This is a genomic window from Pseudomonas sp. WS 5412 (genome assembly GCF_012985615.1).
GTDB classification, from domain to species: Bacteria; Pseudomonadota; Gammaproteobacteria; order Pseudomonadales; family Pseudomonadaceae; genus Aquipseudomonas; species Aquipseudomonas shahriarae.
The window spans coordinates 1-56,894 of the sequence record NZ_JAARMB010000016.1 but is presented as its reverse complement, the minus strand read 5'-3'; the positions used below and the strand labels follow the sequence as shown (position 1 = coordinate 56,894).

Below are 56,894 nucleotides of genomic sequence, written 5' to 3'. Positions count from 1 at the left end.
GGCCAGGTCGCGACGGGTGTCGTTGATAATGGCGCGAAACTGCGTGCCTTCCTCGGCCAGTTTGCGGCGCAAGGTCCAGGTCGGCAGTTTCAGGCGTGCCGCCACTTCTTCCAGGTCGGGTTCCCGGCCGCCATTGAGCATCGGCCCCAGCAAACGTGTGATGCGCTCGCGCAGGCTGCGGGTGCGGGTCAGTTGTTCTAATTCCCGTTCACACAGTTGCAGCAGCAAGTGCCAGGTACTGGGGCAGTGCTGCGGGTTGCGCAGGCCAAGGCTGTGCTGGCTCAGGCGCAGTTGATTGAGTTCGGCGCCGAACTGGATCGGGCAATCTCCCAGCACGGTGTAGCTTGCGCTGTAGTCCGGCGCGGCGAATTCGATTTCGATCCGCTCGGCCAATATAGGCTGCTGGCACAAGGTCGCCATCTGCTGCAGCCAACCGGCCAGAATCGAGTCCACCACGAAGCGGTTATAGGCGTTGTAGGGGCTGATGGAATAGAAGCGCAGCCAGGCACCCTGGGCGTCTTCATGAAAGCTCGACTGGCCACGGTAGTTGGCGCCGTACAGGGCCTCGAAGCGCGTCAGGGTGCGCGCGGCTTCGCGCACGTTGGGCGCCTGGGCGGCGGTGACGCCGGCCAGGCCAAGTTGATTCATGCGGCTCAACTGGCCCATGCGCAGGCCCAGGCTGGGGTCGCCGGTCAGTTGGATGGCTGCATGGCCCAGGCGCATATAGCGTGGGATCGACAGGCGCGCACCGGGCTCACTCAAGCGCGCCGGGTCGAGGCCGTACTGCAGCAGCAGCGGCTGCGGGTCCAGGCCATGGCTGAGGATGGCGTCGGCCAGGGTATGCACGATGCCCACCGATAAGTCCCCGAGGCGCATCGGTGCCGGTTTCATGGGCTTACAGCCACACGTTCAGCAGGCGCGCACCACGCGCGTTGCTGTCGGCGAAGACTTGGCCCTGGGCACTGAGAAAGCTCTGGCCGCTGGTGCCCTGGTCCCAGAATTGCCCGCGCATGAATACGCTCATGCCCGCACCCGCGAGGCTGATGGGAGGCTGGCTGATCAGGCTCAGACGATGCCAGGCTTCGCCTTCACTGAGCTCTTCGGGCTTGAGGCTGACTTCCGGGGGCGTGGACACGCTCTTGAAGCCGCGCCATGGCTTGTCCCAGGTGTCGCGGCCAATCACCAGTGCCGGCACGGCCACCAATTGCGCGCCTTGTTCGTTGAGCTTGCGGTAGTTGTCGGGGTACCAGCTGTCGCTGCCGATCAGGATACCCAGGCGCCCGGCCGGAGTGTCGATCACACTGATCGCGTTTTCGTCGCCCGGGGCGATAAAGCCGCGCTCATCGAAGATCGGGTAGAGCTGGCGCTGGGGTTGGCCCAACGGCAAGCCATCGCGGTCGAACACCAGGCTGGTGTTGTACAGCGCGCCATGACCGACCTGCAATTGGCCCTGGCTGACGCTCGGGTTGGGCAGGGCGATGGAGCCGGCCACCAGGGTCACTCCGAACTCTTTGGCCAGACCGCCAAACAGCACCTGGTAATCACGTGCCATGGCCGGCGCCTTCATGCGCAGGTAGGCATCGTCCAGGCGGTTATCGCCCTGGGCACTGATCAGTGCGCGCAGGAACAGCAACGGATTGCTTGCCGACAACCAGTTCATCGCCTCTTTCAGGCTGGTGGCCTGATACAGCTGGTTTTTTTCGCCGCTGACCATCAACCAGGTGCCGACGTGCTCCGGCAGGACCACGATGGTTTTGTCGTTGATCAGGCCCATGTCCCGGGCATTGCGCAGATAGGCCGAAAGCTTCAGGTGCAGGCGTTCCAGGCTCTGGTAGTCGGCGGGGAACAGCTCCGGCTGGATGCCCAGCAGGTTGCCGTGATCGGCGGGAGTGCCCTCGTTCACCGCCAGGTTGATCCGCAGGTCCGACAGGTAATGCCCCACGGGGCGCTCCTGGGTCCAGACCAGATAGGCGGAAACGGCGGCGACCAGGGCCATGGTCAGGGTCAAAGCAAGTAATTTACGCATGGGGGAACAGACAACAAGCCGTGTGCAGGGTTCGCCCCTAGGGTAGGGCCCGTCGTCCCGCTTGCCAAGGGGCGCTGCACATTTGGATCAATAAGTTGTCAGTTTCAGTCATTGAGCGCTAAGGGCGGGGCTCTTAGTCTGTGGGACATAAACCGATGGCCGGCCATTCGAGCCTGCCACGTCCCGTGATGATCCGTTGTGGAGCTGTACCATGACCGCTGCTGCCTACCCGCACCTGCTAGCCCCGTTGGACCTGGGTTTTACCACCTTGCGCAACCGTACCCTGATGGGGTCGATGCACACCGGCCTTGAAGAAAAGCCCGGCGGCTTCGAGCGCATGGCCGCGTATTTCGCCGAGCGTGCCCGAGGCGGCGTCGGCCTGATGGTCACCGGCGGTATCGGCCCGAACGATGAAGGCGGGGTGTACTCCGGGGCAGCCAAGCTGACCACTGAAGCCGAAGCGCTGAAGCACAAGATCGTCACCCAGGCCGTCCACGAGGCGGGCGGCAAGATCTGCATGCAGATCCTTCACGCCGGGCGTTATGCCTACAGCCCCAAGCAGGTTGCGCCGAGTGCGATCCAGGCGCCGATCAACCCGTTCAAGCCCAAGGAGCTGGACGAGGAAGGCATCGAGAAGCAGATCAGCGACTTTGTCACCTGCTCTCTGCTGGCCCAGGTCGCCGAGTACGACGGCGTCGAAATCATGGGTTCCGAAGGTTATTTCATTAACCAATTCCTCGCCGCCCACACCAACCATCGCACCGATCGCTGGGGTGGCGCCTACGAAAACCGTATGCGTTTGCCGGTGGAAATCGTGCGCCGGGTGCGCGAAGCCGTCGGGCCGAATTTCATCATCATCTTCCGCCTGTCGATGCTCGACCTGGTGGAAGGCGGCAGCACCTGGGAAGAAATCGTGCAGTTGGCCAAGGCCATCGAGCAGGCGGGCGCGACGATTATCAATACCGGTATCGGCTGGCATGAAGCACGCATCCCGACCATCGCCACCAAGGTGCCGCGCGGCGCGTTCAGTAAAGTCACGGCCAAGCTGCGTGGCGCGGTGCAGATCCCGTTGATCACCACCAACCGTATCAACACCCCGGAAGTGGCCGAGCAGATCCTCGCCGAGGGCGATGCGGACATGGTGTCCATGGCGCGGCCGTTCCTCGCCGACCCGGAGTTCGTCAACAAGGCCGCCGCTGGCCGGGCCGACGAGATCAATACCTGCATCGGCTGCAACCAGGCCTGCCTGGACCACACCTTCGGTGGCAAATTGACCACCTGCCTGGTCAACCCGCGCGCCTGCTACGAGACCGAGCTCAATTACCTGCCGGTCAAGCTGATCAAGAAAATCGCCGTGGTCGGCGCCGGCCCAGCCGGCCTGGCTGCTGCCACCGTGGCGGCGGAGCGCGGCCATCAGGTGACCCTGTTCGATTCGGCCAGCGAGATCGGTGGCCAGTTCAACGTGGCCAAGCGTGTGCCGGGCAAGGAAGAATTTTTTGAAACCCTGCGTTACTTCAAGCGCAAGCTGCAGACCACCCATGTCGAACTGTGCCTCAACACCCGGGTCGATGTAGCGCAACTGGTGGCCGGCGGTTATGACGAGATCATTCTCGCCACCGGTATCGCGCCGCGTACCCCGGCGATTCCTGGCGTGGAAAACCCCAAGGTGCTCAGCTACCTGGACGTGCTTCTGCAGCGCAAACCGGTGGGCAAGCGCGTTGCGGTGATCGGCGCCGGTGGTATCGGCTTTGACGTGTCGGAGTTCCTTGTGCACCAGGGCGTGTCCACCAGCCTGGACCGCGAAGCGTTCTGGAAGGAGTGGGGCATCGACACCCTCCTGCAGGCGCGCGGTGGCGTGGCCGGGATCAAGGCCCAGCCCCATGCCCCGGCGCGTGAGGTGTACTTGCTGCAGCGCAAGGCTTCCAAGGTTGGCGACGGCCTGGGCAAGACCACCGGCTGGATCCACCGTACCGGCCTGAAGAACAAAAAAGTGCAGATGCTCAATAGCGTCGAGTACCTGAAGATCGACGACGCCGGCCTGCATATCCGGATCGGCGCCGAGGGCGAGCCCCAGGTGCTGGCGGTGGACAATATCGTCATCTGCGCCGGCCAAGACCCGTTGCGCGAGTTGCAGGACGGCCTGGTCGCCGCTGGCCAGAACGTGCACCTGATCGGGGGGGCGGACGTGGCTGCCGAGTTGGACGCCAAGCGCGCCATCAACCAGGGCTCGCGCCTCGCCGCCGAGCTGTAAGGCGACACGAGGGGCGGTGTTAGACTACCGCCCCTTTTTTTATGCAGACATGCACTGATGGGTCCTTTCGACTGGCTTCCCCATGCGCCCCTTGAACCTTTGCAGCTGGAGTGGCTGAACGGGGTCGAGGTGGCCGTGTTGCGCCTGGACCGCATCGACCCGCTGATCAGCGGCAACAAGTGGTTCAAACTCACCGGGCACCTGGCCGAGGCGCAACAGGCGGGGGCCAGCGGCGTCATCAGCCTGGGTGGCGCCTACTCCAATCATCTGCATGCCCTGGCGGCGGCCGGCAAACGCTTCGGTTTTGCCACCGTCGGCCTGCTGCGTGGGCACCCACAAGACACCCCGACCGTCCTCGACCTGCAAGCTTTCGGCATGCAACTGCACTGGCTGGGCTATGGCGGTTACCGCGCGCGCCATGGGCCGGACTTCTGGTTGCCTTGGCGCGAGCAATACCCGGATTTGCATCCCGTGCCCGAAGGCGGCGGCGCAATGACAGGGGCGTTGGGCTGTGGCGTGTTGGTCGAGCAGGTGCGCAGGCAGTTGCACACCCTGGGCTGGGCCGATTACCACGGCTGGTGGCTGGCAGCCGGTACCGGTACCACCCTGGCGGGCCTGGTGCTGGCGGAGGCGGGTGCCCATCTTGTGTACGGGGCCCTGGCGGTGCCGGATGACCACGGCGTTGCGCAGAACGTGCAGGCTATTGTGCCGGGCGGGTATGAGTTGCTGGATGCCAGCCGTGGCGGCTTTGCAAAGGTCGATCCGTTATTGCTTGAGTTTATCCAGGCCACCGAGCGGGCCAGCGGCCTGCTGTTGGAACCGCTTTACACCGGCAAGGCGCTGCTGGCGCTCAAACAACAGATCGAGGCCGGGCGCTTTGCCCCCGGCACTCGCCTGATTTTTGTGCACACCGGTGGCCTGCAAGGCCGTCGGGGTTTTGTGGATTAACGCTTGGGCAACATGCGCAACACGGTGTTATCCCGCATGAAGTAGTGGTGGTACAGACCCGCCGCGGCATGCAGGCCGATCAGCCAGTAACCGAGGGTGCCGCCCAACACATGCCAGCCTTCGATCTGCTTGGCCAGGTCCTTGTTCTCACCAATCAGCGGTGGCAACTCGATCCCGTAGAACCACACCGAATGCCCTTCGGCACTGACGATCAGCCAGCCAAAGATCGGCATGCCGATCATGAACACATACAGCGCCACATGCATCAGCGTCGCCAGCAGGGCTTGCCATTGCGGCGGCGCGGGTAAAATCTTCGGCGCCACGCCAAGGCTGCGGGCAAACAGGCGCAGCCAGACCAGTACGAATACGGTCAGGCCGAACATGAAGTGCATTTCCTTGATCAGGGTGCGGCCGCCGCTACCCTTGGGGAAAATCCCGCGAAACTCAATGGTGGTGTAGACCAGCACCAGCAGCACTAGCATCAGCCAGTGCAAGGCGATGGACATCGTACTGTAACGTGACTCGCTGTTTTTCCACGGCATCGCGTATTTCCTCACTCATCAGGGGCAAACCTCCGTTCTTTGGCGACGAAGTCCCTTTAGCCTAAACCTGTTATGCAAGGTTTGCCCGAGTGAGGGGCGATGTATTGACGTCGATCAGGCGCTTTGCGGCATTTCACCACGGGCCAGGCGCTGATTGATGTCGGCGATCACGCCGGGCAGGTCGGTGATGGTGTCGATCAGGTAGTGCGGGCGCGAGCCGGCAAACAGCGTTTCGATGCGCTGGCGTTCACTAGCCAGGGTCGCCGGGTCCAGGGCGCGGAACTGCTCGTAGGTCAGGCCCAGGGCGTTGCCTGAGCAGGTCAGCGCCACGGTCCACATCCCGGCGCGGCGGCCTTCGAGGATGCCCGGCACGGTGTCGTCGATCTTCACGCAGGCCGCCACGTCATCGATGCCCAGGGCGATCACGTTGGCCAGGGCCTGGGCCGGCCATGGGCGGCCATTGGGTACTTCGTCGGTGGCCACGACGTGGTCGGCGATGTAGCCGTTGGTGGCGGCCAACTCGACCACTTTGTCCATCACTTGTTTGGGGTAGCCGGAGCAGGAGCCGATCTTGATCCCTTGCGCACGCAGCGCGGCAATGGTCTCCAGGGCGCCGGGAATCAGCGCCGAGTGTTCGGCGATCTTCTCGATCTGCAACGGCATGAAGCGCTCGTAGATGGCGGTCACGTCATCGTCGGTCGGCGTGCGGCCGAAGGCCTTGCGATAGCGCTCGGCGACTTGCGGCTGATCGCACAGGGTGCGGATGTGGTCCCACTTGCCCATGCCCATCGGGCCACGGGCTTCTTCGATGGAGACCTGCACGTCGAACTCGGCAAACGCTTCGACAAAAATCTGCGTAGGCGCGAAGGAGCCGAAGTCGACCACGGTGCCGGCCCAGTCAAGGATGGCGGCCTGCAGGGTGTTGGGGTTCTGATAGTTCATGGTTTAAATCCTGTCAGTAAGGGGTAGGAGTCGGCTTGCCGGCGATGGCGGCCGTGAAGGCCCCATCGCCGAGGGAATCAGATTTCGAGTACTTCCATCTCTTGCAGCGCCTGGGCAATCGCCGCCACCGCCGCTTGCATCTCGGCCTGGTTGACATGGCCGATGCAGCCGACGCGGAAGGTCTCCACCTGGGTCAATTTGCCCGGATACAGAATGAAACCCTTGGCCTTGACCCGCTCGTAGAAGTCTTTGAACTGGTAGCGCGGATCGTTCGGCGCATGGAAGGTGACGATGATCGGCGCCTGGATCGCGCTCGGCAGGAAGCTGCGCAGGCCCAGGTCGGCCATGCCATCCAGCAGCGTCTGGCAGTTGGCTGCATAGCGCTGATGGCGCGCCGGCAAGCCGCCTTCTTCGTTGTATTGCAGCAGCGCTTCATGCAGGGCGGCCACCACATGGGTCGGCGGGGTAAAGCGCCATTGCCCGGTCTTGGCCATGTAGGCGTGCTGGTCGAACAAATCCATGGCCAGGGAGTGGCTGTTGCCCTGGGCCGCGGCCAGGGCCTCTTTTTTCGCAAACACAAAACCCATGCCTGGCACGCCTTCCAGGCATTTGCCGGAGGCGGCGATCAGTGCATCGAACGGCACCTGGGCGGCGTCGATGGGCAGCGCGCCAAAGGAGCTCATGGCGTCGATGATCAGGTGCTTGCCGTGGTGCTGGATGACCTGGGCGATTTCCGGCAGTGGGTTGAGGATGCCGGTGCTGGTTTCGCAGTGGATCAGCGCGATATGGGTGATGCTGCTGTCAGCCTGCAACAGCCGGTCGACATCGGCGGCTGTGGTGGGCTGGTCTTCGGCGGTTTCGAAGGTGCTGAACGGGCGGCCCAGCACTTCGCAGATCTTCGCCAGGCGCTTGCCGTACGCGCCGTTGATCAGCACCAGTACCTTGCCATCGCGGGGTACCAGGGTGCCGATGGCAGCTTCGACGGCGAACGTGCCGCTGCCCTGCAAGGGCACGCAGTGATGGCTGTCGCCACCGTTGATGATCGCCAGCAGTTGCTCGCAGAGGCTGGCGGTCAGTTGGTTGAAGCGGTCATCCCACGAACCCCAGTCAACCATCATCGCCTGGCGGGTGCGGGCGGAGGTGGTCAGGGGCCCAGGTGTGAGCAGGATCGGCGCGGCAGTACTCATTCTCATGTCCTCGCAAAGCAGTGGGATGAAGCTACGGGACATAAATTGCAGTTTGGCTTGTCATCAATCAAATTGTTTGTTGTTATGCCAGCCATCAGTGAGGCCGATAGCTATGAATCTTTTCCAACTCCGTGCATTTGACGCCGTGGCCCGGGACGGCAGTTTTACCCGTGCCGCCGCACGCCTGTTTATCAGCCAGCCAGCCGTGACCGGGCATATCAAGGCGCTGGAAGAGCACTACCAGATCACCCTGCTGCGGCGTACCGCGCGGCGCGTCGAGTTGACGGAGGAGGGCATCAAGCTGGCGGCCATTACCCGCAGTATCTTCGGCCTGGTGGATGAAGCGCAGACCCTGCTCGAAGCCAACCGCCAATTACTCACCGGGCGCCTGGAAGTGGCGGCGGATGGCCCGCATATGGTCATGCCGATGCTGGCCAAGCTGCGTGCCCGTTACCCGGGGATTACCGTCAACCTGCGCCTGGGCAATGCCCAGGAAACCCTGGCGGCGCTGCTGTCCGAGCATGCGGATGTGGCCGTGTTGACCGAAGTCGAGCCGCGCAAGGGCGTGCACCTGCAACCCTTGAGCGAATCCCGTATCTGCGCCTTGGTACCGGCTGGCCATCCGTGGCTGGCGGACCCGGCGGGTATCCGTCTGGAGCAGTTGGACCAGGTGATCATGGTACTGCGCGAGCCCAGTTCCATTACCCGCCGCACCTTCGACGACGCCTGTGCCAAGGCCAGCGTGCAGCCCAGGGTGTTGCTGGAACTGGACAGCCGCGAAGCGGTGACGGAAGCGGTGGCTGCCGAGTTGGGGGTGGGCGTGGTGTCGTCGGTGGAAGTCAGCCGCGATCCGCGGGTGCATGCGATTCCCATCCGTGGCGACGGGCTGCTGAACCAACATATGCTCGGCTGCATGGAGCGGCGCCGGGAATTGCGCTTGATTCAGGCGTTCTTCGAGTTGGCTTCGGGCTGATCTTCGCGCAGGCTTTCGCGGACAATCTCCAGAAAGGTCGCCACTACCCGCCGCGAACTCTGTTCCTTGAGGCACACCAGTGTTTCCTTCATGCGCTGGGTGCAGTCGCGGATGGGCATGGCATACACCCGTGAATCGGCGCCGAACTCCGACGCCGACACCACGTCCACGCCAATCCCCACTACCACGGCCTCGCGCGCGGCTTCGCGGCCTTCCACCTGGATCGCCGGGCGGATGCGCAGCCCGGCCTGGTGCATCTCGCGCTCCAGGGTCTGACGGGTCACCGAGCCGGTTTCCCGCAGGACCAGGGGGGTGTCGTCCAGATCCGCCAGCTCGATGGACTCGCGCCCGGCCCACGGGTGGTTGCGGGCGACGAACGCCAGCATCGGGTCATCACGCAAGGGGATCGAAAGCAGGCGCTCATCGTCGACGTCACGCCCCACCAACGCCAGGTCGGCCTGATAGTTGTACAGGCGGTACAGCGCATCATCGGTGTTGCCGGTCTCGATTTTCACGGTGATTCCCGGATAACGTTCGCAAAACCGGGCGATTTGCGGCAGCACATGCACCGGGGCGTCCACCGCCAGGGTCAGGCTGCCGGTTTGCAGGGCCTTGGAGTCTTGCAGCAGCTCCTGGGCTTCGGCGGCGATGACAAACAGGCGCTGGGTGATACTCAGCAGGCGCTCGCCGAGGTCGGTCAGGCGCACCGAGCGTTTGTTGCGATGGAACAGCAGCACGCCAAAACGCTCTTCAAGCTTGCGCACTTGGTCTGAAATGGCCGGCTGGGTGAGGAACAACCGTTCGGCCGCCAACGTGAAACTGCCATGGACAGCCACGGCATGGAAGGCTTTGAGTTGGGCGTGGGAAACCGACATGGCGCGACCTCTTACAAGCTGAGCTTATATTTGAAATACGATAAATCGATTTTACCTATTAGTCAGCCATTGCTTTGATAGCCCTCAGTCGCCGTAGGTTGAGTCCTACAACTTCGGCGATCATGAGCCCTTGCGTGCAACCTTGCAGGACTCATCTGACCAGTACCCGGTGCTCTGCCACCCGGTACTGCAGTGCAAAACAATAAAAACACAGGCAATTGCTTCTCGATTCTGCCGGCACACTCACACCTGAGGTCAGAACCACCATGAATATCCCTATGGGTAGCATCAAGCGTTGGCGCGTGCAGATTTTCGCCATCACCTGGCTGGCATATGCCGCTTTCTATTTCACCCGCAAAGCATTTTCCGTGGCCAAGTTAGGGATCGTTGACGACCCGAGTTTCCCGCTGGACAAGATGATGATGGCCAACCTGGATGGCCTGTACCTGGCGGCCTATGCCGTCGGCCAGTTCACCTGGGGCATGCTCGCCGACCGTTTCGGCCCACGGGTGGTGGTGTTGGGCGGGCTGGTGATTTCAGCGGCTGCCGCGCTGGTCATGGGCACGTTTGCCACCTTGCCGATCTTTGTCACGTGCATGTTGATCCAGGGGTTGGCGCAATCCACCGGCTGGTCGGGGCTGTGCAAGAACCTTGGTAGTTTCTTCCCGGCGCAACAGCGCGGGCGGGTGCTGGGCTTATGGAGCTCGTGTTACGCGTTTGGCGGGCTGGTGGCCTCGCCCTTTGCCGGCTGGTGGGCCTACACCCTGATTGGCAGCTGGCACGCGGCATTTATCTCCAGTGCCGCGGTGGTGGCGGTGGTGGCGGTGCTGTTCTTTATTTTCCAGCGCAACACGCCACAGGACGTTGGCCTGCCAGAAGTGGAGCCCGAGCCGGCAATGAGCGCCGAAGAGCAGGCGGCGGCGAAAAAAATCAGCATCCTTGAGCCGTTGCGCGAGATCTTGCGCAACCGCACGGTGCTGACCCTGGGCCTGGCGTACTTCCTGTTGAAACCGGCGCGTTACGCGATCCTGTTGTGGGGCCCGGTGATTGTCTATGAGCAGATGCCCTCGGTGGGCAAGGTCGGCGCGGCCATTGTGCCCACGGCGTTCGAGCTGGCGGGGTTGTTGGGGCCGATCATGATTGGCCTGGCGTCCGACAAACTGTTCGGCGCCCGGCGCATGCCGGCCTGTGTTCTCAGTTTGTTGGCGCTGACCGTGTCCCTGGCGCTGTTTATGGGGGCGTTGCATACCGGCAGTGTGATGTTGGTGATGGCTTTGCTGTTTGTCATGGGTCTGACCCTGTACGGGCCGGACTCGATGATCAGCAGCACGGCGGCCATTGACTTCGGTACCGCCAAGGCCGGCGCAACGGCGGCGGGCTTCGTCAATGGTTGCGGCTCGGTGGGCGCGATCCTCGGTGGCCTGCTGCCGGGCTACTTCGACACGGTGACGGTGTTTATCGTGTTCGCCGGCGCTGCCCTGTTTTCCTCGCTGGTGCTGATGCCTTATTGGAACGCCCGGCCTGCGGTATTGGCGCAAGTGGGCGACTTTGTGCCGGATCGCACTGTGGCAATCAAACCCCTGCGCACCTGAGGTACCTGCAACGCTGGCCGGTTTTTTGGTGGAACGATGGGTTCTTGCCCTATAAACTCTGCGGCCAAAGCGCCGGCCAGTAGACGTCTCGGCGCCACGGATATCAAGAGAGTGAGTCATGGGCGCACAGTGGAAGGTTAAACATAAAGAAGCGGCATCCAATGCCAAGGGCAAGATTTTCGGCAAGCTGGTGAAGGAAATCACCATTGCCGCCCGTAACGGTGCGGACACCGCGACCAACGCCCACCTGCGTCTGGTGGTCGAGCAGGCCAAAAAGGCCTCGATGCCCAAGGAAACCCTGGAGCGCGCAATCAAGAAAGGCGCGGGCTTGCTCGGCGAGACCGTGCAGTACCATCGCGTGACTTATGAAGGGTTCGCCCCGCACCAGGTGCCGTTGATCGTTGAATGCGTGACCGACAACATCAACCGCACCGTGGCGGAAATCCGCGTAGCTTTCCGCAAGGGGCAACTCGGGGCTTCGGGCTCGGTGGCCTGGGACTTCAACCATGTAGGGCTGATCGAGGCCTCGCCGGACACCCCCGATGCCGACCCGGAAATGGCCGCCATCGAAGCCGGTGCCCAGGACTTTGAGGAAGGTGAAGAAGAGGGCACGACCCTGTTCATCACCGAGACCACCGACCTGGACGCGGTGCAGAAGGCGTTGCCGGAGCAGGGTTTTACCGTGTTGTCGGCGAAGTTGGGCTACCTCGCGAAAAACCCGGTCAGCGGCCTGAGCGACGAGCAGATGGCTGAAGTCGAAGCCTTCCTGGAAGGCCTGGACAACCATGACGACGTGCAGGACATGTTCGTCGGCCTGGCGGGCTAAACCCGGCCTGGAATTATGGGCACGGGCTTGTGTGTGAGCGGGCTTGCCCGCGATTGCGGTGTATCAGATGGCACATCAGCTGGCTGACCCACTGCTATCGCGGGCAAGCCCGCTCCCACATAAGCCCGCTTCCGCATTTGCAGGGCGTTTCAGAGTGAGGACAGTAGTGCCTCGATCTCTTCGAACGCCGGACGCGCCAGCACCTGCGGCTGGCAGCAGCGCTCCCGCAGCGCCTCCAGCACTTGGTGCTGGTCATCGCTCAAACCTGCGTCAATGCGCTCCAGCAACTCCTCCAGCAACACCCCGAACGCCCGCACTTCAATGCGCTGCAACGCCCTGGTTTCCAAGGTGTCGGCCGTGGCATGGAATGACGCCGCGCCAAAGTCCCCCAGCAAACAATCACCCCCGGCATTCCACAGGATATTGTGGCCATACAGGTCGCCATGGGTGATGCCATGCCGGTGCAGGTGTGCGGCCACGGAGGCGATGCCGCGCGCCATGCGCAACGCCACAGCCACGCTGAAACGGCTGGCGGGGTCGTAGATGTCCCGTGTGCAGGACGCCAGGCTGGGTAGGCCGGCGAGGTTGCGGTAGCTCGGGTCGATCAGGTCCATCACCAGCGCGGCCTGGTCATCGGGGTGGCCGATTACCCGGCCTTGCACCTTGATCAGGTTGGGGTGCAGCCCGGCGGCAATGCAGGCCTGCATTTCATGCAGCGGTGAACCGTCGCTGGTGATGGTGCCCTTATAGAGCTTGACCGCGACCGCCTCGTTCGACGGTTTGCGCAGTGCCTTGCGAATCACCCCCGAGGCACCTTCGCCGAGCACCTCGGCCAGCTCCAGTTCGGCCCAGGGAATATTCGCTGTGTTGTCGTCAATTGCCAGTTCGACCGCGCTTTCCACCGGGTTGCCGGCATAGGCCAGCCAGGTCAGGCGCGGCAGCGTCAGCAGCCATTGCGGCAATTGCGTCAGGCGGTTGGCGGCGATGCGCAGCAGTTCGAGGTTATGGCACTGGGCCAGGCTCGCCGGCAGTTGCTCCAGGCGATTACCGGCCAGCATGAGTTTTTGCAGCAGCGGCCGTTCGCCGAGTTCATCCGGCAAGTGGCTGAGACGGTTATCGGTGAGGATCAACCAACGCAATTGCGGCGGCAGTGCAGCAGCCGACACCTGCTCGATCTGGTTGGCCTTGAAGCCGACCATGCTCAATTGCTGGCATTGCCCCAGGCACGCCGGCAGTTCGGTGAAGGCGTTGTCCGAGCAAAACAGCACGCGCAGGTGGGGCAGCCGGTGCAGGTCGTCGGGCAGGCTGCGCAGGGCGTTGCCGCTCAGGTTGAGGATTTCCAGGGAGTCGGCCAGGTCGAAGATTTCCCGGGGGAACTGCGTCAGGCCGCAGGACAGGTCCAGGCGCTTGATGCCAGCCAGTTGGCCAGCCTTGAGTTGGGCAAGGGTATCCATGAACAGCTTAGGTCACTCGACAAGGTCAAAGGCGCTCATGATAGCGACTTGAGCGCCAGCGGGCTGACTTGTTGCAACTGCCCCAGGCGGCTGCGGGTGCGCGCCAGGTCAATCGCCTGGCCTTGCAGGGCGTGGTCCAGTGGCTGTTGGCCCAGCAGGGTCAGGTGCTTGTCCTGGTCGTACAGCACGTCGATCAGGTTGATAAAGCGCTGTTGCACGGCAATCGGGCAATCGCCGAGCAGCGGCAGGTCGTCGATGATCCAGTGGTCGAAATCCTCGCACAGCAGCAGGTAATCCATCACGGCGGTGGGCTGTTCGCACAGGTCGTTGAAGGTCAAGGCCAGGCTGCGCGCCTGGTGCCAGCGCACCTGCAGTTGCCGCGAGCCGACCGCCAGCGCCAGGGGCGGGCCATCGGTGGCGGGCAGCCCCAGCTCACGGCGCTGGGCCGGGGTGCCCGGCCACACGTACTGGCCATGGGTGAAGCGCTGCAGCTGGTGGTTCTGCGCCAGGCCCCGGTAGTCCTGAGGCGCGCTGACTTCCATGACGTCCATGCGCGCGCTGATCAAGTCAATCACCGGCTTGAAGCGCTGATGGTACAGCGGGTTGGGCAGCAAGCCCTGGGGCGGGTAATTGGAGGTGACCAGCAGCAGGATGCTCCGTTGGAACAGGGCCTTGAACAGGCGGGTGATCAACATCGCGTCGCCGATGTCATGCACATGGAACTCGTCGAAACACAGCACCCGGCAGCCGTCGAGCAATTGATCCAGGGTGGCGCCCAGGGCATCGGCCTGCTGGCGGTGGGCAAACATGCCGCGGTGCAGGCGGGCGAAAAAGTCGTGGAAATGTACCCGCTGCTTGTCAGGCAGGGGCAGGGCCTGGAAAAACCCGTCCAGCAGCCAGCTTTTGCCCCGGCCGACAGCGCCGTGCAGGTACAGGCTGCGGGTCGGGCGCTGGGCCAGCAGGTGTGCGGCCTGCCGCGCCATAGCGTCGATAACCTGCACCTGGCTGGGGCTGAGGGTGTAGCCCTGTTGCCGAGCCTTGTCCGCGAAGAAGCGCTGAATGGCTGGCGCGCTGTCGTGGGCGGTTTTTTTGCCCAGCAGGCGTTTGAGCAGGGGCTGGCTCTCTCGAAAAGGCATGGCGTTGGCGTCCTAGAACCGGGTGGTCTGCTTGAGCAATGGGGTGGTCGGCTCGTCCTCCGGGCTGACCATCGCATAGTTGTAGCCGGGGCTGGACCAGTATTCGGCCTGCAGTCCGTCGGCACTGCGGCTGCCCCGTGGCAGCAGGGTGTTTTGCGGGCCGGGCGGGCGAATATAAAAACTGATGCGCCGGCCCTGCGGGTTCTCGTAAAGCACCATCGCTGCCGCGCCCTGATCGGTGCTGAGCAGCCGTGCGCTGACCGGGCTGAAGCCGGCCTGGCTGAGGTCTGGCAGGCGATGGGCCTGGGCGAAGTAACGGTCGAGCCAGGCTTGCATATCGCCATTGCCCTGCACCTGGTAATCGGCGGGCATGATTGGGTTCTGGGCAAACAGGCGGTACGCCTGCATGGCGTCGGTCATCGGCAGTGCGCTGGCGACCAGGGTCGCCTGCCGCGCTTGCCAGCCACCCAGGCCGCCCAGGCCGACGGCGAGCACCAGCATGGCGGCAGTGGCCAGCTGGCGGCGCGACTGGTGCTTGAGACGCTGGCGAATCTGCGCCGGATCCAACTCGGGGTTGGCCGCTGGCGGCGCACCGATGGCCGTGCGCAGGTGCTGGGCATCCTGTTGCCAGGCGTGGACCTGGGCCGCGACCTCGGGGTGGGCGGCGAGCCAGATCTGCAGTTGGCGGCGATCCGGCTCGCTGAGCTGGTGATCGACGTACGCGTGCAGGTCGCGTTCGTTGGGGGGCAGGCTGATCATTTGAGTATCCGCAGGGAAGGGCGGGTGATGTCGCCGTCGCTGAGCTGGCGCAAGGCCTGGCGGGCGCGGGACAGGCGTGACATCACGGTGCCGATGGGCACGTCGAGGATATGGGCGACTTCCTTGTAGCTCAAGCCTTCCACCGAAACCCACAGCAGCAGGGCGCGTTGCTCGCTGCTCAACTGGTCGAAGGCTTGCAGGGTCGATTGGGCGATCACCGTACGTTCGACTGACGGTTGCGCGTCATCACGGCCGGTGAAGAACTCCAGCATCCGCGCATAACGCCGCGAACGCCGGTGCGCGTCGAGGAACTGCCGGTAGAGGATCGAGAACAGCCAGGCGCGCAAATCGCCGTCGACGCGCTTGTTGCGCCAACTGACGATGGCGCGCTCAAGCGTGGCCTGCACCAGGTCGTCGGCGCTGCTGGGGTTGCGTGTCAGGGATACGGCAAAGCGCCGTAGCCTGGGGAGGAGTTCACGCAATGAGTCGTCGAGTTTGTGCATGGCAATCTTGGTCACTGTGCTTGGACCAGGAAGACGTCCGGCCTTGGAGGTTATTCCAGGGATTGAAAAATAAACAGTGCGGGTGGGAATAGAGCGTGTCGACGCTCGTCCTGCTTCTCTCTCACCTGTGGCCGCTGGCCCTGGAGCACTGCATGCCAGATCAACCATCCCCCTTACGCCCGCCGCTGGGGCGCGCCAGCCTGATGCTGCGCCTGGCCGCTATCGGCGTGGTCGTCGGCGCCGCCGCCGGGGCGTTTGCCTACGTCAACGGTACACTCGACCCGCAGCGGTTGCGCCCCCAGAGCCTGGTCAATGCCCTGGAAACCAATAACGGCGTGCACCCCGGCTACCGGCGCAACCATTCCAAGGGTGTATGCGTGGCGGGCTATTTCGAGAGCAGTCCTGCGGCGCGTGCCTATTCCCGTGCGCAGGTATTCAGCGAGGCCCGCACCCCGGTGATCGGCCGTTTTGCCTTGCCCAGCGGCAACCCCTATGCCCCGGACAGCAGCGTGCCGATCCGCAGCCTGGCCGTGCAGTTCAACCAGGCCAACGGCCAGCAATGGCGCAGCGGGATGAACAGCATGCCAGTGTTCCCGGTGGGCACGCCCGAGGCGTTCTACCAGATGCTCAAGGCGGGGACTCCGGACCCGGCGACCAGCAAGCCCAACCCGGCCAGTATGCCGGCGTTTTTTGCCAGCCATCCGGAGACGGCGCCGTTCCTGGCCTGGGTCAAGACGGCCAGGCCATCAGCCAGCTATGCCACCGAGCGTTACAACGGCATCAATGCGTTTTACCTGGTGAATGCCGACGGGCAGCGCCAGGCCGTGCGCTGGGGGCTGGTGCCGCTGAGCCAGGACGTCAGCGCAGCCGCTGCGCCGCCAGGGGCGGATTTCCTCCAGGCCGACCTGGAGCAACGATTGGCGGCCGGCCCCCTGCGCTGGCAGTTGCAGATCACCCTGGCCAACCCCACGGACCCGGTGGATGACGCGAGCAAGGCCTGGTCTGGGGCGCACACGGTGCTGGATGCCGGCACGCTGGTACTCGAGCGCAGTCAGCCGCAGTTGGACGGTGATTGCCGCGATATCAACTTTGACCCGCTGATCCTGCCCAGTGGTATCGAAGCCTCCAATGACCCGCTGCTGGCTGCACGTTCTGCTGCCTATGCCAGTTCCTACCTGCGCCGTACCGGCGAAGTCAGCCAGTTGCACAGCGCCTCTCAGGAGTCCCAGCCATGAAGACTCAACCACGTTTTTTCGCCCCGCTGGCGCGCCTGCTGCACTGGCTGATGGCGCTGATGGTCATTGCCATGCTGTTTATCGGTGCTGGCATGGTGGCCTCGGTGTCCCAACGCCATGCATGGTTGTTGCACCTGCACAAGCCATTGGGCATTGCGATTCTGCTGTTGGTGATCGTGCGCCTGGTGGTGCGCTTTGCTACCCGCCAGCCGCCGCTGCCTGCCGATTTGCCGGCGTGGCAGGTGTTGGCGGCCAAGGCGTCGCATCTGCTGCTGTATGGCTTGATGCTGGCGCTGCCGTTGTTGGGATGGGCGATGATTTCGGCGGCCGGTGACCCAGTGATGCTGAGCAGTTCTTTGCAGTTACCGGCGTGGGTGCCGGCCAACGCGCAGTTGTTTGCAATCCTGCGCAAGGCCCATGGGTATCTCGCCTATTTGCTGTTCCTCACGGTGTTGCTGCATTTGGCGGCGGCGTTGTTCCATGGCTGGATTCGCCGGGATGGCGTTTTGCAAAGCATGCTCGGCAAGGACTGAGCCCCGAGGGTTGCCCACCAGTATCCCAGGGCCAGTAGGTTGATGGCGGCGCCCAGGGCACAAACGCCGGGCCAGCCGGCCCAGGCGTACATCAGGGTGGCGCCGAGCGAGCCCAGGGCGCTGCCTGCCGAATAGAACAGCATGTAGCCGGCAGCCAGGCGGCTCTGGGCTTCGGGGCGCACGCTGTAGATCAGGCTTTGGCTGGTGACATGCACGGCTTGCAGGCCGAGGTCGAAGGCAATCACCCCAAGCAACAGTGCCCATAACGAAGACTGGGTCAAGGCGATGGGCAGCCAAGACACCAGCATCAGCGCCAGGGCCGCGCCGCTGGTCCACTGTGCCCAGCCTCGGTCAGCCAGGCGCCCGGCATGGGCCGCTCCCAGCGCGCCGGCGGCACCGGCAAGGCCGAACAGGCCGATCTGGGTGTGGGACAACGACAGCGGCGGGGCGCTCAAGGGCAATACCAAGGGCGTCCATAGCACCGTGCCCGCGGCAAAAATCAGCAAGGCCAGCACCGCGCGGTCGCGCAGCACTTTTTCCTCGCGCAACAGGCTGAACACCGAGCCGAGCAACTGGCGATAGGCGCCTGGTGCCCGGGGCTGCTCGGTAGCGGGCAAGACACGCCAGAGCAGCAGCGCCATCAGCAACGTCAAGCCAGCCGACAGCAGGTACACCGAGCGCCAGCCGGCCAGGTCCGCCATGAGCCCGGACACCGTGCGCGCCAGCAGCAAGCCAACCACGATGCCACTGGTCACCAGGCCCACCACATGCCCCCGTTGCTCGGGGCGCGCCAGGTTTGCGGCGTAGGCCACCAACACCTGGGCCACCACGGCGAGCAAGCCCGTCAGCAACAGGCCAGCCAGAAACCCAACGCTGCTGTTGGACAGGGCGACCAGCAATACCGCGCCGGTGGACAGCAGTAACTGGCCGACGATCAAGTGCCGACGGTTGAGCAGATCGCCCAACGGCACCAGCAGTAATAAACCGAGGCCATAGCCGACCTGGGTCAGGCTGATCACGATGCCGACGGTGGCGGGGTCCATGGCGAACGTCGTGGCCATGGCATCCAGCAGGGGTTGGGCGTAATAGACGTTTGCCACCGACAGGCCGCAGGCAATGGCGAACAGCAGCACCACGGCGCCGCTTAACGATGATTGGGGCATGCTGAGTTCTCATTGTGGTTGTTAAATAAAACCAGTTGTACGGTAGGTATTCTGGTTTTATATTGCAACTACATTTTTTGTCAGGCAGGCGTTATCCATGGTCAAACTCACCCGCTTTGAAAGTGCCGAATGCCCGGTGGCGCGCTCGCTGGAGGCGATTGGCGATGGCTGGGCACTGTTGATCATTCGCGATGCATTCGATGGCATCCGCCGCTTTGGCGAGTTTCAGCGCAGCCTGGGCATGGCCAAGAATATTCTTTCGGCACGCTTGCGCAGCCTGGTCAGCCACGGGATTTTCGAGATTGTCCCGGCCTCGGATGGCAGTGCTTATCAGGAGTATGTGTTGACGGAAAAGGGCAGGGGGCTGTTTGCCGTGATCATTGGGTTGCGGCAATGGGGCGAGGGGTTTTTCTACGCCGAGGGCGAGGCCCATTCGGTGCTGTTGGACCGTGAGCACGGGCAGCCGCTGCAGGCTTTGCACGTGCAGGCGGCAGATGGCCGGGTGCTTGGGCCGCTGGACTGCGTGCGGGTGGCGGCGCAGTCCGAGGCTGAGGGTTAACGACGCTTATTGGTGCAGGGTCAGCGCAGGACGTTGACCATGTCCGCCACGGTGCTCAGCACGTCCTTGCCCAGTTGCCGGGAGCGTTTGCCGGACCAGCCGGTGCGTGGATCGGGCGCATCGTCGTTGTCCTTGAACGGCATTTCCAGGGTCAGGGACAGGCAATCGAATTTCTCGCCCACGCTGTTGCACGCCAAGGTCATATTGGCCTGGCCCGGCAAGTCGCGGGTGTAGCCATGGGTGGTCTGGAAGTCGCGGGTCAGTTCGCTCAAGTGGCTGCGAAAGTGTTTTTCCAGGGCCTCGATACGCGGGGTATAGCCGGGGTTGCCTTCACACCCTGCGGTGAATACGTAGGGGATTTCTTCGTCGCCGTGGATATCCAGGAACAGGTCGACGCCATATTTTTCCATTTGCTGCTGGACGAACAGCACTTCCGGGCTCTGTTCCTGGCTTGCGCTTTGCCAGGCGCGATTGAGGTCCTGGCCCATGGCGTTTGTGCGCAAGTGACCGTGGAACGCGCCATCCGGGTTCATGTTCGGCACCAGGTACAGGTCGGCGGATGCCAGGAGTTTTTTCAGTTCAGCATCACCTTCCTGTTGCAGGCGCTCGATGATGCCTTCCATAAACCACTCGGCCATATGCTCGCCCGGGTGCTGCTGCGCAATGATCCACACTTTGCGCTGCCCGGCGTCACCCTTGCCACGGCGTAGCAGGGGAATATCACGGCCTTCGACACTCTTGCCGGTGGCCAGCAATTGCGTACCAGCGCGGTTCAGTGCCTGCTCGATCAACCAGGCGTGACGCTCGCGACTGTAGGGTTCGAAGTAGGCGAGCCAGGCGTGTTTTTGCTCGGCCTGCAGTTCGATGTGCAAGGTTTCGCCATCAAAGCGCGTCGGCACCCGGAACCAATTGATGTGGTCGTAGGACGCCACGGCGTTGTAACCGCTCCAGGCATGTTTGTAGGAGGACTGGCCGGCGTTGCTCAGGCGAAAGGTATGGGTATGACCAATGTGCATGCCTTCGGCCTTGAAGTGGAACCATTGGAAGTGCTGGCTGCGGGTATCAGGTTTGATCGCCAGCAGTAACTGATGGGCATCGCTGGTGTCGAGCACCTGGATATTGCCACTGTCGAAGTCGGTGCTGATTTTGATGGAAGTCAAGGCCACGGTCATAGTCTGATTGCCTGAATATGAGAGTTGTGGCGGGCAGTTTACACAGACGCGGGGTAAAGTCTGGACGCAAATTATTGCGAAAAGGGAGGGGGCGTCATCCTTGACGCAGCCGCAGCTTAGAGTCTATGAGATTGATTCTCAAGTGCTATCTTGGAAAGAAGCGGGCCAGAGCGCTTGATCGGCTTTCTTTCGGTGATTGTCTTTTGCTACCATGCGCGCCATCGAGCAACACACAGTCTTCATTAGCCTGAAGCCACGCCAGAATAACTGGCAAAAAAAAGACCCGGCCAAAGAGCCGGGTCAAAAACCGTGATTAGCCTGATGAGGAGATATTCCAAGAGTCCGACCTAAGGTCTCTTGGCCTATCGACTGATCTCGCGACCAGCTGCTTGCAATAATAATCATTATCATTTGCAAGTCAAATGTTTTTATCCGTCTGATAGAAATATTTTTCCTTCTGTTCCTGCACGCCTATCTGGCTATGAGGCTTTGCCGCCTGCCAGTTGCAGTGGACGCTCCAGCATGGCCTTGGCCATATCAATCAAATACACCACTGAAAACGCCAGGTCTCGGGTGCCCCCCAGCTTGTTGTTCGCCAACTCATACGCGATGGCGGCGGCGCTGCGCAGCAGGTCCGAGGCATGCACCAGGGCTTCTTCGCTGCTGACATGGGGGTTGGCCTCGAAAAAGGCCACATCGTCCACTGGCTCCGTGTCCTCTTTCAAGTAGTAGTCCAGTGCGCGTCGGGCGGCTTCGCTGCCCTGCAAGAACTTTATTTCATCGTCATCAGGTGTGCCAGGCAGGTGATCCAGGGTAGTGGTCATGAGGTCGGTGCTCTGGGTGGGAAGGTGAACAGGTGGGGTTGATAATAATACGATCTGTATTTATGTCATTTGATTGATTACTACAAACTGTTTATTGTCGCCCTGAATTCATCCGGTATTGTGTGGCCCATGGATAAATGGATAGCGTTGGTCAAAGCCAACATGAAGGCCCGCAAGGTCACGCAGCATCAACTGGCCGCACGCTTGGGCATGTCCCAGGGCGGCATTGGCCACTGGCTCGGCAAGCGCCGGGTGCCCAGCCTCGCCGATATGAACCGGGTGCTCGAAGAGCTGGGCCTGGGCTATCTGGAGACGGTGCTGGTGATCCGCGAAAAAAGCGACGCCCCGGCGAACGACGATGCCGCGCCGGTTACTCAATACAATCCGTATTTTCGTTACCCTGTGACTGACTGGAAACACCCCTGCCAGGTGCACGAACAGCGGCCAGCCTATGGCGCCACGCGTTTTGAGGCGAGCGATTACGAGGCCGACGGCGAGGCGTTCTGGCTCCAGGTGAGCGGCGATGCGATGACCGCGCCCAGTGGGCCGAGTATTGCCGAAGGGATGATGATCCTGGTGGACCCGGCCCGCGAAGCCGAGCCCGGTACATTGGTGGTGGCCCAATGGGCCGGCAGCAGCCAGGCGACCTTTCGCAAGTTGATCGAGGAAAGCGGCCAGCGTTACCTGGTGCCGCTCAATCCGACCTACCCCAAAGCCCTGCTCACCGATGACTGCCGGATCATCGGCGTGGTGGTACAGGCCACGGTGAAGTTCTAGGCCTGGGCTTCCAGCTCCACCAAGGCGCTGCCTTCGCCGACCATTTCGCCTTCCTGGCAATACAGTGCCTTGATCACGCCTCCGTGGGGCGCGCGGATGCTGTGCTCCATCTTCATCGCTTCAAGCACCACCAGTTGCGCACCGGCCTCCACCGTCTGCCCGACTTCCACCAGCACCCGCACGATGCTGCCGTTCATGGGTGCGCTCAGGCCGCCCTGATGGGCTTGTCCGGCATCGACGGCGGCGATCGGGTCAAACAGCGTCACGCTGCGCATCTCACCTTGCCAGCGCAGGAACAGCGTCTGCCCATGGCGCACGGCCAAGTGCGAACGGCGGATGCCAGCATCCTCGATCAGCAATTGTTCGCCACGCAGTTGCGGCGCGGTGCTGGTTTGCAGTGTTACCAGGCGATCCTGGCCGTCACTGCTCAAATGCAGGGATGTTTCGGCAGGCAGGCCCGCACGAAAGCCCAGGGTTGCAGCCCACGGCGAGGCAGGATCGTCCTGCCGCAGCCGGGAGGGCTGGCTCTGCATGAAAGCATGACCGGCCGCCTGCCAGAACTCATCACTCAACGCACTGGCGGCAGGCAGCAGTTGCTCCTGATAACGCGGGATAAACCCGGTATCCAACTGCGCTGCGGCAAAGGCGGGATGGCCGATGATGCGCCGTAAGAAGCCCAGGTTGGTCTTCAAGCCACCGACCGCAAACTCGTCGAGCATGCTCAACAGGCGCAGGCGCGCCTGTTCGCGGTCCTCGCCCCAGGCAATCAGTTTTCCAAGCATCGGGTCGTAGAAGGGCGAGACGTCGTCCCCTTGCGCGACGCCACTGTCCACCCGCCGTCCCGGGCCAGGCGCCGATTCGCGGTACAGCGCCAGATGCCCGGTGGCCGGCAAAAAGTCATTGGCCGGGTCTTCGGCATACAGCCGCACTTCAATCGCGTGGCCGCGCAACGGCACCTGCTCCTGGGTGATGGGCAGCGGCTCGCCTTGCGCCACGCGAATCTGCCAGGCCACCAGGTCCAGGCCGGTGATGGCCTCGGTCACCGGGTGTTCTACCTGCAAGCGAGTGTTCATTTCCATAAAGAAAAACTCACCGCGCGCATCCAGCAGAAACTCCACGGTGCCGGCGCCCACATAGCCAATCGCCTGGGCGGCACGCACCGCTGCCTCGCCCATGGCCTGGCGCAGGGCAGGGCTGAGGCCGGGTGCCGGTGCTTCTTCGACGACCTTTTGATGGCGACGCTGGATCGAGCAGTCGCGTTCATTGAGGTACAGGCAATGGCCGTGCTGGTCGGCAAACACCTGGATCTCCACGTGGCGGGGCTTGATCAGGTACTTTTCCACCAGCATCTGCGCATTGCCAAACGACGACAGCGCCTCGCGCTGGGCCGAGGCCAGGGCTTCGGCCAGTTGGCTTTCGTCCTCGACCACTTTCATGCCCTTGCCGCCGCCGCCCGCCGTGGCCTTGAGCAGCACCGGGTAGCCAATGCGCGCGGCGGCCTGGCGGAAGGTTTCCAGATCCTGGCCGGCACCGTGGTAACCCGGCACCAGCGGTACGCCAGCGGTTTCCATCAATGCCTTGGCCGCCGACTTGCTGCCCATGGCATCAATGGCCGAGGCGGGCGGGCCAAGGAAAATCAGCCCGGCCTCTTCAATCGCTCGGGCAAAGCGCGGGTTTTCGGAAAGAAAACCATAGCCTGGATGAATCGCCTGGGCGCCGCTGGCCTTGGCCGCGGCGATCAGTTTGTCGATCTGCAGGTAGCTGTCGGCGGCCTTGCTGCCGCCCAGGTCCACCCGGATATCGGCTTCTCGGCTGTGGCGCGCATCGCGGTCCGTGGCGCTGTGCACGGCAACGGTGGTCATGCCCAGTGCCTTGGCCGTGCGCATGACCCGACAGGCGATTTCGCCCCGGTTGGCCACCAGTACGCAGGTAATCAACGGTGCACTCATGAACGTGGCTCCTGGGACTGCCAACTGGGCGCACGCTTTTGCAAAAATGCGCGCAAGCCTTCCTGGCCCTCGGCGCTGACGCGGATGCGCGAGATGGCGTTTTCGCAGTAACGGCGCAACGCTGGAGTCAGGGCGCCATTACCCACTTCGCGCAACAAATCCTTGCTGGCGCGCATGGCGGCCGGGCTGTTGAGCAGCAGGTTGGCGATCCATTGCTCGACGTGCTGATCCAGCGCATCCAGCGGGTAGCTTTGCGCCAATAGCCCGATGGCCTGGGCCTGCTGACCGTCGAAGCGTTCTGCGGTCAGGGCATAGCGGCGTGCCGCGCGCTCGCCAATCGCCTGCACCACAAACGGGCTGATGACCGCCGGCGCGAGGCCGATGCGTACTTCCGACAGGCAGAACTGCGCATCATCGGCGCCAATGGCCATATCGCAGCAACTGATCAGGCCCAGGGCGCCGCCGTAGGCCGCGCCCTGGACCACCGCCAGTGTCGGGATCTTCAGCTTGGCCAGGTTGTACATCAACTCCGCCAATTCGCGGGCGTCGTCGAGGTTGGTGTGGTAATCCAGTTCGGCCGACTGTTGCATCCAGGCCAGGTCCGCGCCGGCGCTGAAATGCTTGCCGCGCCCGCGCACGACCAGAAAACGCAGCGCGGCATCGGCCTGGACCTGGTCCAGGGCAATGATCAGCTCGCGGATCATTTCAGCGTTGAACGCGTTGTTCTTCTCTTCCCGGCTCAACCACAGCGTGGCAAAGCCACGGGGGTCGTTGACCAGCTCAACAGTGTTGAAATCGCTCATGGGTGCAGCTCCAATTACATGCGGAACACGCCGAAGCGGCTCGGCTCGATGGGGGCATTCAGCGCGGCGGACAAGGCCAGGGCCAGCACGTCACGGGTCTGCAAGGGGTCGATGACGCCGTCATCCCACAGGCGGGCGCTGGAGTAGTAAGGGTGGCCCTGGGTTTCGTACTGGTCGAGGATCGGCTGCTTGATCTGCGCTTCGTCCTCGGCGCTGAACGCCTGGCCACTGCGCTCGGCCTGTTCGCGCTTGACCTGCACCAGCACGCCGGCGGCCTGTTCGGCGCCCATCACGCCAATGCGGGCGTTGGGCCACATCCACAAAAAGCGCGGGTCGTAGGCGCGCCCGCACATCCCATAGTTACCGGCACCAAAGCTGCCGCCGATGATCACTGTGAATTTCGGCACCTTGGCGCAGGCCACGGCCGTGACCAGCTTGGCGCCGTGCTTGGCGATGCCGCCGGCTTCGTATTTCTGCCCGACCATAAAGCCGGTGATGTTCTGCAAGAACAGCAGGGGAATCCCGCGCTGGCAGGCCAACTCGATAAAGTGCGCGCCTTTTTGCGCCGCTTCGGCGAAGAGGATCCCATTGTTGGCGAGGATCGCGATGGGGTAGCCATGCAAATGGGCAAAGCCGCAGACCAGCGTGGTGCCGAACAACGCCTTGAATTCATCGAAGACCGAGCCGTCCACCAGTCGCGCAATCACTTCGCGTACATCGAACGGTTGCTTGGCGTCGGCCGGGATCACCCCATACAGCTCTTCGCTGGCATACAACGGCGCGACCGGCGTGCGCTGTTGCAACTGCCCCTGTTTGCGCCAGTTGAGGTTGGCGATGCTGCGACGGGCCAGGGCCAGGGCATGTTCGTCGCTGTCGGCGTAATGGTCGGCCACCCCGGAGATCTTGCAGTGCACATCGGCACCGCCAAGGTCTTCGGCGCTGACCACTTCACCGGTGGCGGCCTTCACCAGTGGAGGCCCGGCGAGGAAGATGGTGGCCTGCTGGCGCACCATGATCGCTTCATCGGCCATCGCCGGCACATAAGCGCCACCCGCCGTGCAGGAGCCCATCACCACGGCAATCTGCGGAATGCCCTGGGCGCTCATATTGGCTTGGTTGAAAAAAATCCGCCCAAAGTGCTCGCGGTCGGGGAACACCTCGTCCTGGCGCGGCAGGTTGGCGCCGCCGGAGTCCACCAGGTAAATGCAGGGCAGGCGGTTCTGTTCGGCGATGGTCTGGGCGCGCAGGTGTTTTTTCACGGTCAGCGGGTAGTAGGAACCGCCTTTTACCGTGGCATCGTTGGCGACGATCATGCATTCGACGCCTTCGACCCGGCCGATCCCGGCGATCACGCCCGCGGCCGGTACCTCTTCACCGTAAACCTGATACGCCGCCAGTTGGCTGAGTTCGAGGAACGCCGAGCCCGGGTCGAGCAGGCGGTTGATACGCTCGCGCGGCAGCAGCTTGCCACGGGAGGTATGACGCTCCTGGGCCTTGCTGCCGCCGCCTTGCTGGACCTGGGCGAGCAGGGTGTGCAAGGCATCGACCTGTTTGAGCATCGCCGCGCTGTTGCTGGCGAATTCCGCCGAACGCGGGTTGAGTTGGGTGTGCAGGGTGGCCATGGTGCACTCCCTCAGCGGGTTTCGTTAAACAGTTCGCGACCAATCAACATGCGTCGGATCTCACTGGTGCCCGCGCCGATTTCATACAGCTTGGCATCACGTAACAGACGGCCTGCGGGGAATTCATTGATGTAGCCATTGCCGCCGAGAATCTGGATCGCATCGAGGGCCATCTGTGTTGCGCGTTCGGCGCTGTACAGAATCACCCCGGCGGCGTCCTTGCGCGTGGTCTCGCCGCGCTCGCAGGCCTGGGCCACCGCATAGAGGTAGGCACGACTGGCGTTGAGCTGGGTGTACATGTCGGCAACTTTGCCCTGGATCAGTTGGAATTCGCCGATGCTCTGCCCGAACTGCTTACGGTCGTGGATGTAGGGGACGATCAGGTCCATGCAGGCCTGCATGATCCCGGTAGGGCCGCCGGAGAGCACCACACGCTCGTAGTCCAGGCCGCTCATCAGCACTTTGACCCCGCCATTGAGCACGCCGAGGATGTTTTCTTCGGGCACTTCGACGTCATCGAAAAACAGCTCGCAGGTGTTGGAGCCGCGCATGCCCAGCTTGTCGAACTTGTTGCTGCGGCTGAAACCCTTGGCGTCGCGCTCGACAATAAACGCGGTAATACCATGGGCGCCTTTTTCCAGGTCGGTCTTGGCGTAGATCACATAGGTGTGGGCATCGGGACCGTTGGTGATCCAGGTCTTGCTGCCGTTGAGCACATACACGCTGCCGCGTTTGTCGGCGCGCAGCTTCATCGACACCACATCAGAGCCCGCATTCGGCTCGCTCATGGCCAGGGCGCCAATGTGTTCGCCGCTGATCAGCTTGGGCAGGTACTTGAGTTTCTGTTCATGAGTGCCGTTGCGGTTGATCTGGTTGACGCACAGGTTGGAGTGCGCGCCGTAGGACAACGCCACCGAGGCCGAGCCGCGGCTGATTTCTTCCATGGCCACCACGTGGGCCAGGTAACCCAGGCCGGCACCGCCGTATTCTTCCGGCACGGTGATGCCCAGCAGGCCCATGTCACCGAACTTGCGCCACATATCCACGGGGAACAGGTTGTCGATATCAATCTGCGCTGCCCGTGGCGCCAGCTCCTTGGCCACGAAGGCCTGCACCTGGTCGCGCAGCATGTCGATGGTTTCACCGAGGGCGAAATTCAGGGTCGGGTAACTCATGGAGGGGCACCTATAAACATTATTGTTGTGGGGCTGGCGACGCCATTGGGCGATCACCTTTACGTTAACGTAAACTTGCGTTGCATGACTGTCAATCGTAGCTTACGTTAACGTCAAGCTCGCGCCTGACCGGCGCACCGTCCACCTACAAAAAAGACAATAGGGGTCGTCATGGATCAACCGAATCAGAGCTACAGCCGTGGCCCACAGGACAAGGCCTTGCTGGCCATGACCATCGGCCAGGCATTTGACCGCACGGTGGCGCAGTACCCGGAGGGCGAGGCCCTGGTGGTGCGCCATCAGCAGCTGCGCTATACCTGGCGGCAGTTGGCCGAAGCCGTGGACCTGCATGCACGCGGGCTGCTGGCGCTGGGGTTGCAGGCCGGGGATCGCCTCGGCATCTGGGCGCCGAACTGTGCCGAGTGGTGCATCAGCCAGGTGGCCAGCGCCAAGCTCGGGGTGATTCTGGTCAACGTCAACCCGGCCTACCGCAGCAGCGAGCTGGAATACGTGCTCAAGCAGTCGGGTTGCCAGTGGTTGATCTGTGCCGGTTCGTTCAAGTCCTCCGACTACCACGGCATGCTGCAGGCGCTGGTGCCGGAACTGGCGGAGCAGGGCATTGGCCAGTTGCACTGTGATCTATTGCCGGAACTGCGCGGGGTGATCAGCCTGGATGCGCGACCGCCCTCGGGGTTCATGCCCTGGTCGCAATTGTCGGCCCTGGGGACGGGGACACCCCCGGAACAATTGCAGCGCCGCGAGGCCAGCCTGCACTTCGATCAAGCCGTCAATATCCAGTACACCTCCGGCACCACGGGCTTCCCCAAGGGTGCCACCCTCAGTCACCACAACATCCTCAATAACGGTTACATGGTTGGCGAAAGCCTGGGCCTGACCGCGCAGGATCGCCTGGTGATCCCGGTGCCGCTCTATCATTGCTTTGGCATGGTCATGGGTAACCTGGGCTGCATCACCCATGGCACCACGATGATCTATCCCAATGACGGCTTCGACCCACTGCTGACCCTGACCGCCGTGGCCGAAGAGCGCGCCACCGGCCTGTACGGCGTACCCACGATGTTTATTGCGGTGCTCGATCATCCGCAACGCAGCACGTTCGATCTGTCGAGTCTGCGCACTGGGATCATGGCCGGCTCCACTTGCCCGATAGAGGTGATGCGCCGGGTCATCAGCGACTTGCATATGAGCGAGGTGCAGATTGCCTACGGCATGACCGAGACCAGTCCCGTTTCCCTGCAGACCGGCGCGGATGACGATCTGGAGCGGCGCGTGACCACGGTCGGGCGGACCCAGCCGCAACTGGAAAGCAAAATCATCGACGAGGCCGGTAACACCGTGCCGCGTGGGCAGATTGGCGAGTTGTGCACCCGAGGTTACAGCGTGATGCTCGGCTACTGGAACAACCCTGAAGGCACCCGCGAAGCCATCGACGACGCCGGCTGGATGCACACCGGCGACCTGGCGACCATGGATGAGCAGGGTTATGTGTGCATCGCCGGGCGCAACAAGGACATGATCATTCGCGGTGGCGAGAACGTGTACCCACGGGAGTTGGAAGAGTTCTTCTTCACCCACCCGGCGGTGGCGGATGTACAAATCATCGGCATTCCCGATGAGCGTTATGGCGAAGAGATCGTGGCCTGGATCAAGTTTCACCCCGGGCACGTGGCCAACGAGCTGGAACTGCAAACCTGGTGCAAAGGGCGCATTGCACACTTCAAGACGCCGAAGCATTTCCGCTTTGTCGAAGAATTTCCGATGACTGTGACGGGGAAGATTCAGAAGTTTCGCATGCGTGAGATCACCATCGAGCAACTGCGTAGCGAAGACTGAGATCTGGCGCCGATCAAAAATGTGGGAGCGGGCTTGCCCGCGATGGCGGAGTGTCAGTCAACTATTCATCAGTTGACCCACCGCTATCGCGGGCAAGCCCGCTCCCACATTTGCCTTTGCATGTACCGCGCAATGGTTTTCACCCAGACAGCACAAAGGGGAGCCGAAGCTCCCCTTTAATTTGTTGTTACGTGCTCTTTTTTTATTATTGAGGGGCGGTCTATTGTTGTTTTTGGCAACCGTGGCCCTTTACCGCTGTTTTTGGCGACCCCCATCCGGGGTCAAGAGCAAACGTATTTTTTTGAGCGCTGATCTGCTTCTTCGCACGCGATCCAACCAGTGGGTAGCTACCTTGAGGTAGTTTTATTGTTCTCTGCCCGGTTGCGAGTGGCGGCTTGCGCCGTACCCTGCGAAGCACATCTTCTCCAAAAAAATCTGTTAGCTGCGTCTCTGCCGTGTTGTTTTTGTTATGTCAGAGTCGTTACGTCTTATTTTTATTAGGTTTGGTGCTTTTTATTCTTGTTATGCCATAGAGATAGCAGAAGCCGTGCCAACTTTTAAAAGTCCTTTAAAATCAATGGATTGATTTTTTAGTAGGAAATTTACTTCAGAGAATGCGACAAAATATGTTCCCGTGTTACCCGATGTGTAGCCGCGAGGTAACACATCGGAGCAGGCGCGCTACTCAACGGGCGCTACGGGCCTTGGCCACGCGTGAGCCGGTGGGGCGGCCCAGGACCGTACAGATCTGCTGGCCCGCTACAATCAACTTGTCCATGTCGATACCGGTTTCGATGCCCAGGCCGTCGAGCAGGTACAGCACGTCCTCGGTGGCCACGTTACCGCTGGCGCCCTTGGCATAGGGGCAGCCGCCAAGGCCCGCGATAGAGCTGTCGAACACCTGGATACCCTCCAGCAGGCTGGCGTAGACATTGGCGATGGCCTGGCCGTAGGTGTCATGGAAGTGTCCGGCGAGCTTTGCCCGTGGCACGTCCTTGCCCACTACCTCGAACATGCGCCGCGTAGCGCCTGCGGTGCCGGTGCCGATGGTGTCGCCCAGGGACACTTCATAGCAGCCCATGGAATACAGCTCGCGGGCCACCGCAGCGACTTGCTCCGGGGCGACCTGACCTTCATAGGGGCAACCCAAGACACAGGACACATAGCCGCGCACACTCACGCCGTGCTGTTGTGCCGCCGCCATGATGGGTGCAAAGCGCTCCAGGCTCTCGCTGATGGAGCAGTTGATATTGCGCTGGGAAAACGCCTCGGACGCCGCTGCAAATACTGCGACCTCCTTGACCCCGGCCGCCAGCGCGTCCTCGAAGCCCCGCAGGTTCGGCGCCAACGCGCCATAGATCACGCCCGGCTTGCGCTGGATCTGCGCAAACACGTCGGCCGAGCCGGCCATCTGCGGTACCCACTTGGGCGAGACAAAACTGCCGACTTCGATATAGCCCAGGCCCGCCGCGCTGAGGGCGTCGACCAGTTGCACCTTGTCGGCCACGCTGATGGGCTGGGCTTCGTTTTGCAGACCGTCGCGCGGGCCGACTTCGATCAGGCGCACCTGAGAGGGGAGAGACATGGGATCTACCTTTTTATTGGGGTTGGCCGACCTGGCTCTGGATCGTCTGTTCCAGGGCCTGGGTGCAACGTTCTTCGGCGGTGTCCAGTTCCAGTTTCATCTGCTCGATGTCCAGCAACTGCTGTTCCAACTGCTCACGGCGTTCGCTGATTTTTGCCAGCATGCTGTGCAATTGCTTTTGATTGCCGCTGCTGGGGTCGTAGAGTTCGATCAGTTCGCGGCATTCGGCCAGGGAAAAACCGATGCGCTTGCCCCGCAGGATCAGCTTCAGGCTGACTTTGTCCCGGGGCGAATAGATACGCTCCTGGCCGCGGCGCTCGGGGCGCAGCAGGCCCTGTTCTTCATAGAAACGAATGGCCCGGGTGGTGATGTCCAACTCGCGGGCCAGGTCGGAGATGCTGTAGGTCGTGCTCATGGTGGCGCTCAAGGAGGGTCTTGGCGCTACGCTAATGGCTGCTTGACGTAAACGTCAAGCAAATCACCGCCTACGCGTTATCCAACTTCTTCTCACGCGCCGTAACCTGCTGGCACAACTCGATCATCTGCTCGCGCATCCAGCGGTTGGCGGGGTCCTGGTCGGTGCTTTCATGCCAGTACAGGTGGGTTTCCACCGGCGGCACATCATTGACCGGCAGGTTGAACGAGTGCAGCTCGTTACGCCGTGCAAAGCGCTCGGGCACGGTCATTACCATATCGGTCTGCTGCAACACCTGGGAAGCCATCAGGTAATGCTGGGAGCGCAGGGCGATCTTGCGCTGGATCCCCATTTTGCCGAGGGCCAGGTCGACGTGGCCCAGGCCATTGCGCCGGCTGGAAATATGGATATGGGTCAGCGACAGGTAGTCATCGAGGCTGAACTTTTCCTTGCCCGCCATCGGGTGGCCCTTGCGCATGGCACACACGTAGCGGTCTTCCATCAGCTTGACGTGGCGCACTTGCGGGTCGGTGTTGAGCGGCGCGTCCACTGCGAAATCCAGGCGTCCGGCGGCCAGTTCCTTGGTGGTTTCCCGACGTTTGGACAGGAAACTCTCAATGATCACCGTGGGCGCCAGGCGGCGCAGGCGCTGGAACAGTGGCGGCAGGATCACCGCTTCAGTGAGGTCGGTCATGCTGATGCGGTAGGTCTTGGCCGCTTGCAACGGGTTGAAGATCCGGCTCTCTTGCACCGACACCCGCAGCAACGACAGGGCATTGCGCACCGGGCCAATGATGTTCTGGGCCATGGGGGTCGGCACCATGCCCTGGGCGGTCCGCACGAAGAGCGGGTCGTTGAAGGTCTCACGCAGGCGTGCCAGGGCGTTGGATACGGCCGGCTGGGTGATGCCCACGATCTGTCCGGCACGGGTCAGGTTGGCTTCGGTGTAGATCGCGTCAAAGACGATGAAAAGATTGAGGTCGACCTTGCTCAGATTCATTTCGTTGCGCTCTTCTTGTTAGGTTTTCATACGCCGATCATATATCGGTGATGAATGTTAATACACGCCGAGAATAGGCTAGGTAAATTATCAGCGCTGTTCTAGCATCGTTTGCATGACCTAAACAACCTCTCCAAGAAGGGAGCTGCTCATGGATTTTGCCTATTCGCCCAAGGTTCAGGAACTGCGTGAACGCGTCACCGCGTTTATGGATGCTTACGTTTACCCCGCCGAGCCGGTGTTTGAACGCCAGGTCAGCGAAGGTGACCGCTGGCAGCCCACTGCGATTATGGAAGAGCTCAAGGCCAAGGCTAAGGCCGAAGGCCTGTGGAACCTGTTCCTGCCGGAATCCGAACTGGGCGCTGGCCTGACCAACCTGGAATACGCGCCGCTCGCCGAAATCATGGGCCGCTCCCTGCTGGGGCCGGAGCCGTTCAATTGCTCGGCACCCGACACCGGCAATATGGAAGTGCTGGTGCGCTACGCCAACGAAGAGCAGAAACAACGCTGGCTGGAGCCGCTGCTGCGTGGCGAGATCCGTTCGGCGTTCGCCATGACCGAACCCGATGTGGCGTCTTCCGACGCCACCAACATGGCCGCCCGCGCCGAGCGCCAGGGTGACGAGTGGGTGATCAACGGTAAGAAGTGGTGGACCTCCGGCGCGTGCGACCCGCGCTGCAAGATCCTGATCTTCATGGGCCTGAGCAACCCGGATGCGCCGCGCCACCAGCAGCACTCGATGATCCTGGTACCGGTGGATGCGCCCGGGGTGAAAATCGTCCGGCCGCTGCCGGTGTTCGGCTACGACGACGCGCCCCATGGGCATGCCGAAGTCCTGTTTGACAACGTGCGTGTGCCGTACGAAAACGTCCTGCTGGGTGAAGGCCGCGGCTTTGAAATTGCCCAGGGGCGCCTTGGCCCGGGCCGTATCCATCACTGCATGCGCTCGATTGGCATGGCTGAACGGGCCCTGGAGTTGATGTGCAAGCGTTCGGTCAGCCGCACCGCCTTCGGCAAACCGCTGGCGCGCCTGGGTGGCAATATCGACAAAATCGCCGACTCGCGGATGGAAATCGACATGGCACGCCTGCTGACGTTAAAGGCCGCCTACATGATGGATACGGTCGGCAACAAAGTGGCGAAAAGTGAAATCGCCCAGATCAAGGTCGTGGCGCCGAATGTGGCCCTGAAGGTGATTGACCGGGCGATCCAGATCCATGGCGGTGCCGGGGTCTCCAATGACTTCCCGCTGGCCTACATGTACGCCATGCAACGTACCCTGCGCCTGGCCGACGGCCCGGATGAAGTGCACCGGGCGGCGATTGGCAAGTTCGAGATTGGCAAATATGTGCCTAAAGAACTGATGCGCAGCGGCCAGTAGGACCGAGTCGCCGGTATCTCGGGCAAGCCCGCCCCCACATTGTGATCGCACGCGGTCAGTGTGGGAGCGGGTTTGCCCGCGATTGCGGTGGGCCAATCCACACCCGTCTTCAGGTTTCAATAAACCCAGACCTCCACCCGGCGATTCTTGATCCGCCCCTCATCCACGGTATTCGCCGCTACCGGCATCTCGGCGCCGAAGCCGCGAATATCGCGCAACACCACACCACTTTTGACTAACTCTCGGCGTACCGCCATTGCCCGCAGCTTGGACAGCAGGTCGGCGCGTTGCGGATCATCCTTGGCGTCACCAAACCCCACCAGCGTGACGCGCTTGTCCCGTTTATCGTGGCTATCTATATAAGCCACCACGCGGGCAAGGTCCTGGCGCGCCTTGTTGTCCAGGCTGGCGCTGCCTTCTTCGAAGCGAAAATTCACCGTCAGGCGCTGCGCCTCGCGGGCAATGGCCTGGTAGTCGGCTGGCATCGGCGCCCGTGGCTGCACGGTGATGGCCTGGACCTGCTGGGCGATAAAACCATTGGCCGCCACGATGGCCTGGCCTTGGGCGCTCTGGGTAAAGTCCACCAGCGCTTCGGCCCAGGGATTGCTGTTGTTGGGCGGCAGATAGAAAAACAAGCGGCGCGACAGCGGGTAGTCTTCGGTGGCGATCAGGCTGCTCTGCGGCAACATGGCTTGGGAGTCGCCATCGCTGATGGCCACCGCCTTGGCCTGACGCACATAAGGCAGGCCGATAAAGCCAATCCCCTGAGGATCCTGGCTGACTGCATCGGACAGTTGCTCGCTCGATTCAAAGCGCTGAGCCTTGCTGTCGAGGGTTTTGCCGCGACGGCTGAGCACCAGCTCCTTGAAGGTGTCGTAGGTGCCGGATTGATCATCGCGAGCATATAGGCGGATCTTCCCGCCGCTGCCGCCCAAGGCTTCCCAGGTGCTGATCTCGCCGCTGAAAATCCTCGCCAGTTGTTCGGTGGTCAACACCTGCAGCGGGTTGCGTGGGTGCAGGATGATTGCCAGGCCATCAATCGCGATCACCTGCTCGGCACCGGGGCTTTTCAGGTCACCCAGGGGCTCGAGGTCCACCAGTTCGCGGTCCTTGATCGGGCGTGACGCGGCCGCCAGGTCGGCCGCGGCCTGTTTCAGCGCGGCAAAGCCGGTGCTGGAACCATGGGCGGCGATCTCGACCAGTACCCGCTTGCCTTGGGGGCTGGTGCCGACGAGCCGCTCTTCGTTGGGGCGGGCGGGTGTTTCGCTGTGTACAGCCTTGAGACCCTGTTGCTCCAGCAAACCCCTGACCAGCGCCGGGCCCAACGCCGCGCCAATGGTGTTGGAGCCCTGGATGCGTAAGGCCGGGCCGTGTTCGGGAAAGGGTAGGGGCGTTGCAGAAACTGTAAGAGGAAAAACGCTGCAAAGTGTCAGCAGGTACAGAACGCGCAGCATCATGCCGGCACCTTCTCAAGCCAAAGGACGTGCGGGCAGATTAAGTCAGTAAGGTTGCCAAAATATGACTGACACCCAGCCGGTCCAAATGTGGGAGCAGGCTTACCTGCGAAGGCGGTGTGTCAGTCAACATATCTATCGACTGACCCAGCGCCATCGCAGGCAAGCCAGCTCCTACATTTTAGGGTGTGGTCGCAAAGATCAGCTCAGTTCCAGCCAGATCGGCGCATGGTCCGAGGGTTTTTCCAGGCCGCGCAACTCATAGTCCACACCCGCATCCTTGACTCGTGGCAACAGGCCGTTGGAGGCCATGATCAGGTCGATCCGCAGGCCACGCTTGGGTTCGTCTTCAAAGCCGCGGCTGCGGTAATCGAACCAGCTGAAGCGATCCGCCACGTCCGGGTTGAGGTGACGGAAGCTGTCGGTCAGGCCCCAGTTCTTCAGGCGCGCCATCCACTCGCGTTCTTCCGGCAGGAAGCTGCATTTGCCGGTCTTCAGCCAGCGCTTGGCATTGTCGGCACCGATGCCGATGTCGCAATCCTCGGGGGAAATATTCACGTCGCCCATCACCACCAATGCCTGGTCATTGCTGAACTGGCTCTCCAGCAGGTGTTGCAGATCTTCGTAAAAGCGCTGCTTGGCCGGGAACTTGGTCGGGTGGTCGCGGCTTTCGCCCTGGGGGAAATAGCCATTCATGATGGTGATCGGGTTGCCGTGTTCATCGGCGAAGGTGCCCCAGATAAAGCGGCGCTGGGCATCCTCTTCGTCGCTGGCAAAACCCTTGTGCAGGGCCAGCGGTTCCTGGCGCGAGAGCAGGGCGACGCCGTAGTGGCCTTTCTGCCCGTGGTAGTACACGTGATAGCCCAGGGCCTGGACTTCGGCCAGCGGGAACTGCTCGTCGTGGACTTTGGTTTCCTGCAGGCCAATCACGTCGGGTTGATGTTTGTCGATCAGGGCCGCCAGCTGATGAGGCCGGGCGCGCAGCCCGTTGATATTAAAAGAGACGATTTTCATGGTCGGCAGTCCAGTCTGGCAAAAGGGCGATGCTAGCCGACAAGTCGGACGGGGGCCAGCGTGGCGGTAGGACAGATGCGCTGCTAATGTCTCTCAGGGAGCCAATGGCAGGGAACGACTCCGTTGCCCCGGGCTCGTAACAATAAGAGCGCGACCTTTTTGAGTGGCGCCCAGGGGAGATACGACTGATGCCCGACACCTCGACCGCCGTTGCCCAGGTGCACCTGCTCGATAGCGGCTATTCCCGCGAAGCGCGCTCGCTGCTGTACCACGCCTATCGGCATGAGCCGACCTTTGCCTACCTGTTCGAAGCTGAACGCTCAGGGTACGAGCAGCGGGTCCGCGCGACGGTGCGCGAGCTGGTCAAGCAACACTTTCTCCAGGAACTGCCGGCCATCGGCCTGTTGGTCAATGACCGCCTGATTGGCATCGCCCTGATTGCCCCGCCGCAACGGCGCCTGGGCATCACGGAAAGCTGGGCCTGGCAATTGCGCATGTGGCTGAGCACCGGTTTCAGGTGCACCCGGCGCTACCTCGAATACCATCAGGCGGTGCTGGCGTGCTTGCCATCGGAGTCGGTACATGTGCTGCCGCTGCTGGGGGTCCACCCGCAATTCCAGGGCAAGCATTACGGCGAACAACTGCTGGAAGCCGTGCATAACTGGTGCGCCGAAGACCCGCATTCACAAGGGGTGGTGCTGGACACCGGCAATCCGCTGTACCTGGAGTTCTACAAACGCCAGGGCTATGCCGAAGTGGCAGAGGTGGCTGTAGGACCCATTCTGGAGCATGTGTTTTTTCACCCGAATCCCCAGGTGTTACAACCTGCAACGCCTTAACCCAGAATTATTCAGACAATTCCAGGTTCTAAGGTGCTCCTCAGCTCGTGTAGCATCCGCGCCTATGAAGTTTCCAAATAAAATTACCAGCGGCTTGATCCTGCTGTTCACAAGCTGCGGCGCCTTGGCACAAAGCGAACTGGACGTGCGGGTCAAGCCTTCAAACGATGCGCTGAAGGCCAATATCGAAGGCTATATCGGCGGGGTTGGCGAGCGTGACGAAGAGGCCTTGCAGCGCTTCAGTCGCGGTGCCGAGGAGCAGGCGCGCAAGGCCGCCCAGGCACTGGGTTTTTATCAGCCGCAGATTGCCAGTGAGGTAAAGCCCGGCAAGAATCCGCGTCTGATCCTCAGCATTGACCCCGGCGAACCGGTGCATTTACGCAATGTCACGATTCGCGTCGACGGCCCGGCGGCCGAGCTCAAATCCTTCCGTGTGCCCGACAGCAAAGACCTCAAGTCCGGCGCCGTACTCAACCATGGCCATTACGAAGACGCCAAGCGCCTGATCCAGAACCAGGCCTCGCGCTTCGGCTATTTCAGTGGCCGCTTCACTCGTCAGACACTGTCCGTCGACCCCCAGGCGGGCGTGGCCGATATCGAACTGGTCTACGACAGCGGCCCGCGCTATACCCTCGGCAAGGTCAACTTTGCCGGCGATACCCCCTTTGATGAAGAGCTGTTGCAACGCATGGTGCCGTTCAAGAGTGGCGCACCCTACGATTCCGAACTGATCGCCGAACTGAACCAGGCCCTGCAATCGAGCGGCTATTTCGAGGGCGTGCGCGTGGATGCCGCCCCGGCAGCGGCGGCCAATGATGTGATCCCGGTGGCGGTCCAACTGGAAACCCGTAAACCGCGGACCATGGGCCTGGGCCTGGGTTTTTCCACTGACGTCGGCCCGCGTGGCAAGGCCAACTGGACACGGCACTGGGTCAACCCCCAGGGGCACAGCTATGGCTGGGAGGCCGAGTTGTCGGCGCCCCGGCAGAACGTCGGCCTGTGGTACGACATTCCCCTTGATCCGCCGCTCACCGACAAGCTGCGTTTTGCCGGCGGCTATCAGAATGAAGAGCTGGCCAATACCGACACCCTCAGCAAGCTGCTCACCCTCGGCCCGGAATGGCACAGCAAATTGCCCAGCGGCTGGACACGGGTGATCTCGCTCAAATGGCAGCGCGAAGAATATCGCCTGGGGGACGACTCCGGCTTGAGCAATTTGCTGATGCCCGGTATCAGCTATTCCTACCTGCGCAGCGATAACCGCATCGACCCGCATAATGGCTATCGCCTGCAGTTCGATACCAAAGTGGCCAAGGAAGGGCTGGGCTCTGATACCAACCTGCTGTACGGCACTGCGATGATCAAGGGCTTGACCACCGTGTGGGACAAGCACCGTTTCCTCGGCCGCGCGCAGTTTGGCGGCAGCGCCACCAACGGCTACAAGTCGGTGCCGCCGTCCCTGCGTTTCTTTGCCGGTGGCGACCAAAGTGTGCGTGGCTACGAGTACCAGACCCTGTCCCCGGAAAACAACAAGGGCGACCGCATCGGTGGCCGCTACATGGTGGCCTTGAGCGCCGAGTATCAATACTCCATCGCCGAAAAATGGCGGATCGCGACCTTTGTCGACCAGGGCAACTCCTTTAACACCCTTGAGTTGCCAAGCCTGAAAACCGGGGTCGGCGTCGGCGTGCGCTGGGTGTCTCCGGTCGGCCCGATTCGTCTTGACCTGGCCCATGCCCTGGAAGATCCGGGCGGCATTCGTTTGCACTTTTCCATGGGGCCTGAGCTGTGAAGCGTGGTTTGAAAATAGCGGGTCTGAGTGTGGCAGCGGTCGTTGCCTTGGTGCCGCTGGCGGTGTGGAGCGTACTGGGTACGCAAGTCGGCAGTCGCTGGGCCCTCGGCCAAGTCCCGGGGTTGAGCGTGGAAAACTTCCAGGGCCGTTTGGGTGGGCAATGGAGCGCCGACCAGGTGCTGTGGCAACAAGACAGCAGCCGCGTAGAGCTCAATGCCCCCAAATTCGACTGGTCGCCGGCGTGCCTGCTGCGCATGACCCTGTGCATCCGGCAACTGGACGTGGAGCAGATCAGCCTGCAATTGCCACCCAGCACCGAAGACAGCAGCGGCCCGATTACCCTGCCGGACTTGAACCTGCCCGTGGCGATCGAACTGGGCGACGTGCGCGTCGGCAGCCTGCTGTTCAACGGCAGCGAAGAACTCAAAGGCCTGCAACTGGCCGCGCATTGGACAGCCGAGGGCATGCAGATCGACGCGGTACATCTGCAACGCGACGACCTGGTGCTGGATCTCAGCGGTATGCTGCACCCCGCGGGCAATTGGCCGTTGACCGCGACCGGCAACCTGAGCCTGCCCTATGCCCCGGGCGGCGCGCCGTGGACGGTGGCGCTGAACGTGACCGGTGATCTGCTCAAGACCCTCAAGCTCGACGCCGACAGCACGGGCTACCTGCCGGCCAAACTTAGCGGCGAGCTGCAACCCCTGGTCGAGAACCTACCAGCACAGTTGCGCATCACCGCCGATGGCTTCAAACCTGCCGCCGACTTGCCGGATACCTTGCAGCTCAACCAACTGGACCTGACTGCCAAGGGCGACCTGGGCAAGGGCTATCAGTTGCTGGGCAAGGCTGTATTACCCGCAGAAAAGGGCCCGGTTGACCTGTTGCTGCAAGGCCGGGTCGATGCCAAGGGCGCGCAGCTCGCCGGCCTGGACCTGAATGCCGGGGACAAGCAAAGCCTCAAGCTCAGCGCCCAACTGGATTGGCAGCAGGGCTTCAGCGCAGACGCAAAAATCGACTGGCTGGACTTCCCCTGGCATCGCCTGTATCCGCTGATTGACGAGCCGCAAGTGGTGCTACGCACCTTCAACGGTGAAGTGTCCTATAAGGACGGCAACTACCTGGGCAATCTCAAGGCCGACCTCGATGGCCCGGCCGGCAAATTCAGCCTGGTCACGCCGTTCAGTGGCGACCTCAAGCAAGTGTTCCTGCCCGAGCTGAAATTGACCGCAGGCCAGGGCAAGGCCGAAGGGCACTTGAACCTGCAATTTGCCGAGGGCATCGCCTGGGATACGGCGCTGGACCTGTCGGCGTTGAACCCGGCGTACTGGGTCGCAGAGTTGCCCGGTACCCTGGCCGGGCCGCTGCGCAGCAAGGGCGAGTTCAAGAACGAACAACTCAAGCTCAACGCCGACCTTGACCTCAAGGGCCGCTTGCGCGGCCAAACGGCGGTGCTGGCCGCCAAGGCCGAAGGCGCGGGCGAGCAGTGGACCCTGGCCAACCTGGATATCCGCCTGGGTGACAACCGCATCAATGGCAGCGGCAGCCTGCAACAGCGCCTGGCCGGGCAGATCGACATCAAGCTCGCACGCCTGGCCCAGCTGTGGCCGCAGCTGCGTGGGCAGGTCAACGGTCGACTCGATGTGGCCGGTACTCTAAAGGCGCCCCAGGGCAAGCTCGACCTCAAGGGCCAGCAACTGGTGTTTGAAGACAACCGCCTGCAAGCCCTCACCCTGGACGCCACGCTTGATAACGCACAACGGGCGAAGATCGACCTCAAGGGCACCGGCATCCAGGCCGGTGATACCCAGCTCGGTACTTTGACCGCCAGCGCCCAGGGCGACATCAAAAACCAGAAAGTCCAACTGGACCTCATGGGCCCCCTGGTCAAACTGGCCCTGGCCCTGGACGGCACGCTCGACAAGGGTAACTGGCGCGGGCGCCTGGCCAGTGGCGAGGTGCAGGCCGGGGGCCAGGACTGGAAGCTGCAGGCCCCGGCGAAAATCGAGCGCATGGCCGACGGCAAGCTGACCTTCGCTGCCCATTGCTGGGTCTCCGGGCCCGCCAGCCTGTGTGGCGAAGACCAGCGACTGATGCCCGATCCCAAGCTGCGTTATCACCTCAAGCAGTTCCCCATCGACAGCCTGGCGCAGTGGCTGCCCAAGGATTTCGCCTGGCAAGGCAAGCTCAACGCCGATATCCAGCTTGACCTGCCGGCCAGCGGCCCTAAAGGCCTGATCGCGGTGGATGCCAGTGGCGGCACGTTGCGGGTCAAGGACAAGGACCAGTGGCTGGACTTCCCCTACGACACCCTCAAACTGGACACCACGCTCAACCCCACGCGCATTGATACCCAGCTGAATTTCCGCGGTGGCAAGCTCGGCGAGTTGCTGCTGCAGGCGCAGATCAACCCGCTGGCGAAAAACAAACCGATCTCCGGCAACTTCAGCCTTACCGGCCTGGACCTGGCGGTAGCGCGGCCGTTTGTGCCGATGGTGGAAAAACTCAATGGCAAGCTCAATGGCAGCGGGCGCATCTCCGGCGGCTTGTTGGCGCCGCAGGTCAACGGCAACGTCAACCTGATCGCCGGCGAGATTTCCGGACCCGAACTGCCCATCAGCCTTGAAGGCCTGAACGTGCAGGCCCTGATCGCCGGCGAAAGCGTGCAGCTCAACGGCGGTTGGCGCAGTGGCAAGGCCGGGCAGGGCAGCCTCAAGGGGCAGATCGACTGGGGCCGGGCCCTGGCCGTTGACCTCAGCCTGCAAGGCTCGCAACTGCCGGTCACGGTCGAGCCCTACGCCGAACTGGAAGTGGCGCCTGACCTGAAGATCACGCTCAAGGACGACAAGTTGGCGATTGCCGGCAATGTGCATATCCCGCGCGGTGATATCACTGTGCGTGAACTGCCGCCATCGACGGTCAAGGTCTCGGATGACACGGTGATCGTCGGCAGCCAGACCGAAGAGGGCAAGCCGCCGATGGCCATCGCCATGGACATCAACGTGGTCGTGGGCGAGGACCAGCTCAACTTTGCCGGTTTCGGCCTGACTGCCAAGGTCCAGGGCCAGGTGCATATCGGCGATAACCTGGACACCCGTGGCGAGCTGTGGCTCAACGACGGGCGCTACCGCGCCTATGGCCAGAGGCTGGATGTGCGGCGTGCGCGCCTGCTGTTCGCCGGGCCGCTGGACCAGCCATACCTGGATATCGAAGCCATCCGCAAGACCAACGACGTGATCGCCGGTATCCGCCTGAGTGGCAGTGCCGAGCAGCCGACCACGCAGATCTTCTCGGAGCCGGCCATGAGCCAGGAGCAGGCGCTGTCCTACCTGGTGCTGGGCCGTCCGTTGAGCACCACCGGCGAAGACAACAATATGCTGGCGCAAGCGGCACTGGGCCTGGGCTTGATGGGCAGTGCCGGCGTGACCTCGGACATTGCCAAGAACCTGGGGATCCAGGACTTTGAGCTGGACACCCAGGGCAGCGGCACCAACACGGCAGTGGTGGCCAGCGGCAAGATCACCGAGAAACTCAGCCTGCGTTACGGGGTCGGGGTGTTCGAGCCGGCCAGCACCATTGCCTTGCGTTACCTGTTGAGCAAGAGGGTGTACCTGGAAGTGGCCAGCGGCGTGGCCAGTTCATTGGATATCTTCTACAAGCGGGATTTCTGACGGTTAAAGGCACATCAAATGGTGGGAGCTGGCTTGCCAGCTCCCACCATTTTTTTGGGGTGCATTCAGCGCCTGATTACCAAGCAACCTAACTATTTATTTGACATTCGCTGCCTAGGCAGTAATATTTCGTCACACATTCACTGCCTAGGCAGTAATAAGGTGACTCCCGATGGAACACTTCACCCCGGAAAACTTCCATAACTGCCATCTCGGGCTGTTGCTGGGGCGCGCCGCGATTCTCAAGGACCGCATCATCGACACCCATATGGAACCCCACGGCATCACTGCCGCGCAGTTCAAGGTGTTGATCATCATGGCCCAGTTCGGCGTCGATACCCCGGCGGAGCTGTGCCGCAACCTGTCCCTGGACAGTGGCTCGATGACTCGCATGCTCGACCGCCTGGAGCAAAAAGACCTGCTGGCGCGCAAGCGCTCCGAGCAGGACCGGCGCCAGGTGCAACTGGTGCTGACCGCAGAAGGCCAGCGCCTGGCGGACATGCTGCCGCAGATCGGCGCCCAGGCCCTGAACCAGTTGGCTGGCGCACTCGAACCGGGGGAGTTGCAGACCCTGGAGCACATCCTGAAGAAAATCCTGATCGCTGCGGGTGATCCCATCACGTTGCAGCGGGTCGGGACTCAATGAACACGCCAGTCACGCGCGCTGAATAACGCAAGGTACTTGTCATGGCTACTGCCCAAGCAAACAACACCGCACACTCCCAACCCAACGACGGCAACCCGCGCAAACGCAAAATCATGTTGCTGGGCCTGGCGCTGATCGTCGTCCTTTGCGTCCTGGGCGTGTGGGGCTGGCACGAGCTGTATGGCCGTTGGAGCGAAAGTACCGACGATGCGTATGTGAACGGCAACGTGGTGGAAATCACCCCGCTGGTCACCGGTACCGTGGTCAGCATTGGCGCCGACGATGGCGACCTGGTCCACGAAGGCCAGGTGCTGATCAACTTCGACCCCAACGACGCCGCCGTCGGCCTGCAAAGTGCCCAGGCCAACCTGGCGCGCACGGTACGCCAGGTGCGTGGCTTGTACAGCAATGTGGATGGCATGAAAGCCCAGGTACAGGCGCAAAAAGCCCAGGTGCAAACCGCCCAGGACAACTTCAATCGCCGCAGAATCCTCGCCCAGGGCGGCGCGATTTCCCTGGAAGAACTGTCCCACGCCCGCGACGCCCTGAGCGCGGCGAGCAACTCACTGGCCAACCTGCAACAGCAACTCAATACCTCCACTGCGTTGGTGGATGACACGGTGATTTCGTCCCACCCGGATGTGCAGGCCGCTGCCGCGCAACTGCGCCAGGCCTACCTGACCAATGCGCGCAGCACCCTGATCGCACCGGTCACCGGCTACGTCGCCAAGCGCACCGTGCAACTGGGCCAGCGGGTCGAGCCGGGTACCGCGTTGATGGCGGTGATTCCCCTGGACCAACTGTGGATCGACGCCAACTTCAAGGAAACCCAACTGCGCCAGATGCGCATCGGCCAGCCGGTGGATATCGAGGCCGATCTCTACGGCAGCGACGTGAAGTACAGCGGCACCGTCGACAGCCTCGGCGCCGGTACCGGCAGCGCCTTTGCCTTGCTGCCGGCCCAGAACGCCACCGGCAACTGGATCAAGATCGTGCAGCGGGTTCCGGTGCGCATCCATATCAATGCCCAGGAGTTGGCCCAGCACCCGTTGCGGGTGGGCTTGTCGACCCAGGTGGAAGTCAATCTGCACGACCAGAGTGGCCCGGTACTGGCGCAACAACCGCCGCAAAAAGCCTCGTTCACCACCACCGTGTATGACCGCCAGTTGGCCGAGGCCGACGCGATGATCACCCAGTTGATCCATGACAACAGCGTGGCCGCGCCCAAGGCAGCACAACGCTGATGAGCAATAACGCCTCGTTCACGCCACCCAGCTTGCTGATGGCCACCATTGGCCTGTCCCTGGCGACCTTTATGCAGGTGCTCGACACCACCATCGCCAACGTGGCGTTGCCGACCATTTCCGGCAACCTGGGCGTGAGTTCGGAGCAGGGCACCTGGGTCATCACCTCTTTTGCCGTAAGCAATGCCATTGCGCTGCCATTGACCGGCTGGTTGAGCCGGCGCTTTGGTGAGGTGAAGCTGTTTTTGTGGGCGACCGTCCTGTTTGTGCTGGCCTCGTTCCTGTGTGGTGTCTCCACCTCGATGCCCGAGTTGATCGGCTTTCGCGTGCTGCAAGGCTTGGTGGCGGGCCCGTTGTATCCAATGACCCAAACCTTGCTGATTGCGGTCTATCCCCCCGCCAGGCGCGGCATGGCCTTGGCGTTGCTGGCGATGGTCACGGTGGTCGCGCCCATTGCCGGGCCTATTCTCGGCGGCTGGATTACCGACAGCTACAGCTGGCCGTGGATCTTCTTTATCAACGTGCCCATCGGGATATTTGCGGTGATGGTGGTGCGTGCGCAGCTCAAGAAACGCCCGGTGGTCACCAGTCATCAGCCGATGGACTATGTCGGGCTGCTGAGCTTGATCGTCGGCGTCGGTGCCTTGCAGATCATCCTCGACAAGGGCAATGACCTGGACTGGTTCGAATCCAATTTCATCATCATCGGCGCGGCCATTTCGGTGATCGCCCTGGCGGTGTTTGTGATCTGGGAAATGACCGACAAGCACCCGGTGGTCAACCTGCGCCTGTTTGCCCATCGCAACTTCCGCATCGGCACCATCGTCTTGGTGCTGGGCTACGCCGGGTTCTTTGGTATCAACCTGATCCTGCCGCAATGGCTGCAGACGCAGATGGGCTACACCGCGACCTGGGCCGGGCTGGCGGTGGCGCCGATCGGCATCCTGCCGGTGCTGATGTCGCCCTTTGTCGGCAAGTACGCGCACAAGTTCGACTTGCGGCTGCTGGCCGGCCTGGCGTTCCTGGCGATCGGCCTGAGCTGCTTTATGCGCGCCGGCTTCACCAATGAAGTGGACTTCCAGCATATCGCCCTGGTGCAGCTGTTCATGGGTATCGGCGTGGCGCTGTTCTTTATGCCTACCTTGAGCATCCTGATGTCCGACCTGCCGCCGCACCAGATCGCCGACGGCGCAGGCCTGGCGACCTTCCTGCGGACCCTGGGCGGCAGCTTTGCGGCATCGCTCACCACCTGGATCTGGATTCGCCGCGCGGACCAGCACCATGCCTATATGAGCGAGAGTATGAGCGTGTACGACTCGGCTACCCGCGATGCGCTGAACACCCTGGGCGGTGCGGGGCACAAGGCCTATGCGCAACTGGACCAGATCCTCACCAGCCAGGCGTACATGATGTCCACCGTGGATTACTTCACGCTGCTGGGGTGGATGTTCATGGGCTTGATCCTGCTGGTGTGGCTGGCCAAGCCGCCGTTTACTGCGAAGGCGGGGCCGGCGGCATCAGGGCACTGATCTTGACGTGTTCGCGGTTAAAAATGTGGGAGCGGGCTTGCTCGCGATAGCGGTGTGTCAGTCACCTAAATTGTCGACTGACACGCCGCTATCGCGAGCAAGCCCGCTCCCACATTTGCTTCGTGTTGTTTGCAAGTCAGGCGCCAGGCAACGCCAACTGCGGATTGACGAAGTCAAACGCCGCCAGTTGAAACCCTTGCTCATCCACCTGCAACGCCCAACCCTGCTTGTCCCAATCTCCCAGCACAATGCGCTTGGCCGCCTGCTCGCCAATCTGCAACTTGTGAATGGCCGGGCGGTGGGTGTGGCCGTGGACCAGGGTGCGCACGCCGAAGGCTTGCATCACCCGTGGCACTTCCTCGGGCGTTACATCGACAATATCGTTGGCCTTCATGCGTACCTGGGCACGGCTTTCACTGCGCAGCTTGTGCGCCAGTTTATGGCGGGTGCGCAAGGGCAGGTGGCGCAGGATAAACAGCACGATGGGATTACGCAGGATGCGCCGCAGCTTCATATAGCCGAGGTCGCGGGTACACAGGCTGTCGCCGTGCATCAACAGCACGGGCTCGCCATACAGCTGCACGACGGTAGGGTCCTTGAGCAACGTTGCGCCTGCGGCTTTGCAGAACGCCTTGCCGATCAGGAAATCCCGGTTGCCGTGCATCAGGAATACTTGGGTGCCACTGTCGCTCAGTTCACGTAGAGCCGCGCAAATCGAACGCTGGAACGGGGTCATGCCATCGTCACCAATCCAGGCTTCGAAAAAGTCCCCCAGGATGTACAACGCTTGCGCGCCACGGGCGCGGCCGTGGAGTAAATCCAGAAACGCCCGGGTAATGTCCGGGCGCTCCTCTTCCAGATGCAAGTCTGAAATCAGCAGTATCACGCAACGATCTCGGCTTTCTCGATGATCACGTCTTCTGCTGGTACGTCCTGGTGACCGCTTTTCGTGGTGGTGGAAACACCCTTGATCTTGTCCACGACGTCGGTGCCTTCGGTGACTTTACCGAATACCGCGTAGCCCCAACCCTGTACGGTCTTGGCGCTGTGGTTGAGGAAGCCGTTGTCAGCCACGTTGATGAAGAACTGCGCGGAGGCCGAATGCGGCTCCATGGTACGGGCCATGGCGACGGTGTACTTGTCGTTGGAAAGGCCGTTGTCCGCTTCGTTCTGGATGCTTGGACGCTTGTCTTTCTTTTCTTTCATGCCAGGCTCGAAACCGCCGCCCTGGACCATGAAGTTGCCGATGACACGGTGGAAAACAGTGTTTTCGTAGTGGCCGGCGTTAACGTACTCGATGAAGTTGGCGACGGTGATCGGCGCTTTCTCGGCGTTCAGCTCGATGACGATGTCACCGTGGTTGGTGGTCAGTTTGACTTGAGTCATGTTCATTACTCTTTTCAGGGAATTCGTGGGTTCGGACGCCTGGGCACCTTACCGGGTTGGCTAAACTGCGGCCAAGGCGCGCAGTTTAGCGTGCCTGTCAGGAATTTCGAGGTGGTTTTTTACCGCCCATGCAATAAATGCAGCAGTTTTTGGCCATGCCCTGTCAGGTGCTTGACGGCATCGGCTATGATAAGCCCTTTGTTTGTCTGGCCCGACCCGGCCACGTACCTGTCTGTTCAAGGATCCTATGAGCAAGCCCACTGTCGACCCTACCTCGAATTCCAAGGCCGGACCTGCCGTCCCGGTCAATTTCCTGCGCCCGATCATCCAGGCGGACCTGGATTCGGGCAAGCACACGCAGATCGTCACCCGTTTCCCACCTGAGCCCAACGGTTACCTGCACATCGGCCACGCCAAGTCGATCTGTGTGAACTTCGGCCTGGCCCAGGAGTTCGGTGGCGTAACGCACCTGCGTTTCGACGACACCAACCCGGCCAAGGAAGACCAGGAATACATCGACGCCATCGAAAGCGACATCAAGTGGCTGGGCTTCGAATGGTCCGGTGAAGTGCGCTACGCCTCCAAGTATTTCGACCAGTTGTTCGACTGGGCCGTGGAACTGATCAAGGCTGGCAAGGCCTACGTCGACGACCTGACGCCTGAGCAGGCCAAGGAATACCGTGGCACCTTGACCGAGCCGGGCAAGAACAGCCCGTTCCGCGACCGTTCGGTAGAAGAGAACCTGGACTGGTTCACCCGCATGCGCGACGGCGAGTTCCCGGACGGCGCCCGTGTATTGCGGGCCAAGATCGACATGGCCTCGCCGAACATGAACCTGCGCGACCCGATCATGTACCGCATCCGCCACGCCCATCACCACCAGACCGGTGACAAGTGGTGCATCTACCCCAACTATGACTTCACCCACGGTCAGTCGGACGCCATCGAAGGCATTACCCACTCCATCTGCACCCTGGAGTTCGAAAGCCATCGCCCGCTGTACGAATGGTTCCTCGACAGCCTGCCGGTGCCGGCGCACCCGCGTCAGTACGAATTCAGCCGCCTGAACCTGAACTACACCATCACCAGCAAGCGCAAGCTCAAGCAGTTGGTCGATGAGAAGCACGTACATGGCTGGGACGACCCACGCATGTCGACGCTGTCGGGCTTCCGCCGTCGTGGCTACACCCCGGCGTCGATCCGCAATTTCTGCGACATGGTCGGCACCAACCGCTCCGACGGCGTGGTTGACTACGGCATGCTCGAGTTCAGCATCCGTCAGGACCTCGACGCGAACGCCCCGCGCGCCATGTGCGTGCTGCGTCCGTTGAAAGTCGTGATCACCAACTACCCGCAAGACCAGGTCGAGCACCTCGAACTGCCGCGTCACCCGCAAAAAGAAGAACTGGGCGTGCGCAAGCTGCCGTTCGCCCGTGAAATCTACATCGACCGCGATGACTTCATGGAAGAGCCGCCCAAGGGCTACAAGCGCCTGGAGCCGAACGGCGAAGTGCGCCTGCGTGGCAGCTACGTGATCCGTGCCGACGAAGCCATCAAGGACGCCGATGGCAACATCGTCGAACTGCGTTGCTCCTACGATCCTGAAACCCTGGGCAAGAACCCTGAAGGCCGCAAGGTCAAAGGCGTGGTGCACTGGGTACCGGCCGCGGCCAGCGTCGAGTGCGAAGTGCGCCTGTACGATCGCCTGTTCCGCTCGCCTAATCCCGAGAAGGCCGAAGACAGCGCCAGCTTCCTGGACAACATCAACCCTGACTCCCTGCAAGTACTTACGGGTTGTCGTGCCGAACCGTCTTTGGGCGACGCACAGCCGGAGGACCGTTTCCAGTTCGAGCGCGAAGGCTACTTCTGCGCGGATATCAAGGACTCGAAACCTGGTCAGCCGGTATTCAACCGTACCGTGACCTTGCGTGATTCGTGGGGCCAGTGATCAAGTCTTAAGGGAAACATCGTGCTAACGATCTACAACACGCTCAGCAAGACCAAAGAAGTCTTCAAGCCGCTGGACGGCAACAAGGTGCGCATGTACGTGTGCGGCATGACCGTGTACGACTACTGCCACATCGGCCACGGCCGCAGCATGGTTGCTTTCGACCTGGTGACCCGCTGGTTGCGTTTCAGCGGCTACGACTTGACGTACGTGCGCAACATCACCGACATCGACGACAAGATCATCAATCGCGCCAATGAAAACGGCGAGTCGTTCGACGCGCTGACCGAGCGCATGATCGCCGCCATGCACGAGGACGAGGCGCGCCTCAATATCCTCAAACCAGACATGGAGCCGCGCGCCACGGACCATATCCCGGGCATGCACGCGATGATCCAGACCTTGATCGACAAGGGCTACGCCTACGCCCCGGGCAATGGCGACGTGTACTACCGCGTCGCCAAGTTCATGGGCTACGGCAAGCTGTCGCGCAAGAAAATCGAAGACCTGCGCATCGGCGCCCGCATCGAAGTCGACGAAGCCAAGCAAGACCCGCTGGACTTCGTGCTGTGGAAAGGCACCAAGCCCGGCGAGCCGAGCTGGGAATCCCCCTGGGGCGCTGGGCGTCCGGGCTGGCACATCGAATGCTCGGTGATGTCCACCTGCTGCCTGGGCGAGACGTTCGACATTCATGGCGGCGGCAGCGATCTTGAGTTCCCGCACCACGAAAACGAAATCGCCCAAAGCGAAGCGGCCACCGGCAAGACCTATGCTAACGCGTGGATGCATTGCGGCATGATTCGCATCAATGGCGAGAAGATGTCCAAGTCCTTGAACAACTTCTTCACCATCCGCGACGTGCTGGAAAAGTACCACCCGGAGGTTGTGCGTTATCTGCTGGTATCGAGCCATTACCGCAGTGCCATCAACTACTCGGAAGACAACCTCAAGGACGCCAAGGGCGCCCTGGAGCGGTTCTACCACGCGTTGAAAGGCCTGCCGGTTGTGGCGCCGGCCGGTGGCGAGGCGTTTGTTGAACGCTTCACTACCGTGATGAACGACGACTTCGGCACCCCCGAAGCCTGCGCCGTACTGTTCGAGATGGTCCGCGAGATCAACCGCCTGCGCGAGAGCGATCTCGCCGCAGCGGCCGGCCTGGCGGCACGCCTCAAGGAACTGGCCAGCGTGCTGGGCGTGTTGCAAATGGAAGCGGACGACTTCCTGCAAGCCGGCGCCGAAGGGCGTGTGGACGCAGCCGAAGTCGACGCCTTGATCCAGGCCCGCCTGAATGCCCGTGCCAACAAGGACTGGGCAGAATCCGACCGCATCCGCGACCAACTCACCGCCATGGGCGTGGTATTGGAAGACGGCAAGGGCGGGACGACCTGGCGCTTGGCTGACTGACGGCTGATGCCTGCATGAATAAAAACGCCCCGACTGGTTCGGGGCGTTTTTGTTTGTGGCGGTGTTGCGAGTCAACGCTGCTCGATGGCATACCGGCTCTGGACAAAGCCATTGTCCGAGGTACAGGTAGCGATGTGGCGAAGCTCACATTCACGACCGACGTGACTGAACAAGGGAACTCCCTGGCCCAGCAGAATCGGAATGCGGGTGATGATCAACTCACTGAGCAGGCCTGCTTCAAGAAATGCCTGGATGGTCTGGCCGCCGTCGATATAAAGATGTTTCATGCCGCGCTCGGCCAGTTGGTCGACGAGCATGCTCACATCGGCTGCCAACATCTCCACCTTGCCCTGTAGGTGCGCAGGAATCTCTAAGGTCTTGTGAGAAAGCGCTATGACGGGCGTGCCCTCATAGGGCCACTCTGGAAAGGACAGTACTTTTTCCAGGGTCTTGCGCCCCATGACCAACCCGTCGACTGTTGCGATGAAGCTTTCATAAGTGATGCCATTCAAGCCCGAACTTTCATATTCCGGTCGGTGCAGCCACTCAATATCCCCATCTGGTCGGGCAATAAAACCGTCAATGCTTGCTGCGATAAAGACGGAACATTTGATCCTCATGGGTGGTAAAACTCCTTTTTTATCAAGTGGAATCAAGACGGTATCACTTTAGCGCCTGCACGTTGGCGGCGAATGGCGGAGCGACGTGGTGGTTGAGCCGACGCAAGGTCCTCCGAAGCGTTGATCAACAACGTCTTTGCATCTGTTCCTTTGCGCACGATGAAGATGCCATGGTCTTCAGCAGACCGCTTTGTTTCAGTAGGAGGGTTCAGCGGTGAGCCGCTGCGTGAAGCGAGGTTGAGTCTGATGGCGGGCTTGGGCTGTGTTTGATCATGGTAAAGCTCCTAGAGGTTGGAGCTACTACCCATCGCTGCGAAACCCGGTCGCTGAATTTGCAGCGACTGCCGAAGATTATGGGGGGCTTCCGAGTGGTAACCCTAAAACGCTGTCGGAAATATCTGAGGGGTAGGGGGCGAAGTTCTTAAATGCGTTTAGATAAATCCTCCTTTTTGTCCAGGGTTACCAGGTGGATGGGTCCTCCTGGCTGGCTTTGTCCAGATCGTCTTTCCATTTATCACTGGCTAATCTATAAACTTCCTCAAAAAACTCTCGAGGATCCTCTATTTCATCTTCATTCCAGGCCATGCTTGTATATTCATCATGGTTGTCCTCAAAGAAAGCGTTGAAATTAAAATTTTTGCTGTCTAGAGAGTGTTTCAAGGCTTTCATAAGAGTGTATCTGTGCCTGTATGAAAGCTGCTCGTCTGGGTCAAGACAGTATTTGAGTATAAGTTTTTTTCTGTCTTTTGGGTTGTTTGGGTTGTACTTTGAGAGTTCAACCCCTTTGGTCTCTTCTTGGTCGTAAATGTCAAAAACACCTACAAAATAATTCAAGCTCGCATCGAAAGGTATATGGCTGGAAAAAGGGTGAAATAGCACTTTTGTATTCCTTTTCTGGGGGATAGCGTGAATGGTGTTCCATCTTTATGAAACTTCATTTCGGCACCGTTCATGGCTTAATTTAAAATCGGATTTTGCGGATCCCTTCTGCGAAAAGGGGGCGGATCTACTTAACGAAGTGTACAGATAACGACTATAAGCGTTTGCCGAGCACCACGCCTTAGTGGTTGGCTTCATTCAGACACACTAATTAAGTGGGGCATTAATGACGGGCTTGTTTTTTATTGGCTAGGGATTAAATATGTCCGTCACTTTTATCACTCACATTATTAATGTTTAAATGGCTAAGGGTTTCTGAGATTTGAGCCAAAGCTTCGAGTCTGTCTAGAATGTTTAGATTGACGGAAGCTTTTACAGTGCTCCAATCTATCTTGCTTCCTGCGAACGTGAATTTTCTTGTATTTCATCAATTAGCTTTGCTTCTTCAGTTTTAGATAGCTCATTTTTTCGCAAACCTTCTGTTTATTTTGAGAACTGGTTCTGCAGAACCTTGGAACAGATAGTGAGTCCCTTTTTTCTTTCCCGACCAGACGTTTGCGTGAGAGCCATTTCGCTCATCACGCAGTAGTGGATGGTTTATCCAAGCACACAAACTCAGGGCGCATAGGCGATCAATGGCGGATCTACTACTGCATCGACTCGCCATCAAATAGATTCGTCCCGTACTGTATGTCACTTTGGTTTTTAAGCCCAGAGCACGCAATCATGGTCATCCAGATGAACCAAAAACGATAGATCATGATCGGTGACCCAGAACGGATAACCAGTTGTTTCGCTTATTAACAGCGCAAGGTCTTGTGCGTTTTCGAGTTTCCATGCTCTGTGACCCGTGTCAAAAACCAAAAGTATGAGGTCGTTTTTTTTTATGCGGTCTGGTATTTCCTTCCAAAAGTCAGGGTTGTGCTCGGTGCATTTCTCGTTGAAATCGACTGGATCTAGTACATTTTTTTCTGTTTTAAAGTATTTTTTGGTTAAGGTGGATATTAATGTTGCGATCTCTTCAGAATTGAGCTTCTTTGAGGAGATTTTCAACGTGTTTATAGTTTCGTCTAATTCTTCTTCTAGATAATTCATCATGGTTCTCCGATTCTTGAGCGGCTAACTGGAAGTAACTCTAAAAGTATATGGCCCCTTACTGCACCACCACCTGCCCTTTTTCCGGCAGTTTGGTAACCAATATGAGGTGATTGAGGACCTTTTTTGCTAGAAACAAGCGTTGGGTCATCAATGTTGACTTCCGTTCCTCTGTTTGGCCCTTTCTGTACACGCCACTCGGTTGGGAAGGTTTTTCCGTATTTGTCCTTTCCCCACTTGGTCACGCTGTAATCGTCCTTGGAGACCCCTATCCGGCGAAATGCATTGCGAAAAGGGGGCGGATCTATTTAACAAAGTGTAAAGATAACGACTATAATTGTTTGCCGAGCACCAGGCCTTAGTGGTTGGCTTCATTCAGACACACTACTTAAGGGGGGCATTAATGACGGGCTTGTTTTTTATTGGCTAGGAATTAAATATGTCCGTCACTTTTATCGGGCTGCGAAACCCGGTCGCTGAATTTGCAGCGACTGCCGAAGATTATGGGGGGTGTCTTCCCAGTGGCAACCCTAAAACGCTGTCGGAAATATCTGAGAGGGGATTGATATATAACCCTTCCGGTAGTTGGTTAAAGGAACGGACCTATTTAGCGCCCTGCGGGAGCAATGGCCGTTTGCCGCCGCTCAACGCGTTTTGGTGTTGATTCATAGTGGGCAATGGTGGGCCTATTACTAAATTTACTAGCGATTAAATAGGTTCGTTCCTTTTGTTCCGGTTTTTATCAAGGTTTCTGGAAAAATAAGTTGGAAGTTGAGCCCTGAATTTTCTTTGCTTTTCCTTTTTCTACGTACTCGCTGAACTCTCGCTCGAGCGTCGTCTTGTTAGTGTGTTTTTTGTATTTTTTTGGAACTTCGCATGCGTAAATGTAAAGTCTCCATGAGTCGAAGCCATCAATTCGACCGTCGGGGCCGTAATCGAAGTCAATACATTTCTCGGATATGTAAACCCTACAGCCGATTCCATGTAGTTCGTACGTTGCGTCATCGCTGAGCTTTCCGCGCAGCGGGATTTTTTTTGAACGCCACAGTCCTAAGATATTTTTTGTACCAAAAGATAATTCAAGTAAGTTGGTTGCCTTTTCAACTTCCTCTAAGTATTCGCTGATTAGGTCTTCTAGCGTCTGAGTTTTCATTTTCTTGACCTTTCTAGCCTATCTGGTCCAGCGATTTTTGAAGAGTTCACTACGTCATTGATGCTGCTAAATGAGGTGTGGTGGTTTTCTATATTGTCAATCAGTCTTATGGTGACAAGTGTATGTGTTCGCCTTGCTGCAGACGCCCGATGGTGCCCATATTATATAATGCGAAAAGGGGGCGGATCTATTTAACAAAGTGCACAGATAACGACTATAAGCGTTTACCGAGCATCACGCCTTAGTGGTTGGCTTAATTCGGGCGCACAAGTTAAGGGGGCGCATTAATGACGGACTTATTTTTTATTGGCTAGGGATTAACTATTTCCGTCACTTTTATCGCTGATATGCAGGTTCTGGACAAGGCTGTCGATACTGGGCACATTAAAGTATTGACTTTCAAGTGAGTGGCTCTCGTCTAGACGTCTGTTGGGTAAAGTGAAATGTTTGTTGTTTTTAAGTTTACATACTTTGGAGTATGGTCGGGCTTTTCTTTCAGGTCTATAAGGATTGTTTAAGATCCAATGCGTAGGGCTGCGCAATTATCATCATTCCCTAAGATCAGTTCTGCAGTTATGTAGGTAATGCTGTCTATGATCTCTATTTTTTCCTCATGCTGGGGTGGTCGGGTAATATTATTGTTTCCAACAAAAAATATCATTCAGGTCGAATTCGACATCAATATACTCTCCGATTTTCGGTATCGGGCCTATCCACGTTGCTACACCACGTCCGGCAGATGTCTCATAATTAACATAAGATTTTTCGCGATGAGAAAATATATTTAGTGTTTTTACAATCATCTTATTTTTTTGTAGTGCGCTTTAATTGCTGGGTTGTCAATGTTCATTGTTTTGTTTTTTGGGGGAGTAAAAGGGAGCTATTATTGCATCGGCTTGCGATCAAATAGAATCGTTCCGTTTTTTACGTTTGGTAGTGTATGTGTTGTGTGTGCAGTCAAGTTTTTCAGCGGTATAGCTACCTGCAATTACTGTAAATATCACATCGCATCCGTCACTGGATGTGAAGCAATAACTTGTCCCTGTCTCGTTTGGATCTACTCGTGTTGCCTCTGCTGAGAGAGGCGTGTCAGTGGTTTCGTACATTTCGGATATTTCAGATCCGATCGCACCTATCCCTTGGAAGGCGATTAGTTTGTGGAAGGTTATTAGCCATAGCTGCTCCTGCCAGTCTGAAAACTCTATTGATAGCGTGCTTCTATCGCATATTAGTTTTTCTATTGTTCCGTCTGAAACGGGAAATTTCTTCATCTTAAGATCCTGGATGTTTTTCGCCCGGTAGAAACCCAGTTCCGTGCCCGGGCTGATAATTTTCAGGGGTGACCTTCAGTGGCGTATTTTGTTTTTCAGATTGCTTCCAGCTTAAGTCATTCGGCTTAAGCTCAATGTGATAGTGGTTGCCGTGATGTCTTGGACTAAAAGGGCCAGGATCTCCCGGGTGGCTTTCAAATCTAATGCGGGTATCTGTATTAGGCCTCCATTCCATTCGTTGGGTACCGTGTTTTGTTGTTGAAATCTTTGGCTGTACGCCTAAAGCCTCGGTAAAGTCATTTGGATCAGAAGGGAAGTGGGTGTAAGCATTCGGTATAGCAGGTGAGTTGTGGTCGGCTTCTATTTGCGATGTAGGGTCTTCGATACGAACGGCTGGTTTACACCCGCTTTCGCCCGGACACGTATTCAACCCCAACGGATCCACCCACCCCGTAGGGTTGGGCACATACAAATACCCGTTCACCCCACCCGCCAACTTCACCGGGTCGGGCGTCAGGTAGCGTCCGTTATCCGGATTGTAGTAGCGATGCCGGTTGTAGTGCAGCCCGCTTTCCCGGTCGAAATACTGCCCCTGAAAACGCAGCGGGTTATCGACGGTGCTCACGTCCAGCCGGGTGACTTTTCCGTAGGCTTGGTAATGGGCTGACCAGACGATTTTGCCGTCCGTATTCGTCAGTTCCTGCGGTGTACCCAGGTGGTCCAGCTGGTAGTGGTACGCCTGGGTATTGGCCGGACCAAACCCTTCCAGCAAGGCCAGCGGCCTGAAGCTATCAGGCTCGTAGAGATAGCTGCGATGCTGCCCCGCCGTGTGCTCGGCGATGACTTTGTCGCCTTGCCAGAAAAACTCAGTGGTTTTGCCATTGATCA

General features: G+C 60.4%; 50 protein-coding genes (1 of these 50 running past the window's edge). 19 read left to right on the top strand and 31 right to left on the bottom strand.

What is annotated here, in order from left to right; translation table 11 throughout:
- On the bottom strand, nt 1–891 hold the 5' portion of the coding sequence (locus HBR94_RS19905; protein WP_170045428.1) for an AraC family transcriptional regulator. The gene continues 150 nt to the left of window position 1, outside the view; the window shows 891 of its 1,041 coding nt (coding positions 1–891); it begins with the start codon at nt 889–891; its stop codon lies beyond the left edge, outside the window.
- A 4-nt stretch (nt 892–895) separates the two neighbouring features.
- Entirely contained in the window at nt 896–2,026 is a 1,131-nt protein-coding gene (locus HBR94_RS19900) for a carbon-nitrogen hydrolase family protein (RefSeq protein ID WP_057441515.1), read from the bottom strand.
- 211 nt (nt 2,027–2,237) lie between these two features.
- Between HBR94_RS19900 and HBR94_RS19895 the strand changes: the two genes are divergently transcribed.
- Both HBR94_RS19895 and HBR94_RS19890 read left to right on the top strand, forming a co-directional pair.
- Nucleotides 2,238–4,277 (top strand): NADPH-dependent 2,4-dienoyl-CoA reductase, encoded by a 2,040-nt coding sequence (locus HBR94_RS19895; protein WP_170045427.1) that lies wholly within the window; start codon nt 2,238–2,240, stop codon nt 4,275–4,277.
- A gap of 57 nt (nt 4,278–4,334) precedes the next feature.
- On the top strand, nt 4,335–5,225 hold the full coding sequence (locus HBR94_RS19890) for a 1-aminocyclopropane-1-carboxylate deaminase (protein WP_170045426.1): 891 nt from the start codon (nt 4,335–4,337) through the stop codon (nt 5,223–5,225).
- Here the strand turns inward: HBR94_RS19890 and HBR94_RS19885 are convergent.
- From HBR94_RS19885 to HBR94_RS19875, 3 genes are all read right to left on the bottom strand, one after another.
- Nucleotides 5,222–5,767, bottom strand: coding sequence for a cytochrome b (locus HBR94_RS19885; RefSeq protein ID WP_057960053.1), 546 nt, complete (start codon nt 5,765–5,767; stop codon nt 5,222–5,224). The genes HBR94_RS19890 and HBR94_RS19885 overlap by 4 nt on opposite strands.
- A gap of 114 nt (nt 5,768–5,881) precedes the next feature.
- Nucleotides 5,882–6,709 (bottom strand): phosphonoacetaldehyde hydrolase, encoded by an 828-nt coding sequence (gene phnX, locus HBR94_RS19880; protein WP_057441522.1) that lies wholly within the window; start codon nt 6,707–6,709, stop codon nt 5,882–5,884.
- A gap of 77 nt (nt 6,710–6,786) precedes the next feature.
- Nucleotides 6,787–7,896, bottom strand: coding sequence for a 2-aminoethylphosphonate--pyruvate transaminase (locus tag HBR94_RS19875; RefSeq protein WP_170045425.1), 1,110 nt, complete (start codon nt 7,894–7,896; stop codon nt 6,787–6,789).
- 112 nt (nt 7,897–8,008) lie between these two features.
- Here HBR94_RS19875 and HBR94_RS19870 point away from each other — a divergent pair, with 112 nt between their 5' ends.
- Nucleotides 8,009–8,869 carry a LysR substrate-binding domain-containing protein gene (locus tag HBR94_RS19870; RefSeq protein WP_057960052.1) on the top strand — a complete coding sequence of 287 codons (861 nt, stop codon included), beginning with the start codon at nt 8,009–8,011 and terminating at the stop codon, nt 8,867–8,869.
- On the opposite strand, the gene HBR94_RS19865 is transcribed toward HBR94_RS19870, so the two are convergent.
- A complete protein-coding gene (locus HBR94_RS19865; RefSeq protein WP_170045424.1) occupies nt 8,839–9,744 on the bottom strand; it encodes a LysR substrate-binding domain-containing protein in 906 nt (301 codons plus the stop codon). The two genes, HBR94_RS19870 and HBR94_RS19865, sit on opposite strands and share 31 nt — an antisense overlap.
- Nucleotides 9,745–10,010: 266 nt before the next feature.
- Between HBR94_RS19865 and HBR94_RS19860 the strand changes: the two genes are divergently transcribed.
- Nucleotides 10,011–11,336 (top strand): MFS transporter, encoded by a 1,326-nt coding sequence (locus tag HBR94_RS19860; protein ID WP_057441526.1) that lies wholly within the window; start codon nt 10,011–10,013, stop codon nt 11,334–11,336.
- Nucleotides 11,337–11,454: 118 nt separating this feature from the next.
- Nucleotides 11,455–12,162 (top strand): YebC/PmpR family DNA-binding transcriptional regulator, encoded by a 708-nt coding sequence (locus HBR94_RS19855; RefSeq protein ID WP_057441529.1) that lies wholly within the window; start codon nt 11,455–11,457, stop codon nt 12,160–12,162.
- Nucleotides 12,163–12,311: 149 nt separating this feature from the next.
- Here the strand turns inward: HBR94_RS19855 and HBR94_RS19850 are convergent, their stop codons facing one another.
- Genes HBR94_RS19850 through HBR94_RS19835 form a run of 4 tightly spaced genes read right to left on the bottom strand, consistent with a single transcriptional unit; the run spans nt 12,312 to nt 16,014 of the window.
- Nucleotides 12,312–13,616, bottom strand: a complete 1,305-nt coding sequence (locus HBR94_RS19850; protein WP_170045423.1) for a leucine-rich repeat-containing protein kinase family protein — start codon at nt 13,614–13,616, stop codon at nt 12,312–12,314.
- Between the two features lie 35 nt (nt 13,617–13,651).
- Nucleotides 13,652–14,752, bottom strand: coding sequence for a cell division protein ZapE (zapE, locus tag HBR94_RS19845; protein ID WP_170045422.1), 1,101 nt, complete (start codon nt 14,750–14,752; stop codon nt 13,652–13,654).
- A gap of 12 nt (nt 14,753–14,764) precedes the next feature.
- A complete protein-coding gene (locus tag HBR94_RS19840) occupies nt 14,765–15,511 on the bottom strand; it encodes an anti-sigma factor (RefSeq protein ID WP_115128500.1) in 747 nt (248 codons plus the stop codon).
- Entirely contained in the window at nt 15,508–16,014 is a 507-nt protein-coding gene (locus HBR94_RS19835) for a sigma-70 family RNA polymerase sigma factor (RefSeq protein WP_170045456.1), read from the bottom strand. Before HBR94_RS19835 ends, HBR94_RS19840 begins: the two co-directional genes overlap by 4 nt.
- Before the next feature lie 152 nt (nt 16,015–16,166).
- On the opposite strand from HBR94_RS19835, the gene HBR94_RS19830 reads away from it, so the two are divergent.
- Both HBR94_RS19830 and HBR94_RS19825 read left to right on the top strand, forming a co-directional pair.
- Nucleotides 16,167–17,249: a catalase family peroxidase gene (locus HBR94_RS19830; RefSeq protein WP_170045421.1), complete on the top strand. Its 1,083-nt coding sequence runs from the start codon at nt 16,167–16,169 to the stop codon at nt 17,247–17,249.
- Nucleotides 17,246–17,782 carry a cytochrome b/b6 domain-containing protein gene (locus tag HBR94_RS19825; RefSeq protein ID WP_169990346.1) on the top strand — a complete coding sequence of 179 codons (537 nt, stop codon included), beginning with the start codon at nt 17,246–17,248 and terminating at the stop codon, nt 17,780–17,782. Before HBR94_RS19830 ends, HBR94_RS19825 begins: the two co-directional genes overlap by 4 nt.
- Here HBR94_RS19825 and HBR94_RS19820 read toward each other — a convergent pair.
- Nucleotides 17,680–18,945: an MFS transporter gene (locus HBR94_RS19820; RefSeq protein WP_170045420.1), complete on the bottom strand. Its 1,266-nt coding sequence runs from the start codon at nt 18,943–18,945 to the stop codon at nt 17,680–17,682. The two genes, HBR94_RS19825 and HBR94_RS19820, sit on opposite strands and share 103 nt — an antisense overlap.
- 97 nt (nt 18,946–19,042) lie before the next feature.
- On the opposite strand from HBR94_RS19820, the gene HBR94_RS19815 reads away from it, so the two are divergent.
- Entirely contained in the window at nt 19,043–19,504 is a 462-nt protein-coding gene (locus tag HBR94_RS19815; RefSeq protein ID WP_170045419.1) for a helix-turn-helix domain-containing protein, read from the top strand.
- 20 nt (nt 19,505–19,524) lie between these two features.
- Here the strand turns inward: HBR94_RS19815 and HBR94_RS19810 are convergent, their stop codons facing one another.
- Both HBR94_RS19810 and HBR94_RS19805 read right to left on the bottom strand, forming a co-directional pair.
- Complete coding sequence (locus HBR94_RS19810) at nt 19,525–20,676, bottom strand: M14-type cytosolic carboxypeptidase (RefSeq protein WP_057441546.1); 1,152 nt, start codon at nt 20,674–20,676, stop codon at nt 19,525–19,527.
- A 479-nt stretch (nt 20,677–21,155) separates the two neighbouring features.
- Complete coding sequence (locus tag HBR94_RS19805; RefSeq protein ID WP_057960043.1) at nt 21,156–21,500, bottom strand: DUF3077 domain-containing protein; 345 nt, start codon at nt 21,498–21,500, stop codon at nt 21,156–21,158.
- A 129-nt stretch (nt 21,501–21,629) separates the two neighbouring features.
- On the opposite strand from HBR94_RS19805, the gene HBR94_RS19800 reads away from it, so the two are divergent.
- Nucleotides 21,630–22,277, top strand: coding sequence for a LexA family transcriptional regulator (locus HBR94_RS19800; RefSeq protein ID WP_057441591.1), 648 nt, complete (start codon nt 21,630–21,632; stop codon nt 22,275–22,277).
- Here the strand turns inward: HBR94_RS19800 and HBR94_RS19795 are convergent.
- The 4 genes from HBR94_RS19795 to HBR94_RS19780 are packed head-to-tail and all read right to left on the bottom strand — an operon-like array spanning nt 22,274 to nt 27,826.
- On the bottom strand, nt 22,274–24,226 hold the full coding sequence (locus HBR94_RS19795; protein ID WP_170045418.1) for an acetyl/propionyl/methylcrotonyl-CoA carboxylase subunit alpha: 1,953 nt from the start codon (nt 24,224–24,226) through the stop codon (nt 22,274–22,276). The genes HBR94_RS19800 and HBR94_RS19795 overlap by 4 nt on opposite strands.
- A complete protein-coding gene (locus HBR94_RS19790) occupies nt 24,223–25,029 on the bottom strand; it encodes a gamma-carboxygeranoyl-CoA hydratase (RefSeq protein WP_120733498.1) in 807 nt (268 codons plus the stop codon). The genes HBR94_RS19795 and HBR94_RS19790 overlap by 4 nt, the downstream gene beginning before the upstream one ends.
- A 14-nt stretch (nt 25,030–25,043) precedes the next feature.
- Nucleotides 25,044–26,651 (bottom strand): carboxyl transferase domain-containing protein, encoded by a 1,608-nt coding sequence (locus HBR94_RS19785; protein ID WP_057960040.1) that lies wholly within the window; start codon nt 26,649–26,651, stop codon nt 25,044–25,046.
- A gap of 11 nt (nt 26,652–26,662) precedes the next feature.
- The gene (locus HBR94_RS19780) at nt 26,663–27,826 is read right to left on the bottom strand and encodes an isovaleryl-CoA dehydrogenase (protein ID WP_057441554.1); all 1,164 of its coding nucleotides are present in this window, start codon (nt 27,824–27,826) and stop codon (nt 26,663–26,665) included.
- Nucleotides 27,827–27,997: 171 nt separating this feature from the next.
- Between HBR94_RS19780 and HBR94_RS19775 the strand changes: the two genes are divergently transcribed.
- Nucleotides 27,998–29,680, top strand: a complete 1,683-nt coding sequence (locus tag HBR94_RS19775; RefSeq protein WP_170045417.1) for an AMP-binding protein — start codon at nt 27,998–28,000, stop codon at nt 29,678–29,680.
- 685 nt (nt 29,681–30,365) lie between these two features.
- On the opposite strand, the gene HBR94_RS19770 is transcribed toward HBR94_RS19775, so the two are convergent.
- The 3 genes from HBR94_RS19770 to HBR94_RS19760 form a co-directional block, all read right to left on the bottom strand.
- On the bottom strand, nt 30,366–31,265 hold the full coding sequence (locus HBR94_RS19770) for a hydroxymethylglutaryl-CoA lyase (RefSeq protein ID WP_057960038.1): 900 nt from the start codon (nt 31,263–31,265) through the stop codon (nt 30,366–30,368).
- A gap of 13 nt (nt 31,266–31,278) precedes the next feature.
- The gene (locus HBR94_RS19765) at nt 31,279–31,680 is read right to left on the bottom strand and encodes a MerR family DNA-binding transcriptional regulator (RefSeq protein WP_057960037.1); all 402 of its coding nucleotides are present in this window, start codon (nt 31,678–31,680) and stop codon (nt 31,279–31,281) included.
- Between the two features lie 70 nt (nt 31,681–31,750).
- Entirely contained in the window at nt 31,751–32,680 is a 930-nt protein-coding gene (locus tag HBR94_RS19760) for a LysR family transcriptional regulator (RefSeq protein WP_057960036.1), read from the bottom strand.
- A gap of 151 nt (nt 32,681–32,831) precedes the next feature.
- On the opposite strand from HBR94_RS19760, the gene HBR94_RS19755 reads away from it, so the two are divergent.
- Nucleotides 32,832–34,061: an acyl-CoA dehydrogenase gene (locus HBR94_RS19755; RefSeq protein ID WP_029298342.1), complete on the top strand. Its 1,230-nt coding sequence runs from the start codon at nt 32,832–32,834 to the stop codon at nt 34,059–34,061.
- A gap of 116 nt (nt 34,062–34,177) precedes the next feature.
- Here the strand turns inward: HBR94_RS19755 and HBR94_RS19750 are convergent, their stop codons facing one another.
- Together HBR94_RS19750 and xthA are read right to left on the bottom strand one after the other, a co-directional pair.
- Nucleotides 34,178–35,518, bottom strand: coding sequence for a phosphate ABC transporter substrate-binding/OmpA family protein (locus tag HBR94_RS19750; protein ID WP_057441570.1), 1,341 nt, complete (start codon nt 35,516–35,518; stop codon nt 34,178–34,180).
- 198 nt (nt 35,519–35,716) lie between these two features.
- Nucleotides 35,717–36,529 carry an exodeoxyribonuclease III gene (xthA, locus tag HBR94_RS19745; protein ID WP_057441571.1) on the bottom strand — a complete coding sequence of 271 codons (813 nt, stop codon included), beginning with the start codon at nt 36,527–36,529 and terminating at the stop codon, nt 35,717–35,719.
- Nucleotides 36,530–36,717: 188 nt separating this feature from the next.
- On the opposite strand from xthA, the gene HBR94_RS19740 reads away from it, so the two are divergent.
- The 6 genes from HBR94_RS19740 (at nt 36,718) to HBR94_RS19715 (ending at nt 46,250) form a co-directional block, all read left to right on the top strand.
- A complete protein-coding gene (locus HBR94_RS19740; RefSeq protein ID WP_057441572.1) occupies nt 36,718–37,368 on the top strand; it encodes a GNAT family N-acetyltransferase in 651 nt (216 codons plus the stop codon).
- Nucleotides 37,369–37,432: 64 nt separating this feature from the next.
- Nucleotides 37,433–39,160: an autotransporter assembly complex family protein gene (locus HBR94_RS19735; RefSeq protein ID WP_057441574.1), complete on the top strand. Its 1,728-nt coding sequence runs from the start codon at nt 37,433–37,435 to the stop codon at nt 39,158–39,160.
- Nucleotides 39,157–42,831 carry a translocation/assembly module TamB domain-containing protein gene (locus tag HBR94_RS19730; protein WP_170045416.1) on the top strand — a complete coding sequence of 1,225 codons (3,675 nt, stop codon included), beginning with the start codon at nt 39,157–39,159 and terminating at the stop codon, nt 42,829–42,831. The genes HBR94_RS19735 and HBR94_RS19730 overlap by 4 nt, the downstream gene beginning before the upstream one ends.
- 172 nt (nt 42,832–43,003) lie before the next feature.
- A complete protein-coding gene (locus HBR94_RS19725) occupies nt 43,004–43,477 on the top strand; it encodes a MarR family transcriptional regulator (RefSeq protein WP_057441577.1) in 474 nt (157 codons plus the stop codon).
- 41 nt (nt 43,478–43,518) lie between these two features.
- Nucleotides 43,519–44,721 (top strand): HlyD family efflux transporter periplasmic adaptor subunit, encoded by a 1,203-nt coding sequence (locus tag HBR94_RS19720; protein WP_115128488.1) that lies wholly within the window; start codon nt 43,519–43,521, stop codon nt 44,719–44,721.
- Entirely contained in the window at nt 44,721–46,250 is a 1,530-nt protein-coding gene (locus HBR94_RS19715) for a DHA2 family efflux MFS transporter permease subunit (protein ID WP_057441580.1), read from the top strand. Before HBR94_RS19720 ends, HBR94_RS19715 begins: the two co-directional genes overlap by 1 nt.
- Before the next feature lie 136 nt (nt 46,251–46,386).
- Here the strand turns inward: HBR94_RS19715 and lpxH are convergent, their stop codons facing one another.
- Both lpxH and HBR94_RS19705 read right to left on the bottom strand, forming a co-directional pair.
- On the bottom strand, nt 46,387–47,136 hold the full coding sequence (lpxH, locus tag HBR94_RS19710) for a UDP-2,3-diacylglucosamine diphosphatase (RefSeq protein ID WP_057960031.1): 750 nt from the start codon (nt 47,134–47,136) through the stop codon (nt 46,387–46,389).
- Nucleotides 47,133–47,636, bottom strand: coding sequence for a peptidylprolyl isomerase (locus HBR94_RS19705; RefSeq protein ID WP_057441582.1), 504 nt, complete (start codon nt 47,634–47,636; stop codon nt 47,133–47,135). Before HBR94_RS19705 ends, lpxH begins: the two co-directional genes overlap by 4 nt.
- Nucleotides 47,637–47,883: 247 nt before the next feature.
- Here HBR94_RS19705 and HBR94_RS19700 point away from each other — a divergent pair, with 247 nt between their 5' ends.
- Nucleotides 47,884–49,584, top strand: coding sequence for a glutamine--tRNA ligase/YqeY domain fusion protein (locus HBR94_RS19700; protein WP_057960030.1), 1,701 nt, complete (start codon nt 47,884–47,886; stop codon nt 49,582–49,584).
- Nucleotides 49,585–49,605: 21 nt separating this feature from the next.
- A complete protein-coding gene (cysS, locus tag HBR94_RS19695) occupies nt 49,606–50,988 on the top strand; it encodes a cysteine--tRNA ligase (protein WP_057441584.1) in 1,383 nt (460 codons plus the stop codon).
- A gap of 71 nt (nt 50,989–51,059) precedes the next feature.
- Here cysS and HBR94_RS19690 read toward each other — a convergent pair whose 3' ends face one another.
- From HBR94_RS19690 to HBR94_RS28740, 7 genes are all read right to left on the bottom strand, one after another.
- A complete protein-coding gene (locus HBR94_RS19690; RefSeq protein WP_057441585.1) occupies nt 51,060–51,608 on the bottom strand; it encodes a dihydrofolate reductase family protein in 549 nt (182 codons plus the stop codon).
- A gap of 459 nt (nt 51,609–52,067) precedes the next feature.
- Nucleotides 52,068–52,487 carry a hypothetical protein gene (locus HBR94_RS19685; RefSeq protein ID WP_057441586.1) on the bottom strand — a complete coding sequence of 140 codons (420 nt, stop codon included), beginning with the start codon at nt 52,485–52,487 and terminating at the stop codon, nt 52,068–52,070.
- 705 nt (nt 52,488–53,192) lie between these two features.
- Nucleotides 53,193–53,582, bottom strand: coding sequence for a hypothetical protein (locus HBR94_RS19680; RefSeq protein ID WP_170045415.1), 390 nt, complete (start codon nt 53,580–53,582; stop codon nt 53,193–53,195).
- A complete protein-coding gene (locus tag HBR94_RS19675; RefSeq protein WP_115128486.1) occupies nt 53,582–53,890 on the bottom strand; it encodes a polymorphic toxin type 47 domain-containing protein in 309 nt (102 codons plus the stop codon). The genes HBR94_RS19680 and HBR94_RS19675 overlap by 1 nt, the downstream gene beginning before the upstream one ends.
- A 434-nt stretch (nt 53,891–54,324) precedes the next feature.
- Nucleotides 54,325–54,735, bottom strand: a complete 411-nt coding sequence (locus HBR94_RS19670) for a hypothetical protein (protein ID WP_170045414.1) — start codon at nt 54,733–54,735, stop codon at nt 54,325–54,327.
- 902 nt (nt 54,736–55,637) lie between these two features.
- Nucleotides 55,638–56,006 (bottom strand): hypothetical protein, encoded by a 369-nt coding sequence (locus HBR94_RS19665; RefSeq protein WP_081044273.1) that lies wholly within the window; start codon nt 56,004–56,006, stop codon nt 55,638–55,640.
- A gap of 1 nt (nt 56,007) precedes the next feature.
- Nucleotides 56,008–56,894: RHS repeat-associated core domain-containing protein (locus tag HBR94_RS28740; protein ID WP_262383408.1), on the bottom strand; the 887-nt coding region annotated here is incomplete at its 5' end.

What these genes read in the sequence shown, in the direction of transcription:
- HBR94_RS19900 (WP_057441515.1), bottom strand. Translation starts at nt 2,026, where the DNA reads ATGCGTAAATTACTTGCTTTGACCCTGACCATGGCCCTGGTCGCCGCC.
- HBR94_RS19895 (WP_170045427.1), top strand. Translation starts at nt 2,238, where the DNA reads ATGACCGCTGCTGCCTACCCGCACCTGCTAGCCCCGTTGGACCTGGGT.
- HBR94_RS19890 (WP_170045426.1), top strand. Translation starts at nt 4,335, where the DNA reads ATGGGTCCTTTCGACTGGCTTCCCCATGCGCCCCTTGAACCTTTGCAG.
- HBR94_RS19885 (WP_057960053.1), bottom strand. Translation starts at nt 5,767, where the DNA reads ATGCCGTGGAAAAACAGCGAGTCACGTTACAGTACGATGTCCATCGCC.
- phnX (WP_057441522.1), bottom strand. Translation starts at nt 6,709, where the DNA reads ATGAACTATCAGAACCCCAACACCCTGCAGGCCGCCATCCTTGACTGG.
- HBR94_RS19875 (WP_170045425.1), bottom strand. Translation starts at nt 7,896, where the DNA reads ATGAGTACTGCCGCGCCGATCCTGCTCACACCTGGGCCCCTGACCACC.
- HBR94_RS19870 (WP_057960052.1), top strand. Translation starts at nt 8,009, where the DNA reads ATGAATCTTTTCCAACTCCGTGCATTTGACGCCGTGGCCCGGGACGGC.
- HBR94_RS19865 (WP_170045424.1), bottom strand. Translation starts at nt 9,744, where the DNA reads ATGTCGGTTTCCCACGCCCAACTCAAAGCCTTCCATGCCGTGGCTGTC.
- HBR94_RS19860 (WP_057441526.1), top strand. Translation starts at nt 10,011, where the DNA reads ATGAATATCCCTATGGGTAGCATCAAGCGTTGGCGCGTGCAGATTTTC.
- HBR94_RS19855 (WP_057441529.1), top strand. Translation starts at nt 11,455, where the DNA reads ATGGGCGCACAGTGGAAGGTTAAACATAAAGAAGCGGCATCCAATGCC.
- HBR94_RS19850 (WP_170045423.1), bottom strand. Translation starts at nt 13,616, where the DNA reads ATGGATACCCTTGCCCAACTCAAGGCTGGCCAACTGGCTGGCATCAAG.
- zapE (WP_170045422.1), bottom strand. Translation starts at nt 14,752, where the DNA reads ATGCCTTTTCGAGAGAGCCAGCCCCTGCTCAAACGCCTGCTGGGCAAA.
- HBR94_RS19840 (WP_115128500.1), bottom strand. Translation starts at nt 15,511, where the DNA reads ATGATCAGCCTGCCCCCCAACGAACGCGACCTGCACGCGTACGTCGAT.
- HBR94_RS19835 (WP_170045456.1), bottom strand. Translation starts at nt 16,014, where the DNA reads ATGCACAAACTCGACGACTCATTGCGTGAACTCCTCCCCAGGCTACGG.
- HBR94_RS19830 (WP_170045421.1), top strand. Translation starts at nt 16,167, where the DNA reads ATGCCAGATCAACCATCCCCCTTACGCCCGCCGCTGGGGCGCGCCAGC.
- HBR94_RS19825 (WP_169990346.1), top strand. Translation starts at nt 17,246, where the DNA reads ATGAAGACTCAACCACGTTTTTTCGCCCCGCTGGCGCGCCTGCTGCAC.
- HBR94_RS19820 (WP_170045420.1), bottom strand. Translation starts at nt 18,945, where the DNA reads ATGCCCCAATCATCGTTAAGCGGCGCCGTGGTGCTGCTGTTCGCCATT.
- HBR94_RS19815 (WP_170045419.1), top strand. Translation starts at nt 19,043, where the DNA reads ATGGTCAAACTCACCCGCTTTGAAAGTGCCGAATGCCCGGTGGCGCGC.
- HBR94_RS19810 (WP_057441546.1), bottom strand. Translation starts at nt 20,676, where the DNA reads ATGACCGTGGCCTTGACTTCCATCAAAATCAGCACCGACTTCGACAGT.
- HBR94_RS19805 (WP_057960043.1), bottom strand. Translation starts at nt 21,500, where the DNA reads ATGACCACTACCCTGGATCACCTGCCTGGCACACCTGATGACGATGAA.
- HBR94_RS19800 (WP_057441591.1), top strand. Translation starts at nt 21,630, where the DNA reads ATGGATAAATGGATAGCGTTGGTCAAAGCCAACATGAAGGCCCGCAAG.
- HBR94_RS19795 (WP_170045418.1), bottom strand. Translation starts at nt 24,226, where the DNA reads ATGAGTGCACCGTTGATTACCTGCGTACTGGTGGCCAACCGGGGCGAA.
- HBR94_RS19790 (WP_120733498.1), bottom strand. Translation starts at nt 25,029, where the DNA reads ATGAGCGATTTCAACACTGTTGAGCTGGTCAACGACCCCCGTGGCTTT.
- HBR94_RS19785 (WP_057960040.1), bottom strand. Translation starts at nt 26,651, where the DNA reads ATGGCCACCCTGCACACCCAACTCAACCCGCGTTCGGCGGAATTCGCC.
- HBR94_RS19780 (WP_057441554.1), bottom strand. Translation starts at nt 27,826, where the DNA reads ATGAGTTACCCGACCCTGAATTTCGCCCTCGGTGAAACCATCGACATG.
- HBR94_RS19775 (WP_170045417.1), top strand. Translation starts at nt 27,998, where the DNA reads ATGGATCAACCGAATCAGAGCTACAGCCGTGGCCCACAGGACAAGGCC.
- HBR94_RS19770 (WP_057960038.1), bottom strand. Translation starts at nt 31,265, where the DNA reads ATGTCTCTCCCCTCTCAGGTGCGCCTGATCGAAGTCGGCCCGCGCGAC.
- HBR94_RS19765 (WP_057960037.1), bottom strand. Translation starts at nt 31,680, where the DNA reads ATGAGCACGACCTACAGCATCTCCGACCTGGCCCGCGAGTTGGACATC.
- HBR94_RS19760 (WP_057960036.1), bottom strand. Translation starts at nt 32,680, where the DNA reads ATGAATCTGAGCAAGGTCGACCTCAATCTTTTCATCGTCTTTGACGCG.
- HBR94_RS19755 (WP_029298342.1), top strand. Translation starts at nt 32,832, where the DNA reads ATGGATTTTGCCTATTCGCCCAAGGTTCAGGAACTGCGTGAACGCGTC.
- HBR94_RS19750 (WP_057441570.1), bottom strand. Translation starts at nt 35,518, where the DNA reads ATGATGCTGCGCGTTCTGTACCTGCTGACACTTTGCAGCGTTTTTCCT.
- xthA (WP_057441571.1), bottom strand. Translation starts at nt 36,529, where the DNA reads ATGAAAATCGTCTCTTTTAATATCAACGGGCTGCGCGCCCGGCCTCAT.
- HBR94_RS19740 (WP_057441572.1), top strand. Translation starts at nt 36,718, where the DNA reads ATGCCCGACACCTCGACCGCCGTTGCCCAGGTGCACCTGCTCGATAGC.
- HBR94_RS19735 (WP_057441574.1), top strand. Translation starts at nt 37,433, where the DNA reads ATGAAGTTTCCAAATAAAATTACCAGCGGCTTGATCCTGCTGTTCACA.
- HBR94_RS19725 (WP_057441577.1), top strand. Translation starts at nt 43,004, where the DNA reads ATGGAACACTTCACCCCGGAAAACTTCCATAACTGCCATCTCGGGCTG.
- HBR94_RS19720 (WP_115128488.1), top strand. Translation starts at nt 43,519, where the DNA reads ATGGCTACTGCCCAAGCAAACAACACCGCACACTCCCAACCCAACGAC.
- HBR94_RS19715 (WP_057441580.1), top strand. Translation starts at nt 44,721, where the DNA reads ATGAGCAATAACGCCTCGTTCACGCCACCCAGCTTGCTGATGGCCACC.
- HBR94_RS19705 (WP_057441582.1), bottom strand. Translation starts at nt 47,636, where the DNA reads ATGACTCAAGTCAAACTGACCACCAACCACGGTGACATCGTCATCGAG.
- HBR94_RS19700 (WP_057960030.1), top strand. Translation starts at nt 47,884, where the DNA reads ATGAGCAAGCCCACTGTCGACCCTACCTCGAATTCCAAGGCCGGACCT.
- HBR94_RS19690 (WP_057441585.1), bottom strand. Translation starts at nt 51,608, where the DNA reads ATGAGGATCAAATGTTCCGTCTTTATCGCAGCAAGCATTGACGGTTTT.
- HBR94_RS19680 (WP_170045415.1), bottom strand. Translation starts at nt 53,582, where the DNA reads ATGAATTATCTAGAAGAAGAATTAGACGAAACTATAAACACGTTGAAA.
- HBR94_RS19670 (WP_170045414.1), bottom strand. Translation starts at nt 54,735, where the DNA reads ATGAAAACTCAGACGCTAGAAGACCTAATCAGCGAATACTTAGAGGAA.
- HBR94_RS19665 (WP_081044273.1), bottom strand. Translation starts at nt 56,006, where the DNA reads ATGAAGAAATTTCCCGTTTCAGACGGAACAATAGAAAAACTAATATGC.